Here is a 56,922-nt window from a genome sequence, read left to right on the forward strand (position 1 = left end):
GCTTTCCCACATTCAGTAACAGATAATGAACTCAAACAGAAGTTCGGCAACGAAATCAGGATAATAAAAGAAGAAGAGTTAAATCAGTTATAATCTACATACAATATATGACAGAATTTGAAGAGGGCGAATTTAGAGGCCCATTATTCAACCAGCTTGAAAAAGGTAGTAATCTATTATGGGAACCAGGACAGGTCTTTGAAAAAATAGTAGGCATTGATAGAGCCTCGCTATGTATTAACGATTATTTATGGAACTTACATGGATTTAGCTCTCCCCTAGGTGGTTTATCACTTCACAGAAGAAAGTTTAGATATATTTGGAATACATCAAAACCTAAAAAAATATTACCTGATTTCAATCTAAATCTCTTCATACAAGCAAAGCGTTCCGATTATTCATCGAGATCAAAAAAAGGTCTTAAACCGCACATTAAAGGAGCACACTGGTATTTTGAAATTACACCTCACCAACAGACTGCTCTAGAATTGTTAGAGAAGGAACTTGGTACGGATGCCTTAGTTATATATGCAGCTCCAGTATTCCACAAACAGCAAGATCTTTACAATCATACTTCTGGGCAGACTATTGTAGCAAATTCTACATTTCCAAAAGTATCCTTACTTAGAGGTCATAAAAAATGGTACTTTGACAGAGGTGGTATAAAAGGTGTAGCAAATCCTGAGTATGAAAGCTTTGATCAGGAGGATCTTTTATCACAAATTGAAGATATGAGAATACAGAAGGGACAATTTGTTTCTGAAGGAGCTTTGTCTAATCTGAGTAAATTGTCACGTGCTGTTAGGAATGTGGCCGAAATTCAATCTGGTAGTTTTCTCGCAACACAATTTGCATATGAAAATGAATTACTTGATGATTTCATCTACCAATATGATGTTGAAAACTATCGAGAAACTAAAGACTATTTGCAGGTAGAATTATTTTCTTTTTTATGGAAATTGAACTGGTTGACGTTTTAATAATAAGTTCCGTTTATGAAAAAAAATATAAATCTCAATAATCTAATAGGCATTCCTAAGATTTATATAGATAAGCTTGAAAAACATAAAAAAACCTTTTTAGACAACGAGTTCTTGGAGCATATCTTAGAAGGTAAAGAGATCAATCAGCTGGTAAAGGAAATCAATGAAGTTTGCCTTAAAGCGAGTATTTATGGTTTTCATTACACGAGAGCAATTCCAGAGCATATTATTGAACAGGGGCTTAGGTGTAGAACCGGCGAGGAGATAAGACAATGCTTTATCAATAATCACGGCAACTTACTTTCAAGTAATGAACTGGAAACTGTACTACAAGCTTGGAACAAGCACTTTGATTATAGACAAAAAGAGTCAAGAGATAATTATTTATTCTTTAATTTCACAACTTCTGCTCTTTACAATGGCGGTGCAGAACCATTGCTGGTGAATTTTGGAGGAGAACAAATTTATATGCCAATTTTCGAGATGGATTCTATTTCTGCTAAAATAAATAATTTAGGAATTCCCATGATTCTTAAATGCACACTAAACCCAAATAAGATAAATACATTCTATGAATATCCATGGGGCAAAATAGCTGTATCTACATTCCATGCACTATGTAATCCAAAAGCATGTAGATTAGATCAGGACGGTTACCAATCTATTAATGTGCAACCTACTGAAATTGAGATGTTTTATTATGATAGTTCCCAAGATTTTCGATTAATTTAAAGGAATTGAAAACATTTTTACCGTCTACACAGAATCAATAAGAGCCTTTTTTAAATCATCTATATCAGTACCAAGTAAGAAATAGCTTAAAAAACCAATATCAATTATATCTTTTGCGATTTTTTCATCATCAATATCACTATGTGCGATCAGTTGAATAGTTGGATAAAGGTTTCTTAATTTTTGAAGTTGCTTTAATATACTCTTATCATAAAAATCAAGATCAATAATACAGATCTCTGGTAATTTTTTGATCACTTCTAATTCAGATATTGCGTTTTCAATGTTTTCAGTTTGGAATAAAATTTCAAATTTTGCACTTAATAAATCAGTACATATTTTATCTATTATCGGACTTTTGTCATTGATAAATGCAATCGAAACTTTGTCTTGTTTTGTGTCAGTATCCATATCAAATTATTTATTCGATTAAGTAGAGTACTGCAAAAAAAAGAAAGTGCAGGCCACTACAACTTATCGATACTGAGGCACTGGTATACCCGACAACGAATAAGCGAGCGCCCACACCTATAGCGTGAGCGTTCCTACTTATTGTCTTGTCGTCTTAAAAATTACCAGTTTTCAGTACCAAGACTTAAAGCAAAAACACTTTAAGATTTTTATATTTTACTAAGCAAAGATAATAATGTTCACAATGTTATACAACTATCAAAATGCTTATTCAGCTTACAGATTATTATTTATTCATCACATAGTTTTGTTCCAATACGTTCGCAATATCCGATTGCTTAAAAATGATTTTGCCCCCAATCTGAACGAAGGGCAAAATTTTATCGTCCCGGTACTGTTGTAAAGTGCGTTTACTTATATGCAGTAACTTACACACGTCCTGTCCTGACAGGTATATTTCACCGTTCATTACTGGCCGGAAATTTTGCAGTATCAACTCTATATTTTCCCTAAGCTCTTCCAGTTTTTTTCTGTGGGATGCCAGTTCCATAGCATCATCAGTCAGTAGTTCCATGTCTTTCCTCTTTAATGCTTTTATTAAATTCCAGCAAAGCCTTTACATCTGACAGCTTGAAATAGTTCTTTCTGTTGAGTTTGGAATAAGGTAATAAACCTTTATCCTTATAAGTTTGCAATGACCTTTTAGTGATATTTAGCATCAAACATACTTCCTGATTATCCAGCCACTTTTCTTCTTTGAAAATGGATGCATATGCCTGACTTACCGTCTGAGTAAGTTCAAGCATATCATCTAACTCTTGAGTTAGACTTTTAAAAGCCGATTTTTGTATCGCGATTACTTCCATAACTGTTCTTCATTTTGCTGTGAACAGTGAATTTAATAAGGATAATTACTCTTATACTTTTGGAAGGTTTGTTTGGCTATGAGAGGTAGATTTTGGCTTATCGCTGTTGTATAGAAGTATTAGATTTTAATCTTTCAGATTTATCTTTATCTTTTTTTGACCCGTAGTATGTAAACAGAAATAAAATGCCGAATATGATAAGTACGATGCTTGCTAGTTTTCCTATACGTTCAATAAAAGAAATTACAACAGACTTTTCATAACTTGAGAATCCCTCTGCTCCTGTAGAGCTTCTTCTATAAAATTTGCGACGATTGATCCAGTAACGAAGACCAAGCCCAAAGACCAATGCTATTATACCTAAAACCAATGTTTCCATAATCAATCTATTTCAATATCATGAAGATAAATTTAGCAAATATTGATGAAACCATATACAAATTAACAGTAAATAAAAAACGACCTACCGAAAGGTAAGTCGTTGTAAATTGAATAGTTAACAAACCCTTTAATCACTACTATTAAACTGAAAACTTATCTGTTTTTCGTTTCCAAAGCTGTCAGATATCCATATATCGAAAGATTGGGATACCGTCGAGGCTGAAGTATAATACAACCGAAACTGCGTTTGTGGTAATTGGTACAAATCATTAGGCATATAAGGCGGTTCATTGTAGTAACGAAGTGCCCCCTGTCCGTCAAACTGAAAATACCGAATGTAGTAAGCGTTATTTCTGTAATTTCCTGTACGCTGTATTGTAACACGGATTTCCACAGTTTGACCATTCGCTACTTCAGAAGGAACTGGCATTACATTTACGTCAAATGGATAATCTTGTTGTATTTCCAGCTCTTCTTTATCGCAGGAGCTCAAAGTTATTGATCCTATCAGGATTGCCAGCAAAATATGAAGTGGAAACAATCCTATTCTGAATTTATTGAAAATTACTATCATAGTTTTATGTTTTAAAAGTTAAACCTTAATCCAATTCCCGCTGATGGTCGGAACTGGTCCCTTGATGTATTCCAAAGCACTTTAGTACGACCTTGTATCAGTAATACAAAGCGATCGGACAAATAGGTTTCCAAAGACAAACGTCCTCCGGCTCCATAGACAAAACTTTCTTCGTTCAGTATTTCGGCTCCATCAAAAAGCATTTCCTTTCCACGGTTAAATGTTTCGTAGCCAATAACTCCGTTGAGTGTTGCGTTTAGGTTGATACTTTTTCGGAAGTTTCCCAACAGCCGAAGACTGTATCCTCCTTCGGCCATATAGGTCTCAACAGGTATTTCAAGCTCTTTGTAATTAGAATATTCATGGTTATATTCCAGTGCCCATAGCCAGTAATTTCCGTTTTTACCGTTTACTGTCATTGCCAGATTTATATAGTAGTCATTTCCAATTTTATCATCTGATAATATTCCAGCACTTACTTCAAGTGCTTTTTGTTTGGGTACCATCCGCTGTGCGTTTGCCGATGTGATACCGATAAGTATCAATATCACTGTATATATATAATATTTCATTGCCTTATTTTTTTGATTAGTTAATTTTGAGATGCATCGTATTGATAAGTCTTGCATTTACCAGATCGGAATTTTCTATTTGCAAAACCTGATGTCTGCCTCCGTTTTTCTCGAAAATCTCAATCAATAGCACTTTATCATCCGTAATTGTAAACTGATCCAATAGGAATACGTTTTGCTCCGTAGTATTACCAATAATTTCGTCAAGAGGCTTGTATATGCGTAGTGGCTTCATTGGTTTTTCTTGTATTACGGTACGTTTTGCAATCTTCTTATCCACAATTTTGAAATTCACAAAATCAATCTGAAACGGAACATTACTCTTATTTCGTAGTTCAGTATGGAAATAAAACTTACCATTATGGATATAAACCCCTTTCAACAAAAACTGTATGCCGTAGCTTTTTGACCCGATATGTTTGATGATCCTCTTGTCCTTATTGTAAATAGTTTCCAACAGCAACCCCGCCAATGATGGAGAGTTCTTACCCAACTCTTCAAATAATACATCATTTTCATTTTCCCGGCTAAGTTGTTTCTGCATGGTCAACAAGTCATAATTTAATGACGATGGGTATGAACTATAAAAGACATTGAAGTTGTAGAAACGGCCGTCTTCGGTAATCACCGAAAAATTCGTTTCTTCTTCAAAATCACGTACGGTAGCCTTTATACGCAATACATTTTCGGCATCTTCTGCTTTACCCGCTATCAGATACTCGCTTCCCAAATCCACGTAACGAATAGCCGCTGGAAATATCAAATGCGAGGTTTTAGTATAGGTTACTTCCATTTGATAAGGTTCTACTTTACCCATTGCTAATTTGGATGTGTTATTGGCATTTTGTGCCTGGCTTTTGCCGATCAGTCCAACCAAACAGGTTAACATCAGCATACTTTTAATTATCGTTTTCATATTTTAATCTTTATATTTTTTGATTTATTAGCTTTTAGACACAAGAAACACCTGATGTCCAGCCTTCAACGTTACTTTAGGCGTCCTGACTTTCTTAGAGAAATAACCGGAAACTCCTTGTACCACACCACGACTCAAATCGCCTGCTACCTGCTGACCTGCCGAACGTGTCATCATAATACTCGTACCTGAAGTCTGGCTCATGTTAGCTGCTATTTCCGTCAGGGCATTCATTTCAGGAGAATAAGGTACATATAGTCCCTGTTGACCATCAATATCGTATATGGTGATATCTACAGGGATAATGTTTCCTTCCAGTTCTACTGAAGTCACCTTTAATTGCAATCTTCCATTTAGGAATTTTGCAGTAGCCGTTAACACCGTTCCTTTTGGAATGGTACGGTTCGGAGTTTTCGCATCTTCTAATATGCGAACACGAACACCAGTTTCTCCGGTTACTACCTGTGTTTCCTGTACTACAGCACGAATACTGTTTTTTGGCTGTATTACCTGCTCTGAAACACCTGCGGTGTAAAATCCTCGATTTCGGGTTTCACTCCAATTTGCCAGAAATGCACTATCTGTTGGCTCTCTGTACAATGCTGACACAGCACTTTTTTTGACAGGTGTAAATGCTACAAAATGTTCTTTTTGAGTAGTAGATGATGATGCAGGTATTGTTGTCGGAAGTTCAGAACCGGGAACGACAGTTGTAGGCTGAGAGGGAGTATTGGTCGGTAGATACTTCGCAGCCATCTGGTAGGACTTTTCCATAAGTGCCAATTGGGTTTCGACCGGATCGGGTGCCACCACGTCTTTTTCTGCTAATTGCTGTTTCAGTTCGTCTAATTGTTTGCGAAGTTCCTGTGTTTCATAGTTGGGTTCATTATAGAACGAACCGAGAACGCTTTGAGCATTTTGATAACTATTTAGTGCAGGATTACTTCCTCTACGTTGATTACCACTGAATAAACCCGTATTTCCCTGTGCCTCTTCAGAAAGATCTGGTTCCATGGAGTTTGCTGAATCTGTATTCCAATAATCAGCTAATGTGGTCAACCCATTACGCTTTTCCTGATTTTTCTGCTCCAACATTTCCAGCTCATAAGCTTTCTGTTTGTCCGACTGTAAACCTGCATCCGTAGCCTGTGGTACAGCATCGTTTAAACCAATATCCTCTATCTTGTTTTTATCTTCTGATGGTTTAAATATGAGCCACATACAGCCAACAAACACGATTCCCATCAAACCAAATATGATTGGTTTCTTCAACTTTTCAGTCTTATTCTGTGCATTGTCCTGCAATACATCAGGGTTTTCATTCGGGGTACCTTCCGTAACCCGAACTCCCAATTTTTTATTTCCATTTTCTTTCATAAAACTTTTCTTTTAAAATGTTTGACAATGAATCCAATCCTCCCGTCTCGGATTTCTTTTTCTGTATAACTGGATTTTCGATATGTCTGATCTCTATAGTGGGATTAGGCTTAGAGGTGTCGAACCAAACTTTTGCGATGACGATAACCGTTAAAAGCAGATAGCCCATAAAAAAAAGCAGCGTATATTTATGTTGTCTCTTTACAGGCAACGACCGCCAACGTTCATCAAGTTTGTTAAACCAATTATCCAATCTTTCCCTTAGTTTTTTCATACTTTAATTATTTGAGGTTATTACATTCTGAACCCTCTTTTGCAGGAAGAGATATGTTCTTTAGGTTTTTCAGTCACCTGGGAAATGGCTTCTTTTATCATGGGAAACGAGCTTGTTGTAAAGTTGGTTAGCTTAGATTGCTTCAATAGTTGTCCATAAGGATCTATTCTTCTTACATACATTTCCGTTTCCTGTAAATCAAATTTCCCATTCTCGTATTTTACCCACATATCACATTCAATCTTTGGCTTGTTTTCACCATTCCATTCGAGATATGTAGATAGATGCAAATGGCTTGCTACTAATGGTGCTTCTTTGCCTTTGCCCCAAGCCTCCAAAAATTCACTGATGCTATCCTTTAATTTGCCTGCATAAGAACTTTCAGTATGAAAAAAACCAGAGTATCCTTTATCAATAAGGGTTTTCACGAACGTGTCTAAATCAAGTAAGTGTTTCATGTGCTTAATCTTCAGCGTTCTATAACTTCAATATCCTTGTTTTCTAACACCGCAAATTTTTCTATTGTAAAGCCTTGTGGGTTATTGTCAGAGCGAACGGAGTTAACCAAGTAGCAGGATGTAACCAGGTTACGCCTTGTCACATTGCTTGACCTGATAATGAACTGTTTTGCATAAGTTTTAACAGCATACGGATAGGTATCAAAGTTGCAGATTACGCTGTCCACTTCAGTACGTTGTTGTACGTTACCGGATATGATACGGTTGTAATATCCTTTTTCGGACAAATCCTTGTAATAATCAAATGCCGATTTGTCGGCAAGATTAAATGCTCTTTTCATATTGCTTTCAATAGCATTCTTTTCAGGTGCGAGCGTGAAGAACAATTCGTGAAAACGACGGATATGCTCACGAGCTTCAACCGGACGGTTTATAGAAGCGTCCTGAGAGAGTGCCAACATGAGTGATTTGCCGTTATCCAACACATAGACTTTTTGTCGTTGCTCCTCCGCAAAGCGGTAGGACTGCCAAACGGCATATCCTACAACTCCAATGCAGAGTACCGCAAAGACAATAGCATACAGCCTTATCTGCTTAAAGCTGTTTTCGATATTTCTTAATGTTTTAAATTCCATTTCAAATGATTTAAATTTTATTATTTACCCATTAATTTTCCTCCGATATTACCTGCGGTAGAACCAGCACCGGCACCGGCAATATTTCCAGTTTTCATAGCAGTCTGGTTCACGTTACGCATAAAGTTTCCGGCACCTCCTGCCTGAATGATCCAGCCTGCGGCTGTAGGAACGGTAAAGTATCCTACGATACCGATAATCATAAAAATGATATAAACCGTATTTGAAGTGTCAGGGATATAGGTTGGGTCGGCAAGCATCTCTATATCTCTTTCAAGAATCAATGATTGTATTTTGGCAAGCATAGAACTGAACAAATCAGCCACAGGTAACCATAAATACACACTGATATACCGTGTGAGCCATTGTGTGAGCGTACTCTGAAACCCATCCCACACAGAAATAGCAAAGGCTATTGGTCCCAGAATGGACAAGACAATCAGAAAGAACGTCCGTATGGTATCTATGACCAGAGCGGCTGCCTGAAAGAGTACTTCCAGAAATTCCCGAAAAGCATCCCTTATCCATTTTTTCATTTGATACATACCACGTTCCATATACATTCCCGACATCGTAGCAATGTCAGAGGGTGACCATCCCAATTCTTCAAGCTTCCTGTCAAATTCCTCATTGGAAACTAAATAGGCGGTTTCGGGATTTCGTACCATAGCTTCGTATTCCAATTGGTCTTTCTGAGCTTGCAACTCATTAAGGTCAAGCACCTGGTTTTCCAGTATAGCATGAGTGCCCTTTACTATGGGACTGAGTACCGCATTGATAGTTCCCAAAACCATAGTTGGAAAAAACATAATGCACAATCCCAAAGCAAACGGACGTAGTAAGGGGAATACATCTATAGGCTCTGCACGGCTGAGTGCCTGCCATACTTTGAGAGCTACATAAAACAGAGCCCCCAATCCGGCGAGTCCTTTTGCTACAGCCGCCATATCGGCGGACAGAGGTACCATCTCATCATACAATGAGCGTAGAACTTCATGAAGATTATTAAATTCCATAGTTTACCAGTATTTTTGTTCAGGATTTCCGTAAAGTTCAAGTACTCTTTTGCTATTATTTTTCTTTTTAGCTCTTAGAAAACTGACCGAAATATTTTTACTGGTATAGTACCGTACAAGGCTGTGGTACTCTTTAACTTCTTTATAAACACGGTCGATGATATCCATACGTTCTTTATCGTTTAATGAAAGACTGGATGAGGAAACAATCTGCTTCAATTCTTTCAGTAGCTCCGTGCTTTCATTCAATAGTGCAGAATAACCATTGGCGATAGCAGCCAATTCTTGTTGTGAGAAATTCGGATCGTTCATCATCTTGCCGAAATTCTGTACATACATTTCAGATACGTCTCCAACAAGTAAGACAGTTTGCTGTACCTTTCTCGCATCTTTTACCAGATTACTGACCGCTTTCAACTTGTCGTAATATTCCTTACCTTGTTTATACACCTTTTCTACTTCCTTAAAATTTTTGACCACATTGGAAACTGTGGAAGATGTTTGTATGATTTCATTAGCACTGTTAAGAATGCCGGAAGCCAGGTTAGCTGGGTCAGTGACAACAAATTGTGCCTTGGCAGAAGGTGTAACAGCCAGTATAATTACCGTGAACACCATTAACATGATTTTTTTCATTTTATTGATTTTTAATTGATTAATAATTACCTGATTTCTATTTTCGCTCTTCAGCAATTCGTTTTATAGCGAGTTCTACATTACCGTCGAGTTCCTTAGCAAGCTGCATAACCTCCATTTTTTCGGTTTCTTCCGTAGTGTATGCGAGATATTCCTGCATGCTTACTTCTGTAGCATAAACGGCGGAGTGCGTTCCGCCCAATCCAATCCAGACTTCTTTGTACAAGCGTTTGGGGTCGTTGTTCATATTGATAGAAAGGATCTGAGATTTTTCTTTTTCAGTGAGCCCGAGCATCGCCTGGATGTCATGAAATTTATTCATATACTTTCGCTGATCGAGCAGTATTTTACAATCACTATTATTGATAATGGATTCTTTCACAATAGGTGATTGGATGATGTCGTCCACTTCCTGCGTTACTACAATTGCCTCTCCAAAGAACTTTCTGACTGTTTTAAACAAATACTTTATGTACTCAGCCATACCTTCCTTTGCAATTGCCTTCCAAGCTTCTTCAATTAAGATGAGCTTACGGATACCTTTCAACCTTCTCATCTTATTGATGAAAACCTCCATGATGATAATCGTGACAATAGGAAAGAGAATTTTGTGATCCTTTATAGCATCAATCTCAAATACGATAAAGCGTTTAGTCAGCAAGTCAAGTTGTTTGTCTGAGTTAAGCAGATAATCATATTCACCTCCCTTGTAGTAAGGTTCCAGAACATTTAGGAAATTGGCTATGTCAAAGTCTTTTTCCCGAACCTGCTTTTCTTCTAATACTTTGCGGTAGTCTCTCTGTACATATTCGTAAAAACCATTAAAGGATGGATATTCATCATTGATCTTAATACGCTCTATATAACCGCTTACCGCATTAGACAAGGCTACTTCTTCTGCTCTTGTCGGTGGCTCATCATCTCGTTTCCATAAGGTTAGTATCAGGGTTTTGATACTTTCTCTCTTCTCAATATCGAATATGCCATCGTCTGTAAAGAATGGATTGAATGAAATAGGATTATCTTCGGTATAAGTGAAATAAACACCGTCTTCACCTTTGGTTTTTCCATAGATCAGCTCACATAATCCCTGATAGGAATTACCTGTGTCAACCAACAGCACATGTGCCCCCTGTTCATAGTATTGACGAACCATGTGGTTTGTAAAAAAAGATTTTCCCGAACCTGAAGGTCCCAAAATGAATTTGTTTCTGTTCGTGACGATACCTTTTTTCATAGGCAAGTCCGATATATCCAAATGGATTGGCTTTCCCGTTAACCTGTCTGCCATCTTGATACCGAACGGTGATGGTGAACTTTGGTAATTTGTTTCTTCTGTGAAGAAACACAACGCGGGTTCTATGAAGGTGTAGAAACTTTCTTCAGAAGGAAAATCCCCGGCATTGCCCGGCATTCCTGCCCAGTACAAAGTTGCTACATCAGTAGTATTGTGTCTTGGTTTGCATTCCATCAAAGCCAGAGCACTACCGGTATCATTCTTAATCTGTTTTAGTTCGATCGGATCCTCAGACCATGCCAGTACATTGAAATGTGCACGAATGGAAGACAGACCATGTGAATGAGCCTCATTGAGATAGCGTTCTATCCATTCTTTGTTAATCTGGTTGGCACGGCTATACCTTGCCAGTGAATGCATATTCCTTGCAGACTTTTCGAACTTTTGGAGGTTTGCTTCGCTGTTATCTAAGAAAAGGTATTGATTATAGATGTGATTACAACTTAACAGTAGTCCAACGGGAGAAGCGAACGACAACAAACAGTCACTTCGGTCTGTAGATAATTTTTCGTAACGCGTATCAGCAGATACTGTTCCCGGTAGATCATCCGTATCAGATAAGGTATGTAAACATAATCTTTTGTTCCCTATACGAACTTCTTCAGACCCCAAAGCAATGTCCTGTAAAGGCCTTCCCTCATCTCTTGACAAGGTGAGGTACTGTTCCAGCAATCCTTGCTTGCCACTCGTTCCGACGATATCCTCTTCGCTCAGACGTTCCAGTTTTACAAAATCGCTATCATTCACTATCCTTTCAAACTGTGCCACAGCTTCCATAAAGCGATGAATGATTTCCTTATCCCTTATTTCTTTAGGGATAAGCACACCCTTGCAAAGTGAACTAAAGTTGCTTTGCATACGCATACGTTCTTTAGTGGTCTTGGTAAGAAACAAGTAACAATAATGATTCAGAAAAGGACGCTCGTTAAAATGCTGTTGATACGATTTTGCTAAAAAGCTTTGATCTTCTTTTGCAATATCAGGAGCGTAATTTTCTTTGATATACCAATCTTGTTTGTGAACGACTGTAAAATCCGGTAAAGTTTTGATCGCCTTGTGCCATGCGGAATGTATAGCTTCGTATTCTACGGAAGCAACCGTAAACAGTTCGGGCAAATGTACCCGAAAGCAAGCCGTAATGTCTGCATCTTTAGAGATGATGCAGTTGTTTTCCACAGCCAATAATGGGAACTTGCTTTCCAACGTAGTGGCTTTTGCTACATTTCTCATAAGCCGACAGATTTAGAGGTGAATTTTAAATAGCGATGTACGGGTTTCCGGCAGATGATATAACGTGGATGCCTCTTATTGGCACCCACTTTCATTAATCCGTATTCACCATACTTCTGGTTCAGAGAGAATGTCTGCCAGACAATAAGAGAGCCTCCTCCAACTCCAATAAATAGACACACATAAGAACTTACGCCTGCCATATACAGTATCATCACCAGAACAAGCATACCCAGTAAGCCACCTGCAAAAATGAACAGATACTGTGCTTTCAATCCTTTGAACTCGACTGTACGTCCAATGCCTTTATTAATATTGTATTTACTCATAAGGCAAAGGATTAAAGGAAGAATGAACGAAGAATAGTTGCAGCAACGATCAAAAAGATACAAGCTCCAAACCATGATGCCGCAGTCTTGCTTGTATCAGGATCACCACTACTGAATTTATTGTACACTTTAACACCTCCGATTAACCCGACCACGGCACCAATGGCGTAAATAAGTTGTGTGGCGGGATCGAAATAAGAGGTTACCATTTGCGTGGCTTCGTTGATTCCCGCAGAACCGTTTCCCTGTGCAAATACCCCAAATGCTGACAGCAAAGCCGCACCTGTCAGCAGCACTTTTTTTCTTTGTTTTTTCATCTTTAAAACGAATTAATTTGTTACGATTTCCTGCACCTTGCAGGCTTTCGGAACAAATGTGCGACGTAAAACAAAGCACTCTTAAAAAGTGTCGTTCAGTGGAATAACTTGGCTTTCAAAGGCTTTTCGTATGAAAATTGAGTATAAAAAAACGCCAGCCTTTTGATGGCTGACGTTTCGTTCTTTTTACAATATTCTCACATTTTTCTACCCTTTTTCCTTTCTGAATTATAAGGAGTATTCGAGTTCTTATTTTCTTTTTTAATTTTATCTAAATTCTCTTTGATTTTTTGAGGCACATAAATGTCTTCCCATTTTCCTTTTTTTGCTGTAAAACTCATTTGCAATCCTACTTCCATTAACCCATCTTTCAGATCAAATCCGTGTTGCCTATTCCATCCGATAGGATCCAGTTTTAACTCGTTTGGAAATTCTATTACAACAAGATTTTTTGGAATTTCTGTAATATTTTCATAGTCAATTTCGCCCATTTCTCTTGTCTTAGGATTGTAGGGAATAAGATATGTTCCAGAGCTATCATTAAAATAGTCTTCTATGTGTGAAAAAGCAATTCCATTAGAGAGGAAGTCATCTTTTGGTCTAAGTTTATCCATTCTTATATCTACATAGAAAGTGTGTCCTTCAATATCAATGGTGGGCAGCATTCCTTTGTTCACACGCAGGTCATAAGCAACGGGGTCAACCATGATATCATAGTCGTTCCTTTTCTTTATGACATCTAATGATAGCTTATATTTATTCCCCATCCCAATAGGATCTAATACGGAGAATTCGGGAATAGTGACGGTTACTTCGTGATTTCCCCATCCCGATGAAAGTCTATTCTTTTCAACGTCGTAATCAAAACGATATCCATTTCCTAAATATTCCATTTCATCAAACCGAATAATATTCGTTTCATCTTCTTTTTCTCTCAGTTCTAATTTATTCACATCCACAAGAAACACTGTTCCGTGGATATCAAATTCTTTCAGTTCTTTTTCCATACCTTAACGTTTTAAAACACAAAGGAGAGTCTATACAAACTCCCCAATGTCAAAATCATTAATATTATTTTTCCGCAAATTGTAAGAACCAGAGTCCATTTCTTTACCGGGAACACCACTGTCCAACAACGCTGCAATTTTCTGTGCAGCACCCTCCATTGAGTTTTCCAGTAGACTAAAAAGATCGGTTCCCTGTATTTTCTGAACTATTCCCACCGCTGTTTCCTTCTGAGCTGTTTCCAATTTCTCTTTTTGGAGCAACATCCCCACGGTACTTAGTTCTTCAAAGGTAACCCCTGTGGCAAAACCGTTTTCTTCCTCATAAGTTCCATACCCGTTCCATTCTTCTTCCTCTTCCTCCAAATCAGGTTCGGTATTAAAAACTTCATCTAGCTCTTCCTGCGGAATTTCTTTAGCAAACCCTTTTAGGGATCTTTCTTCTTCAAAATTATCAGGTTTTTCCTCTTTATCTTCAAGTTGTCCTTTAGTGGTATTCTTTGGCGGAGAAAGGCGTTCAATCGGCTTGGGTTTTCCCATAATATCTAAAAATTCTCGCTTTTGACTAGGAATTTGCTTCTCCTGTTTTGGATTTCTTTTGATAACCACCTTGTCCTGCAACAGCAGGACAATGACAATTAATAGGGATATAAGAATTGCTGTTTCCATAGCTATAATTTAGGTTTGTCGATTGCGTTATAAATGGCTGTGAGTTCCTCTCCGAAATCCTCAAAATGGTATTTCAGCACATTGTGTAGGTAATCAGTAATAGTCAGTTTACCTCCACCCATCATAAAGACGATAAGCGATAACTTTTCGTGAAACTCTGTACTGATATAGGCTGTTTTGCTATCTCTTGCCTTAACGCCTTTCGACTGAAGAAATTCAGTTTTGTACTGATCTATTCTTAATGTTGCTTTCTTTTTTTGTTTTGTATTTTTCATAATGAAACTATTATATAATAGGTTTATATCTTTCATTGAAATAGTCGGTAATATCATCACCAAATTCCTTGAAATGATGTTCAAGAATACTATCTATATATGAATAAAGAGTAGTTTTATCTTCCCGTGTGAGTTGAACAATGCGGATTAATCTTTCATGATATTCAGGACGGATATAGACTACTTTACCGTTACGCCCTGACGGAAAGCGATTGACTAAAAAGGTTTCTTCATAATCTACTTTTTTGGTAGAAGTCGAACGAGATCGCTCACGTGGTTTGCTTTCTTTTATTTCCTCTTGTGATTTGGGAATTGGTTTGTCAGGGACAGGCTGGTCACCGCTCATGATGTTCATCAGGTATTCCTCATCAACATCCGGTTTCTCAAAGTCTTTTCGTTTGTTATCTGTTGCCATACATCATCGGTTTTACAGGTGAATAATTTTTAAAAATTCCTGCACAAAAGCATCCATGCGGGTGGTTTTCAGCAATTGCGGTTCGGCAGGGAGCAGACTGGAACGGAATACATAATTTCCTGTATCGTCTGTTTCTTTTCGGAAACGCTTGCTGTCCATAATGCGAGTTTCCATAATTGGCAATCCCAACTCCTCTATGACATTTTGATATGCGTCGTACAAACCTGTTTTTTCCCTACCATCTACTTGATTCCAAAACAACCATATTGCCAGATCTTTGTTTCCGGTTTCTGTTTCTGGTAAGTGAAGAAAGGCCTTGGTAAAGCCCAATGTACTTTCTACCACCAGTCGATCTGCCGTAATCGGTGAAAACACAAAATCCATCGTTTTTAAAGTCGATAATACTCCCTTTGTATTTGCAGTTCCAGGAAGGTCGAAAAAGATAATATCCGGCTCTACCTTCGATTTTTCTGTCTGCTCAAATGCGTTTTCCAATGCGTTTTCCGCTTTGCTCTTGACGATGGTGTAGGCCTTCTTATTGATAGTCTGAAACTGCTTCATAGCAGCTTTCTTGTGATAGTCATTTTCCATGACCGTTTTTAAATCCCTCGCACGCATATTGGTTAAACTGTGTTGCGGAAAGTCGCAATCCATTACTAGTACGTTGTAACCTAAACGGTAGTGCAGCACACTAGCCAACAGCGTAGTGATCGTTGATTTGCCTACACCTCCCTTTTGTGTGTAGAAGCTGATTTTTAAAGTTTTCTTTGTCGTTTCCATTATTTAAAAATTTATTGATGCTTTTCTTTAAATCGGTACAGGCAAACAAAAACCTTCATTTGTACCTTTCTTTGTTCTAATATTTCTTTTTTACCTTTTGCGTAATTGCTTGTCGTTTTTCCCTTTTTCATTCACATGAAACCTGATTGTAAAATTTCAATCCGTGAAGTTTTGCAGGTAGAAATATGCTTTACTTCAGTTAAACTTTCTTTTCTGCTTTTCTTATTTACCGCTTTTACGTTTTAGCGTTTTTATATTTTTAAAACTTTATGCTTTTATTTTTTACAGGATTTGCACAGATACATATCTCTTTTTTTACTTTTTTCTTTACTGTTTTTTTCAAAGCTTTCTGTAGAACCTTGAAACAAAGAAAGCGATTAATAGAGGTGGTTTTTAAAGCGTTGTACACTTTGGCTTTTAACGGAATACTTTGGCAGTATTCTATATATCAATAGTTTATAAAATCAACCTTTACTTTGCAAAGGGGGTTTTTCTGACGGTTTGATAGAATGCTATTCCATCAAGAAAGGTAAAATAAGAAGCAGCATGAAGCTGCTTTTTCCACTAAATAGAATCCGTCCCGCAGGGCGGATTTTCTATTCACCAGAATAGAGCAAGTTATGTTTTGAGGCACTCGAAACGTATTTCGTGCCCCAAAACAACTTGCCCTGCCGGGAGCCGAAAAACACCCTCCAAAGTCGGGGTTTTATAAAATTTTAAAATGGATTTGTGATGAATGAGAACAGTAACAACAAACAGAACAAAGGCGGACGTAAGCCAAAGCTAAACCCAAGCACGCACCGCCATGTTTTTCGTCTGAATGACGAAGAGAATGCGAAACTCCTGTCGCTTTTTGAAGCGTCAGGTATAAGCAACAAAGCAAAATTTATTATTTCTCTTTTACTACAACGGGAGATTAAGACGGTTAAAATTGATGTAGCTGCTATGGATTACCATGCACAACTGACCAAATTATACAGCCAGTTTAGAGCAGTTGGTATAAATTATAACCAGATAGTGAAGATACTTTATCGCAATTTTTCAGAGAAGAAAGCCGCTGCTTATCTCTTTAAATTGGAAAAGCAAACCGCAGAAATGGCGACATTATGTCAACAAGTTATCCAATTAACGCAGGAGTTTGAAACAAAATACCTATACAAAAGCGAAGAAAAATGATAGCAAAAATTGGAAAAGGTGCGAACATGATCGGAGCAATTTCTTACAATCTGCTTAAAGTGCACGAGGAAAATGGACATGTTTTGCTCACGAATAAGATACCCGAAGTGCTGAACGACAACTACACTACCGCTTTTCTCAACCGCTATTTCGAGCCTTATTTGCTGGCAAATAACAAAACAGAAAAGCCTGTTCGTCACATTTCGCTGAATCCTGACCCTGCGGATAAGGTTAGTGATGAGCAGTTCAGAAATATAGCGGAGCAATACATGCAAGAAATGGGTTATGGCAATCAGCCGTATGTGGTATTCAAGCATACCGATATTGAACGCACCCATATACATATCGTAACCACCTGCGTGCAACTCAACGGTGCAAAAATACCGGACAGTTATGATCATCCACGTTCAATGGCTGTATGCAGGAAATTGGAACAGCAATATGATTTGAAGCCCGCTACAGAGCAATACCAGTCAAATAGTGACCGAATTTTTAAATCCGTGGATTATACCAAAGGAGATATAAAAAGCCAAATAGCATCCGTTACCCGCCACTTGCCCAAATATTATCAGTACCAAAGTCTAGGAGCTTACAACGCTTTACTTTCTCTTTTTAATATAACTTCCGAAGAAGTTAAAGGTGAATTACACGGTCAACCAAAACAGGGTTTAGTGTATTTTGCTTTAAATGAGTATGGACAAAAGGCAAGTAATCCGTTCAAGTCTTCACTGTTTGGCAAAGAAGCAGGAATGACCCAGCTTGAAAAACACTTTGAAAAATCAAAGGAAAATATGAAAACCAACCCTGCAAAAGAGGTGCTTAAAAATACTATTGAAGCTGGTATGCATACATCCAATAATGAAACAGATTTTAAGAAGCAGCTATTGGAGCAGGGCATTAATACCGTTGTCCGCAGGAATGATGAAGGTCGTATTTATGGAATGACTTTTATAGACCACGAAAGCCGTACCGTATGGAACGGCTCGCAATTGGGTAAAAATCTATCTGCTAATGTATTTAATAAATGGTGGGATGAACAGGCAATAGAAAATAGGAAGCAAACCACAAATGACAATACAACACATTCAAGCCGCTCATCCCAGAATAATACTAAGGAAGAGTCCGAAACACCACACGAGCTTTTTGATTTTCTGAACAAGGAACAACCTGCCTATAATGAGCCTGATCTGATAGAGGGGTTGGGCAGTCTGCTTCCCGATGTACAGGACGAAGATTACGAGGAACAAGAATTTGCCAATAGAATGAAGAAGAAAAGGAAACGAAAAAGAGGTAAATAGAAACATCAAACCAAACAATGCCACCGAACGCCATCGGTTACCGTTTATCCAAAACCAACCCGAACAGACTCTAAATTCACTCTCTGTCATTTTAATCATTACAAATTATGCAAGGAGAAGACGATTTAAGAGGTTTAGCCAAGATTATGGCTTTCATGCGTGCGGTCAGTATCATCATTGTACTGATGCACTTTTACTGGTTCTGCTTTGGTTTCTTTTTGGAGCGTGGCTGGACATTAGAAATAATAGGCAAAATATTAGCCAACTTTAACCGAACGGCGGGGCTTTTTGCTCACAACCTTTACACCAAAATTTTCGCATTGGTATTGCTGGCATTAAGCTGTCTTGGAACCAAAGGTGTAAAGAACGAAAAAATAACATGGACAAAAATAAACACCGCCTTGGTAATTGGTTTTATTCTGTTTTTTCTCAATACACCTTTACTAAAACTGTCTCCCTTTATAGGTACATCTCTCTACATTTTTACTACAGCATTAGGTTACATTTCTTTGATGAAGGCGGGTGTCTGGATTACCAGATTGCTCCGCACGAATTTAATGGATGATGTATTTAATAATGAGAATGAGAGTTTTCAGCAAGAAACCAAACTGATGAAAAACGAATATTCTGTAAACTTACCTACTAAATTTTATTACAAGGGAAAGTGGAATGAAGGCTGGATTAACGTAGTGAATCCTTTCAGGGCAACAATTGTATTAGGCACGCCAGGTTCAGGCAAATCATACGCAGTTGTAAATAATTATATTAGACAGCATATAGAAAAAGGGTTTTCAATGTATATCTATGATTTTAAATTTGACGACCTTTCTACTATTGCATATAACCATTTACTAAAACACCGAGATAAATACAAGGTACAGCCTCAATTTTATGTTATTAATTTTGATGATCCTCGTAAAAGTCATCGTTGCAATCCACTTAACCCGGTTTTTATGACGGATATCTCTGATGCTTATGAAGCTGCTTACACGATTATGTTGAATCTTAATAGAAGCTGGATCCAGAAGCAAGGGGATTTTTTCGTTGAATCACCAATTATTTTGCTGGCAGCAATCATCTGGTTTCTGAAAATCTATGACAGCGGCAAATACTGCACTTTTCCACACGCTATTGAATTACTGAATAAAAAATACTCTGATGTATTCACTATTCTGACGTCTTATCCTGATTTGGAAAATTATTTATCGCCCTTTATGGATGCTTGGCAGGGCGGAGCACAAGACCAACTGCAAGGACAGATTGCTTCTGCTAAAATCCCATTATCAAGAATGATTTCTCCACAATTATATTGGGTAATGACCGGTGACGACTTTTCTCTGGATATCAACAATCCGAAGGAGCCTAAGATTTTATGTGTAGGTAATAATCCAGACCGTCAAAATATTTACTCAGCGGCATTGGGTTTATATAATTCAAGAATTGTGAAACTCATTAATAAAAAAGGACAGTTAAAGAGTTCTGTCATCATCGATGAGTTACCGACAATTTATTTTCGAGGATTGGATAACCTGATTGCAACGGCCAGAAGTAATAAAGTGGCAGTATGTTTAGGCTTTCAAGACTATTCTCAATTAATCCGTGATTATGGAGATAAAGAAGCTAAAGTAATTCAGAACACTGTCGGTAACATTTTTAGTGGTCAGGTAGTGGGAGAAACTGCTAAAAATCTTTCGGAACGTTTCGGGAAAGTGTTGCAAAAACGTCAAAGCTTGACAATTAACAGGAATGATAAATCTACTTCAATATCCACACAGTTAGATAGCTTAATACCTGCATCTAAGATTTCTACACTTACACAAGGAATGTTCGTGGGAGCTGTTTCCGACAATTTTGACGAACGTATTGAACAGAAGATTTTTCATTCTGAAATTGTAGTAGATAACGACAAAGTTGCTGCCGAAACCAAAGCTTTTAAAAAAATACCAGAGATTTTATCTTTTAACGATTCACATGGAGCTGATAATATGAAAGAACAAATTGAAGCTAATTACAAGCAGGTAAAGAAAGATGTTATAGGTATTATTGCAAATGAAATAGATCGAATCAAGAATGATTCTAATTTAACGCACTTACTTAAAGACCTATAGATAAACTACACTTCTCTTAGTAGTGTTAATGCTCACTAAGCTTTTTTTCAACCTTTTAATAATACTGAATAAATAATTATTAGAATCATTGATGCACTATTCTGTTTAGAACAAGCTACAGTAAATAGAGGTATTTACTGTAGCTTTTAAATTTTTATTATATGACTTTGTTCTTTCCCTTTTTAATAGAAAACGGTTTGACATTAGACGAATCTATTTCTTTTGTGATTCCTCATTTTTATGACTGATGGAAATACAAAATCTGTAAAAAATAGAAACTTTTTTATACTGAACACAAAAGAGGTATATTTTAAAATATTTAACAACTTCAATCAGGCAAAAAATTACGATACACAAAGTGATTATTTATAATCCCCTCTTAGATTTCTCGAATTAAAAACAGGGAATAAATCCTCCTTTCCGAGGTATAGTTTAATTTTATTTAAGCTAGCAGCAAGTTCGTCCTTCTGAATGGGTTTCATTAAGTATTCTATACTTACACTATTATTACTAAATGCTCTAAAAGTATATTCATCATAGGCAGTTGTAAATATTATCGGGCATTTAATAATTGACTGATCGAATATGGAAAAACTAACCCCATCAGCCAAACATATATCCATTGTAATTAAATCTGGTGAATTGTTTAAATTTAACCAGGAAACTGCATCCTTAACTGTATCAATTATTTGCAAAATTTCACAGTTAGGTTCCAATTCTTCTAACAATCTTTTTAGGCGACGAGCATTTAAGTCTTCATCTTCTATAATTAAAATTCTCATACTGTTTATAGATAGTGGTGATTAATTAAGTGAAAATTCTATTGGTATTATTGAAAATTAAATAGGACCTATTAAAAATGATTCTGACTTAAAGACATTGCATACAAGACCCTATACACATTTGATCACTAGAAATACTTACATTAATTTGGTGTCATACGTACATGCTAATAACAATTGAACATCTTTGTCGATTTCAATCCCATTAACTTCGCTATATCAGCGTGAATTGTGTGTTGCTTATTCCGCTTTTAATTTATCCACAATGGTTTTGATTTCAGGTATAGCTTCATCCACACCTATATAACCAACGTTTTTGTAACGTATAAAACCATTCTTGTCGATAAAGAATTTAGCAGGAAGTCCAGAAATTTTATAGGCAGCTGAAACAGGGCTTTTTCCAAGAACCTCGTCCTTTAAATCCATGTAAACATCAAATCGGTTTCCCCTTGCAATTAGCATCTTTTTAGCATCATCAGCAGCATTTGGGCTTTTTTCTTGGGTATGAATAAACATAAAAACAACGCTATCATCGTTTTTGTAGTAATCTACGGCCTTCTGCATACCCGGGAAAGAGGCTATGCAAGGCTGGCACCAAGTAGCCCAAAAGTCTAAGATAACGATTTTACCCTTTAGACTTTTTAACGAAACGCTTTTTCCGTTTAAATCTTTAAGTTCAAAATCTGGAGCCAATTGGTTAGTCTCCATTTTTGCTATTTTTGTCAATGTGCTATTATGGTCCACAGTTTCCATAGAATCGAGCAGAAATTCATAGCGTATCTCGTCACCATATTTATTTTGAAATAACTTTCTTGAAGCATCTTTGAATCTATCACTTCTATTTGCCGAAATTTTCAGTAATCTATTAACTTCATTGAAAGCATCCAGCTGTTTATCAGCTTCGATCAGTGCGAAAGGATAAATTTCAGCATCTGCACTTAAAAAATCAGACTTGTCTTCATTATTAGGCTTTAGATACTCCAATGCAGCTTTAAACTCCTTACGTTTATAGAGAATCAAACCGTAGTGAAAGTTGTTTGATCCAGTTTGACCCAAAAAAGGCTTTACAAGTTCTTCAGCATCATTCAGCATCCCAGCTTCGATAAGAGCTCGAGTAACTGTAGATAAACTGCTTGTCTTCCAACTTTTATTATTAATCTTATTCATCCAGTAGTTTGCCTTCTGAGCATCTCCTGCGTGGGCATAAGCTTTAGCGGCTATGTATCGGCCAGCATCTAATATCATGGCATCTCTTGGTTCCGATGCAGACTGCTTTTCCATTTGAACAAGCATTTTTTCAATGCTAATTGGATCTGTTTCAGATTTTATTGCATTATAGAGGTAAGTAGTTGACTGTTCCTCAACAACAATTTGCCCAATTGCTTTTATTGGAGTAGCCATTACTACTAAAAGCAAAATTGTCACGATAATCATACATTTTTTTTCCATTTTCTTTTAATTAGGTTATCTATAGTAATAGACCACTAAAAACACAATTTGGGGGGGCAACTATCATTTTATTAATATCCTTCTATTAGCCTTATTAATTTTTTCTGTATTCATTTGGTGTCATACCTACTTGTTTTTTGAAGAATTTACCAAATGATGTGGCATCAGCATAGTTAAAATGTTCTGCCAATTCTTTAATGGTAATTTTTGAAGATTTAATAAGAGCCTTTGCTTCCGCTATAATATATTCAAAGACCCATTCGTTGACCGTCTTTCCTGTCTGTTGTTTTATGATCGTCGATAAGTATTTGGTCGATAATAATAGCTTTTCGGCATAGAACAATGTGTCTTTTTCATTCTTGTAGTGTTTAAATAAGAGCTGATAGAACTCCCAAACTAGTTTTTCCTTTTTTGTCAGGCCTTCGGTATTTAAATATGTATGGTTTTTTTCAATCAGCGCAAACTCGTACATGCCTGACAATAATGAATGCTGTATGATCTGTCTTCTGAACAAATTATCTTTCCGATTATATTTTTCAAGCAGATTATCATAAAGCTTTAATAATATATTATATTCTTCAATATCGGCTTTAAAATAAGACGTCTGTCTTGCATCGGGATAGAGATATGAAGCATCGAAAGCAGCGACGAACTCAAGAGATATTGACATATATTTCATCATAAAATCACTGCTTATTTCTTCTGGCACATATTGGATGATAGTGCCGGGAGAGAGTGCTATGACGTCTCTTTCAGATAGCGGAACAGATTTTAAGTTGACTTTCATATTACCGTTCCCTTTTATACATATACCAACAAGTAAGGAATTAATCTTTACCGGATGTTCGAGCGTTATTCCAATAATATCTTCACTTGTATCTGATATCGCAAAATCGTTCCTCAGATTATCATCCGCCAAATTCAGGTGTGAAACTTCCAAGGTGTAAATAGTTTTTTGTTTCATCATCACATTATCTTTTAAGACAAATAAACCATTTTTTTTCAATTTATCCGTCTATTATTCCAAAAATAGTACCATCTGACTATAAATTAGGAATGTGTGACCTTTTTAATATATGCTGTAGAACGGAACTTTGCAATGTTAAAATATTGAATTAATCGGTATGAAAATTAGAAACTATTTAGCAATCGCCTCTTTTATCCTTTTTCTCATTACAAGCTGTAAGAACAAAGAAAAGGAAATCCAAAATGAACAGCAGATTCCAGTAAAGGCAGTATTGATTGCACTGAATGATATTGACGGACAGAGAAAGTATATCGGTTCCGTCGAAGAGTCTGCGCAGACCCAGCTAAGTTTTCAGGTTGCTGGAAATGTAAAGCAGATACTTGTTTCCGAAGGAAGTAAGGTCAATGCAGGTCAACTCTTAGCAACTTTGGATAAAGGCCGTTACCAAAAGGCTTATGAGGTAGCAAAGTCCCAGAAAAAGCAAGCTAAGGATGCCTATCAGAGACTTAAGATTATTTATGATAACAAGAGTTTACCTGAGATCAAGATTATTGAAGCTCAATCTATTCTTGAACAGGCAGAAGCTGCAGAGTCTCTTGCTCTAAAGGATGTAGAAGACTGTAACCTCTATGCCCCTTACAGTGGAGTAATCGGGACCAAGGGTATTGATCTGGGTGCAAATGTAGCTGCTGGTATGCCGGTTTTTACAGTACTTAAAGTAGAAAAAATACGGGTTAAAGTTTCTGTTCCCGAGAATGATATAAAAGAGTTGAAAATCGGTGATGATGCAAATATCTACTTAAAGACACTGGATAAGACTTATACCGGAAAAATTATCGAGAAGGGAGTTGTGGCCAATCCATATTCCAGAGCATATACGGTTAAGGTAGATATTCTAAATGGCAGCGACGAACTGCTTCCGGGGATGGACTGTAACATTACATTTAAATCGGATAACTTGACAGGCTATTCACTTCCAATTTCTGTAATTCAAATTTCTGCAAGGAATGAACGGTATGTGTGGAAGGTCAGTAAAGACAATACTGTGTCAAAACAAACAGTGAAAATAGGAGAACTGACTTCAGATGGCGTGGTTGTCTTAGAAGGTATTGGAGAAGGAGACCGGATTGTTACCGAAGGTTTTCAAAAAATCTTTGAAGGATCTAAAGTTATCGTTAACTAAAAACTTGAACTATAAGAAATGGCAAATAATATTAAAGCAGTAGCATGGGCTATGCGTTACCATAAAGTTGTCTTTTTAGTAACGGCGTTACTTCTACTAGCGGGAATTGGTGGGCTTCTCTATATGCCCAAACAGGAATATCCAACTGTAAATATAAATCAGGGGATTATTGCGGGAATATACCCCGGAGCTAATTCAGAACAGGTCGCAAAACAACTGACCAAACCTTTGGAAGAACATCTTTTCAAATATAAAGAAGTAAAAAGAAAGGCTACCTATTCACAGTCTAAAGACGGTATTGTTTACGTTTACATTACCTTGAATGATTATGTAAAAAACAAGGATGAGGTATGGGCAAAAATAAGACACGGCTTAAATGAACTTAAACAGGAACTGCCTCCCGAGGTATTGGCGCTGGTAGTAGATTCAGAGTTCGGTGAAACTTCAGCTTTACTGTTTTCAGTCGAGTCCGAAAGTAAAACTTACCGACAGCTTGAAGGCTATTTGGAGAAAATAGAATCGAGACTAAGACAGGTACCCGAAGTTTCAAAGTTGACAAAATCAGGAGAGCAGAAAGAAAGGATAGCCATCTATCTAGATAAAGGAAAAATGGCAAAAAATGGCATTCAGGTTCAGGAAATCGGAGAAGTACTCTATACACAAGGACTGAAAGGGTATGCAGGTGATATAGATAACGGAGATATGTCAGTCCCAATCTATCTAAATACTGCGAATCAGACCGAACAGAACATTGCCAATCAAATTATCAGGGGTGATGGACAAACGGATATACTTCGGTTAAAGGATGTAGCGAATATTGTGAGAGAATATCCTACACCAGATAATTTTATCAAGAATAACGGAAAAAAGTGCTTGTTGATGTCTGTCGAAATGCAGACAGGGAATGATATTACCCGTTTCGGAAAGGAATTAAACTCCATCCTTTTAGAGGAAGGAGCCAAACTTCCTTCCGATGTTAAAATCAGTACCATTGTCGATCAATCAAAAGTTGTACAAAAATCAGTCGATGAGTTTCTGATCGAGATGCTTATAGCCATAATCTCGGTTGTACTTGTTACTGTATTTTTTATGCCCGTACGTGTTGCAGCAGTAGCAGCTACTTCTATTCCCATTACGATTTTTATCTCATTGGGAATTATGTATGCAGCAGGTTTCGAATTAAATGTTGTTACGTTTGCAGCACTCATAGTTGTACTCGGTCTTATCGTAGATGACTGTATCGTTATAGTAGATAGCTACATTGAGCATCTTGATGAGGGCATGTCCCGCTGGCATGCATCAATTGCAGGTGCGGGAGAGTATTTCAAATCTCTGGTTTCTGCAACACTTATCATTAGCGTTACGTTCTTCCCCTTTCTTATCACACTGAAAGGACCGAATAAAGACTTTATGTTTTCTTACCCGTGGACGCTTACAATCACACTCTTTGTTTCTCTTGCAGTAGCCTTGTTTATCATTCCTTTTATGCAGTATATCCTGATAAAAAAAGGTTTGCATAAAGATAAGGAAGACACCAAGAAAAGTTTTCTTGACCGAATTCAGTCAGGTTATGATAAGCTTCTTCCGGTATTCTTTAAACGTCCGGTATTAACCCTATCTATCTTAATTACTTCTGTGGTGTTGGCTATGTTAATGCTGGGAAATGCCAAGATGAGAATGATGCCTATTGCTGAACGTGATCTATTTGCAGTAGAAATTTATCTTCCACAGGGCAATTCTTTGGTTCAAACCGAAAAAGTGGCTGACAGTCTGGAAAAAGTCTTGAAAAAAGATGATAGGGTACTATCCATTACTTCTTTTATCGGAGCAAGCTCCCCTCGTTTCCATTCAGGTTATTCACCCAATATGCCTTCGAAAAACTACGCTCAATTTATTGTTAACACCAAATCAAATAAAGCTACAGAAGAAATACTGAATGAATATGCAGACAAATATGCCTTTCATTTCCCGAGAGCTTATGTTTTCTTTAAGCAGCTAGATAATGAGGTAGTACGCTATCCTATAGAAGTAAGATTGACAGGTGCCGATGAAACCACATTGAAATCCATGTCTAAAGAGCTGATCCGTGATTTATCTAAAATGGATGAATTCCTTTGGGTACATAACGATGCAGAAAATCCATCGTCGTCGGTACAGATAAATATAGACCAACAACTTGCTAATCGTCAGGGAATCTCTAACAATTCTGTGGCACAGGAACTTGGTGTGATTAATAAAGGCTTTGATATAACAAATGTTTGGGAGGATGACTACAAGATGAATATCACGTTGAGAGGTGAAGTAGACAGCCTAAGGCAACTTAATCGTTTAGGTGATATATATGTGCCAAACATGGCTGGTGTATCTGTACCGTTGAATCAAGTTGCCGAAGTTTCGCCTGCTTGGAGAGATGGACAGATAAACACACGCAATGGCATTTATACGATGTCTGTACTTGCCGATCTTAAGCGAAATGTAAATCCAAATGATATATTTCCTAAGGTAAGTACCTTGGTAGATTCCCTTCTTAAAAAAGATGACTATAAGAATGTTGAAGTTAAATATGGTGGTGTTTCAGAATCAAATGAAGAGTCAGTTCCGCAAACGCTTATTGCTCTGTTGATAGCCATATTCATCATCTATTTTGTACTTGTTTTTCACTACAAGAAAATCAGTCTGGCCAACCTGACGCTGGCATCAACCGTACTCTGTTTTTTCGGTGCCGCATTTGGAATATGGGTAACCGGATTTGAATTCGGAATGACTTCAGTTCTGGGATTCGTATGTCTAATCGGTATTGTAATGAGGAATGGTATTATCCTTTTTGACTATGCTGATAAGCTTAGAAAAAACGAGAAAATGACAGTAAAAGAAGCTGCATTGGAAGCTGGAAAAAGAAGGATGAGGCCAATTGTATTGACTTCGGTAGCCGCTTCAGTTGGTGTAATTACGATGTTGGTTGTTGGAAGCCCTCTCTGGGGACCAATGGCAGCTATCATCTGTTTCGGAGCACTATTCTCCATGGTCTTTATATTAACAATCCTGCCTGTTTCTTATTGGCTCGTTTACAGAAAACAGGATACTAAAATCGTAAAATAATGAAATCTCTTCACTATATATTTTTTGCCCTTCTTTTTTTGGCTACAAGTGCTGCTTCAGCACAGACTACATATACGCTGGAACAGTGCAAAGAACTCACGTTAAAGAATAACAATGCGCTAAAAGCTGATCGTTTGTCTATGGAGGAAGCATCTTTAACTAAAAAGGAAGCTTTTACCAATTATTTTCCAAAAGTAAGTGCCTTCGGATTAGGTTATCATCTTAAAGAAGGAATGATTGGCAAAGAATCCGCAGAAATGATAAACATGCTTGGTTCAAGTTTTCCGGGAATGCCCAATGTAAGGGACAGGAAAAATGGCTATATGCTAGGTATATCTTTAGAACAGCCCGTTTTTACAGGAGGACAGATTTATTATGGAAATAAATTAGCAGAGTTAGGCGAAGATGTCAGTAAATATCAGACTCAGGAAGCTGAAAAGAATTTACTAGTAAACGTAGAACAATACTATTGGACATTAGTATCCCTATATGAGAAACGCAAAACTATTGATGTAATGAAAAATCTAGCTGATAATCTTTTCAGCGACGTTAAAGTTGCTGTAGATGCAGGCGTTACAAATAGAAACGATTTATTGCAGGTACAGTTGAAACAGAACGAGATAAAGACAGCTAGTGTAGAACTAGAAAACGGTATCAGTTTATTAAAAATTCAGCTTGCACAGTTAATGAATGTAGATGGTGGTCAATTCGAAATAGAAACCAAGGATCAAGAGTATATTTCCAATCCCGTTACTCTCCTTGTGGATCATAACCAGGCCGTAACAAATACGAATATGCACAAGCTCCTAAGTAAAAACATTGAAGCTAAACAACTGGAAAAGAAAATAGAACGTGGTAAATTGCTTCCATACTTTGGTGTTGGAGCTGGATATTACCAATACAATGATATTTTTAAAAATAGAAATCCGTCTACTATGGTTCATGCAACTTTAACCCTTCCCATTTCAGACTGGTGGGGCGGTTCTTACAATCTCCGTAAAAAGCAAACTCAGATAGACAGGGCAGAATACGAGAAAAAAGATACTGATCAAAAGCTATTTGTGATGTTCCAAAGTTATTGGAACAAATTAAATGAAAATTACAATAAGTTACTATTGGCCAAACAGGCCATTGAGACAGCTGAGGAAAATGTGCGAATAAATAAAGACCAATATCAGAATGGGCTAAGCATATTAAGCGATCTTATTGATGCCCAGTCACTATTACAACAGAGCAGAGATCAGTACACAGAAGCATACACGGGATTTCTAGTTGCTAGATACCTCTATCTTAGAGAAACCGGAAGATAAATTATACAACAATGGATAAAAGCAATTTTAAAAAGACACTTGGTTTTATATTCTTTGGCATCACGCTCATATGCTGGGTTGGTGCACCCATAATACCATTTACTGATATCCCTAATAAGGCAATTGTGACAACAACGGTGGTTATTGTCGGCGAGGTATTTTTTGTATCAGCTATTGCACTTCTTGGAAAAGAATATTGGGGTAAAATCAAGCAGTGGTTCAAGAACTTATTCAGTAAGAACACCAAAGAAAACTAGGTATATTAATAAATTTTAAATGGTTCACTAATCAATAAAAATGAAAACATGCAAAAGAGCGTAAATTTTACAGTAATATTTTTGACAGCATTTCTATTTCTTATCTGCTCAGCTTATGGGCAGAATAAGGAAGATAAATTTACAGGAAAGTGGCTTTCAAAAGATAAAATGATAGTCGAAGTCTACAAAGTAGGAAAAGGTTTTAATATCAAACAATTAGAAGCTCCCAAACAGAAAGAAAAGTTAAATAATGGAAAAGTAGTGGCTAAGAACATACTTGAAACATCAAAAGGTGAATATAAAGGAACTTCAATTGACCTAAACGACGATAAAGAATATCAAAGTATGTGGATTATCAGTGATGGTGATGGAAAGAGTTTGACATTTAAGCTTAAATGGGGATTTATTTGGCATAGTGAAATTTGGACGAAATTATAGACTTAGTAATATAAATTTTAAATGTCAAATGATTGTATGTAATAATTTAAATCATTGGGAAAATGATCCCATCTAATAATAGGTGTTGTATAATAATTGCTTTTTTGTTTTTTTTTAGCAACTACGTATTTTCTCAAGACACCATAAGTAACAGCTATAGAGATAAAATAGAGATTACTACTTCATTTGGACTCAGCATCCCGCGTTCAGATTTTATGAAGCATAGTAATATTGGTATAAGAACGATGACTGGCTTCCAATATCGGTACAACAAGAGTATATTCTTCAGAGCCGTATATGAGATATCACTTTACAGTTTTACAAATAGTAGATCAGTCGATGGATTTTCCGTTATAAACAAGGGGAATCGCTCTTTAATCGGTGCGTTCGTAGATATCGGATCAAATACAGTTATTGGTGACAGAATTGAAATTGGGGGTTTTACTGGGTTTGGTTTATTATGGCTCACAAGCCCTTTTACCGAGGTTCAGGGAAGTGTTGCCAGTATCAATACGCGCTCGGAAACAAAAGCTTACGAGACTTATAGATTGGGTGGTTTTGCATCATATCGTGTTAATAAAAAATTTGCATTGTATATCGAATTACAGCATTTCAATGCTCTACGGCGTTCTCATGTCTTTGACAGTAAGCTTGGTGGTACCAATATCGCTTTAGGTTTTCGAACGAATTTGAGCAATCAAAAAAGATGACGGAACGTCAGTAAAAGCTCTTAGTAACAAAAAATAAAAGATTATGGATAAAGTAAATTCTAAAAAAATAAAGATCAACTGTTCTGTGGAGCAGGTTGTAGATATTTTTTTTCAGCTACATAACGAGCTCTATTTTGAGGGTAAGCCGTTAATCGGTGGCAATCCTGAAGACTTGGCAAGAATAATTACGAACTCTTTCCTAGACAGTGAAGGCAAAGCGCTAGATCCCTCGTGGGTTAAAACAATGTTAGTTCCACCGACACCTAGCAGGGAGTATAAGGTATTTATAATGTAATTCCTAAGTCAGATAAAGTCTCAAAAATTACGGACTAGAGACACTAATAATGTCGAATAATTATAATCTATAAGTAGGAAGGGGAATTGAATAATGATAGTAAATAATAAAATTGGGATTACACTTTCAGGAGGTGGGTTTAGAGGAATAGCTCACCTTGGTGTTCTCCAATGTATGGAAGAGTTAGGAATCTCATTTGATGCTATTTCAGGTGCAAGCGCAGGTGCACTTATTGGTGCCTTTATTGCGGAAGGCTACAGTCCTGCAGAGATTTTCAAATTTGCAAAAACAGAAAAGTTTTTCAATTACACAGATTTATTTCGAGGTAATGGAGGAATGTTCAGTCCAGATATATTTGAAAGGATTATTACCAAATATATCCCTCATAACAGTTTTGAGCAGCTCAAAGTCCCATTATATGTTTCTGTTACTGATTTGAGTAATGCTCGGTCGTTGGTGTTCAATCAGGGCTGCCTAAGTTTGGCAATTAAATCTTCATGTTGTTTCCCTATGGTCTTTGTCCCCGTCAATTATCATAATGATACTATATTATGCGATGGAGGTATACTAAATAATTTTCCTGTTGAACACATAAATGCAACATGCGGAAAGAGTGTTGGAGTGGATGTAAATTCTATTGAGATTGCAAGGGGACATATGGGATATGGTGAAATCATGGACCGCATTATCCGAATAATTACTTCAAAAATAGATAAAGAAGGAGCAAATTACTGCGACGTCTTTATACAGCCGGGAGAACTTCGAAAGTTTTCAACTTTCGACACAAAACATATGGATGAAATATATCAAATAGGATATGAACATGCTAAAAAATTTGAAGATGATTTGCTGTCTTTAAGACAGGATAATAACTGTTGAGTATAAAACATTAGTAGACTATTGCCTATTGGATAAATATCATATTAAGTTTCATAACTCAAAAATCGCAACAATTTAATAGATGAAAAAATACTGTTATGAAAAATTACAGCAGCTAAATGACCACCTAAATGATTTATCATGTGATAAAACAATGTTGCTTGCAGAAGACGCAATTGAAATTGCACAAAAAAAACTCAACGAGGTAAAGGAGTTTATCATTGAAAAGGGTTTTAAAGATGCTAATGAAGAAATCTGCTTTTTTAAGAAGATAAAACCGCAGTTTGTTGCTAAGTTGATTTATTACAACGGTATTTATAAGATTGAGGCTAAAATCCCTTATGGTGGAGATAAGGTAACGAAAAAGTATCTAAAAAATGAGATTACAAAATTGAAGCTATATTTTGATAATAATCTTGAGTTTTACAAATATTACAGAACAAATAGTACTTACCTAGATGATAAATATTTTTTGCGAGGGAAATATGATATCAAACTAAGCTTAGATAGTTATTATTTTGAGACAGATCATAGATTCTGTACTAGCCATGATTATAAAGTTGCAAAAATTTTAGCAAATGATCTTATCCAACTATATATTGAAGACAGAATTTTTGGGCTTTCAAACATTTCAAGTGCAAAAAGTCCACACTATTCTTTGAACTGGACAGGAAGTAAAGCTGCATTAGTTGAACTTATTTATGCCTTGCAAGCTCAGGGGGTATTGGATTATGGTCATGCTGATATCAAACAGATCTCAAGAGTGTTTTCAAGAATGTTTAATGTAGATATCGGTGATTTTTATCATACTTATTTAGAACTACGTAATAGGAAAATCAACAAAACCAAGTTTCTAGACTCTCTTAGAGATGTTTTAAGCAAAAAAATGGATGAACAGGACGATAAGTGAGAGTTTATTTATATTTACGCTAAAATGTATTTTTAGTACTTATATTTTTTGTCATTGAAGCAGTTAATTCTGGTAGCTTAGCCTCATTTTGAGTATCTTCCTGTTTATTTGATTGGGGTGTAATGGATAGTTGAATCTTACGGTCGATTGCGGCAAGTTCGGTTTTAAGCTCGCTCAGTCGACATTCTTTTGTCCATATACCATCCACTACTCCCTGAAGTATTGGAATATCTTTTTGAAAATCAGTTATATTTTCTTGCTCTTTAGCGATATAGGATGGTAGTTTTTCCAGTGCCCGCAAAAAATTCATTGAGGCAGTTTCCGGCTCTTTCGCCATTATTCCATTATTGAATGTATATTTTATATTTCCTTCGCCTTGTACAAAAAAACGGTTCACTCGAATATCGACTCCATCTTTTTCTGACATTTCGGTTTTTACCAATAATTGAAAACCATATAAACTTCCGATTTCTTCATAATCTCCACCTGTTCGGGATTTATCTGTTAATTCATTAAGGTTAGTACCTATTTGCTTGATGGTAGCAGTAGCAGGAAGACCTGTGAGCTGAATAGCGTTTACAATCGTACCATCCTGGTTCTTTTGAATACGTTGTTGCAGATTACTCCAATCAAGACTCATACGATCATGTCGCGACTGAGCTTTGTTAAGCTCTGCTGTGAAATCTTCAAGTTTATATTTAGCACTATATTTTGACCTATTAAATGCCTGTTTCTCACTTTCCAAGCCTGCAATTTGCTTTTCTACTTTCGCCTTGTCTAAAAGGTCAGTATTTCCTGATAGAATTGCTACGTATTCAGAAAAATTCATTCCTGACTTTTCATCCATACTTCCTTCATCAATAGTTCTCTTACCGAGATTATTTGATTTTAGCTGGTCTATGAATAGTTGTTTGTTGAACAATAGATTAAACTTATAACTGTCCAGTGATTTTTCTACGGCATAGATGACCACATCCACTTTATTATCGGCAAAATGCTTGGCTATTTCATTGCCTTTACGAATTGCCCGACCATCTCTTTGGGCAAGATCACTAGGTCTCCAGGGTGTATCTAAATGATGTATAGCTACAGCTCTCTTCTGTGCGTTGACTCCTGTTCCAAGCATACTTGTAGAGCCAAATAGTACCCGAATTTTACCTTCATTCATTCCCTTAATCAGCTCCTTACGTTGATTATCTGTTTTAGCTTCCTGTATGAAACGGACTTCGTGAGCAGGAATACCATGTGTTTCTACCAGTTTTTTCTTGATTTCAGAATACACGTTCCACTCTCCGGACTTGTAGGTCCCCAAATCAGAAAAAACGAATTGTGTTCCTTTTTGTGCATTAAACTTTTGGTAATATTTGGCGATATTATCGGCACAGTGCGAAGCCTTGTTATCAGGATGATCATAATAAGCACCACTCACCATACGCATATCCAGCGACATTTTACGTGCGTAGTCTGTTGCAATGAGCATTTTTGCTTTTTCTTCCGTTTTAGATAATGGCGGTCTTCCAAGCAAGGTAGCATCCCCGGATTTTGCAAACTGCATCAGGTTTTGTATAAATTTTGCCTGGTCTGGTGTAGGTGGAATATTGTACAGTATTTCCTTTTTCTCCGGTCGGTCAATCCCTATATCCTTTGCTGTGCGATAATCTGTAATTTCAGAATAGAACTGAGCTAGCTCCGGTACTTTAATAAAATAACGAAATCGTTCCTTTGCCACAATATTATTGGCTACAGAAAATTCATAATCCGTAGTTTTTCTTGCATAAATAGCCGCCCATGCATCAAAACAGTTTATACCTTGTTTTTCTAATGCCCTTGGTCTAAGATATTTGAATAACAGATACAACTCCGTTAAAGAGTTACTGATGGTGGTTCCCGAAAGAAAGGTAGCTCCCATGTCGGCATTGGTACGATCCTGAATAGTACGTATAGCAAACAATAAGTTCAGGGCTTTCTGACTACCATCTACATTTCCCAATCCTGCTACACGACTATGTCGGGTATTAAACATCAAGTTCTTAAACTGGTGGCTTTCGTCGATAAACAGATGATCTATACCCATCATTTTAAAATCTACAATATCATCTTTTCTATTCTCAATATCGTGTTGCAGCGTTTTAAGTTTTACTTCGAGGTTTTCTTTCCTTTTGATAGCTCCTGCAAGCATACCTCTTGTTACTTCAGCACCTTGCGATTGCATAGCATCAAGATTTCGTTCTACATTATCCAGTTCAATTTCAAGAATTTCCTTTTGTACTTCGGGCGATTGCGGTATCATTCCAAACTGATCATGCGTCAATATCACGCAATCCCAATCATTGTTTTTTATATCGCCAAAGATTCGCAAGCGTTTTTGAGGTGTAAAATCATCTTTCCCTGGAAACAGGATTTTAGCATGCGGATATGCAGTACGATAGGCTTCTGCAATCTCATGAACATTGCTTTTCAAACCAATGATCATTGGCTTATGAGCCAAACCCAGTCGTTTCATTTCCTGTGCCGCTGTACACATTACTAAAGTTTTTCCTGCACCGACTTCATGGTCGCAGATGGCTCCGTTATTCAGCTTAATCATCCAAACGGTATCCTTTTGACTTCCATAAAGATCATTTATGCCCAAAGCCTTGCGATCCAGACCAGGAAAATCCTGATGGCTTCCATCATAATTGGGGCGGACAAAACAATTGAACTTATCATTATATTGATCTGTAAGTCGTGTTTTGAACTCATCGTTTTGAGCATGGAGCCATTCAGTAAAGGCTGTTCTTATTTCATCAATTTTACTGTTTGCCATTTGTATGGCTTCCATATCCCTTACTTTAACCTCTTGATCTCCAATCGTAACTTTTTTAGTAATATCGGGTGTCGTGTTTACTAAAGCGTGTTTCAGTAACGCAATTCCATCAAATGTTCTGCTTTCCGATTTTACGGCATATTTTTCCCAAATATGTTGATTGCCCTGTTTAGAGGTTACGGAAAAATCATCTGAACTATCTGAATAGTGTATTCTTACTTCTGTGTCGAAAAGATGTGAGGCAAAGCGTGCGTAGATTCCGGACGGTATCCATCGCTCACCTAAATTAAAATCAAGTTCTTCAAACTCTATTCTTCTTGGTCGGGATTCTTCCAATATAGTTAAGCTTCGTGCAGCTTCTTTATCCTCAGGATTATTTTCAACATGGCTTCTAAGTTCGTGTGCCTTTTCAACCACATTTCCTGCAATCCAACGTTCCGCTATTTCGTATTCATTAGCTAACGGATTGTAATAAATACGGTCATTCAAGGCTTCTTTAAGAGCATCGGCAGACATACTGCTGATTTCAGACATGTATTCCAGATCTACAGTTCCGTATTTGTTTAATGAAGCTGCTAATGCTTCTTCTGGATTGTCCGTTGCCAGTGTAGAGATGGAAAAACTAACAGGATGACTAAATACATCGGCTTTATGTATCACTCCACCAATTGTACGTTCCAGATACGGTACTTCTTTCCCCGCACTATCCGTTTTAATAAGCTTAATATTATCAGCACTATTCAGGTTACCATACTTTCTTACAAAAGCATCATACAAATAGTTAAGGGTTTCTCTTTCTGAGTTATGTTCGGTTTGTTTCTCTGCTTCCTTTTGATAAAGATCTATGTAGGTATCCCTTATAGCAATATAGGCTTCAGCTCTTGCTTTCTGTGAAGAAGTCAATTGCAAAGGATGGAATATACCTGTTTTGTCAACTTTGTCAACATTTTGTAAATGACCAACCCAGCCATTGTTTACCACAAGGCAGTCATTACGGTGAAATGCTTGTATTTCCTGACTATACAAAGCAGGCTCTGGAAGTGTGTTTTTTAGAACTAGCTTATCAACAGTATCTTTTTCGTTTACCTGCGAAAATAAATCTCCGATTAGCTCTCTTGGCTCATTGTTTTTAGGTTTACTTATAGATTCATTGTTAACAGGCTGTACATAGGGTTGTTGCATACCACCACTGAAAAGATTGGTTTGCTTTCCAATCGGAGTACGGTTTCTGTTAAACTTTTTCTTTTGACTTTGGGCTGTTTTCTTTGGTGGTGCAATTACTGTTATAGACTCATCATCATTGCCAAATAAGTCAAAAATACTCAGCTGTTTTAGTTCTTGTGGCGGTGAAATTCTTTGTTGTTCCTGTTGGGTAATTGCTGATTCAATTATAGGAGGTGTAAAAATTGGTGTAACGGGAATTTCTATTGCCGGCTCCTCATTTCGTTCACCTTTGTATAAAGCTAAGTTTAAATTCCTACCAAAGTCTTTAGAAAGCATTTGTGTTAGGTCTTTAGCAATTCCATTTACACCATCATTGTGTTTATAGATCAAAGCGGGCTGTCCGTAAGGGTCAGTATCTAATTTACTTTCAGTATGTACAATCCTGCTGTTATTATAAAATAATGCATTCCCTGGTGTATTGTATACAGTCTGTTGACTTTGGCAAAACAGTTCTTCTGCTTCAGATAAGCTTTGCTTAATTGTATTCTTTTGTAGGATTATCAAATCAGAGCCTACTTCTGTGCCTGCATACTCTGTAAATAAGTTATTTGGCAATCGGATAGCTGACACCAAATTGTTGTTTTCCATTAATGCTCTACGTATCGGCTCATTCTTAGGACTATTTAATACTCCTTGCGAGGTAATGAAAAACTGTAAACCTCCTTCCCGAAGCATATCATTCCCTTTCAAAAAGAAATAGTTATGAATACTTCTGGCTGCTTGTACTTTTGCATAATCTTTACTTCGGGAATAGGATAAATCAAATACAGCAGTATCTCCAAACGGAATATTACTTGCGATTACATCATAGCTGTTCTGTTCTTTTTCGGAAATTTCCTCAAAGCCACTTACACGGATATTACTTTCTGGATAGAGGTGTTTTAGTATCTTCCCGGTTAATACATCTTTTTCATAGGCAGTAACCCTAGTCTCTTCGTTATCTGCAAAAGATTGTATGAATGCACCAATACCTGCTGATGGTTCCAGAAAATTCTGTATTTTAAGTCCACTATCTTTCAGAGCAAATGAGATAGCATCTATAACCTGTGGTGGTGTGTAAAATGCTGTTAGGACAGAGCTTTTCATACTGTCCACATATTTTCTGTACTGTTTATCATCAACGGAATTCTCCATTAATAGTTGGTGTAATTCCTGTGTAATTGGAAAAAGATCATGTTCGTTTTTTCGCCAATGATTGATATCTACTTCACTGGAGATAGGGTTCAATACGAACTTTAGACCACCAAATCCGCTATAATGCATCATTAGCAGTCTTTCGCCTGCGGTAGCTTGCCGCTGTTCCTTCTCCAATTTAAAAGCAGTACGTAAGGCTTCAATATTCTGTTGGAGATGAAGACGTTTACTGAAGCCCATTTTCCTCTATCCAGATTGAAATGGTACCGGTTATTTCTGTGTAGAGCTCATCAAACTCATGACAGTATGCGAAATCATCGGTTAATTCATATTTCAAGAAAACAGATTCACAGACGGGAAACATTTTTAGGGCAAATGGTTTCAATTCTTCATCTGCCATTAAAGCATCAAACTCATTGCAAACCACTTGAAAAATGGTGTCGAAACGGGAGAAATGTAAGCCTTCAAATAATATGTAATTGGCAATTTCACTACATTGCTCTATAGCGTTGCCCGAAAGAAATGCTCCTTCATAAGCATTTGCTGCCCATGAAGATCGTTGGTCAATAAATTTCTGGTCGCTTGCTTTTTCGGGGAAGCTGCTGTTAAGGTGTTCTTGCAGTCGTAGTCTGAAATACGACAAGTCTTTTTGCAGTGTACTCATGGTAAATTTTATTTAGAATTTTTGCGTAAATCCTAAAATTAGAGCAGTAAGGCAAAGTTTTTATAGAAGTGGTAGGATTTGGCTTTGAGAGGTAGGATTTGGCGTAATATGCAACGAGAATTTCAATCATCTGAGAGGTTCCAGATTTTAAGAGACAAATAGTCTATTAAAAAAATTATAATGAATTTGCACAATCAAATACCGTACGGTATATTTGCAATATGGTAAGATCAGAAAAAACACGACAATACATTATTGAAAAAACAGCTTCAATTTTCAACAAAAAGGGATATACAGGGACGTATTTATCCGATTTGACTGATGCAACAGGCTTGACAAAAGGTAGTATTTATGGAAACTTCAAAGACAAAAATGAGGTTGCTGTAGAAGCTTTTAGATACAATTACAAATTCCAATCTGAAAAAATACTCGGCAAAATAAATCAAATAGAGCATTCAGCCGAAAAAATGATTGCATTCTTAGGTCATTACAAAACGGAATTTAAGCCAATATTCCAAAACGGAGGTTGTGCCATCTTGAATACATCCGTTGACGCAGATGATGGAAATGATTTGCTAAAAATGGAGGTCACTAAATCAATCCAAAGTTGGCACAAGACCATTGTCTCCATACTGGAAGATGGTGCCAATAAAAATGAAATAAAAAATTTGGATGCGAGTGTTTTTGCATATCGGTTAATTGCTCTGATTGAAGGAAGTATTTTGCTAGCAAAAACACTTGAAAAACCAGAAATATTGATGGAAAGCATCGATTTTTTACAGTCTGAAATTAATAGTCTGAAAATTTAAATAAAAAAATTTGAACAAGCATATACCGGTAGGTATATGCGTAAATATTAAAAAAATGGAAAGAGTAGTTATCACAGGATTAGGAGCAATTACTCCTATTGGAAAAAACACAATGGAATATTGGAACAACTTGCTTAACGGAGACTCTGGTGCCGACAAAATAACGCGTTTTGACACAACAAATTTCAAGACAAAATTTGCATGTGAAATCAAGAATTATGAGGCTTTAGATTACTTCGATCGGAAAGAAGCAAGAAAAATGGACAGATTTACGCAGTACGGACTTATTTGCGTAGATGAAGCTGTAAAAGATGCAGAATTAGATTTTTCGAAATTGAATGTAAACCGGATAGGTGTCATTTTTTCCAGTGGAATTGGTGGCTTTGAAACGTTCGAGCATGAAGTCATCGATTATGCAAAAGGTAATTTTCAACCAAAGTTTAATCCATTTTTTATTACCAAGATCATTTCTAATGGCTTGTCTGGTATAATTTCTATCAATTACGGATTAAGGGGAGTTAATTATTGCCCTGTTACCGCTTGTGCTTCTTCTACACAAAGCATTATTCAGGCATTTAATTACATCCGTTTAGGCAAAGCGGATATCGTTATTACGGGCGGTTCTGAAGCTCCCATAACAGCATCTTCCATTGGCGGGTTCAACGCGATGAAGGCCATGTCGACCAATAATGAAAATTTCGGTACTGCTTCAAGGCCTTTTGATACAAGCCGTGATGGATTTGTGGTCGGTGAAGGAGCCGGGGCTTTGATTGTCGAAAGCTTAGGCTCGGCAATAAAAAGAGGAGCTAAAATTTACGCGGAAATTGTAGGTGGTGGAGAAAGTTCAGATGCCTATCACATTACGGGAACGCATCCCGAAGGAACTGGGGCATTTTTGGCCATGAGGGAAGGTATAAAAGAAGCCAACTTAAATCCAAATAATATTGATTATGTTAATGCACATGCGACATCGACTGGACTTGGTGATTTATCAGAAATTAAAGCGATTGAGAAATTATTTTCATCAAACCTTGATAAAATTCAGGTAAGTGCTTCAAAATCTATGACTGGGCATTTATTGGGAGGTACAGGTGCTATTGAAGCCATTTCAACTTGTTTAAGCGTAAAAACCGATTTAATTCCACCAACTATAAATACGACCGAAATTGATGAAAATATACCAAAAGAATTAAATCTGTCCTTAGGTAGTAAGGCGTTTTCAAAAACGGTGAATTATGCCTTGAGCAACAGCTTTGGGTTTGGGGGACATTGTGGAGCTTTAATCTTAAAAAAATACATTTACTAAATTACAAAGTAGGGAAATCTCTATGAAAATGCTTTAAGCATATTTTTTTATTTTTGCATCACAATTTAATCCATTATCATAATGAAAGAACTAATCGAAAAAATCAATGCTTCATTTGAAGCGTTAAAAGTAGATGCTGAATTACAGGCAGACAAAGGAAACAAAGCAGCAGGAACAAGAGCTCGTAAAACCTCTTTAGAACTTGAAAAACTGCTAAAAGAATTTAGAAAAGCATCTTTAGATGCTTCTAAGGCATAATAATGACAAAACCCTCCATATTCGGAGGGTTTGTTATTTGTTAAGTACCTGAAGAATTTTGCTCACTTCTATATTCATTCGTGAAAATGCGAACCATTTTTTGCCCAGGTCTTTAAGCGAAGCCCCAATGTGGTAAAGTTCCGTACTGTCAATAATTAATAAGCGGTCGTGGCTATCGGCAAAAACTTCAACTTCAATACGGGGATATTGACTGTTGTACCTTTGTAAATCCAACCGAAGCTGATTGCTGATGCTTTTGGTATAGATTGTTGCGGTTACAGATTGTTCTCGTTTACCTAGTAGCGTAAGTACAGTATCATCCACATAATTGTCAAGCAAGATAATGGACTCTTTAGCACTTCGAATAATATCTGATACAAAGGCGTAGGCATCGAAAACCTGTCCACTATAGAAAATCCCTTTTTCAATGTGTAGCTTGTCACTTTCCAGAGCTTTGAATATCTCTTCAAATTTTTGATCGGTTTCCAACTGTTTCAGTTCCATTTTATCCAAACGATGAAACAAAGAAGCATTACTGATGAGTATTCTACGCATTTCTACAAAGGCTTCCATAATCTCAACACTGACCTTAATCGCTGTAGACGAACGAAGAATGGCGGAAGCCATTGCCACACCTTGCTCGGTAAAAGCATAGGGTAAATAACGTCTTCCACCATAGTTTAAACTTGAGGTTCCAATCTGGAACCTCAAGTTTTCAGCTTCCTCTTCGGTTAACTGAAAACAAAACGATTGTGGAAATCTTTCGATGTTCCTTTTCACGGCTTTATTTAGGTTCTTAGTTTCTACCTGATATAAGGAAGCCAGATCGCTATCCAGCATTACGTGTTTATCTCGAATGGTGAAAATCAGTTTTTCTATTTCTTTTTTGGACAGGATTATATTACTCATTTCTTTTTTTGTTTATTGGGTGGAAATTCGAAAGAGCTTTTTCCGGTTGTATCCAACACAATGTATGCATCGAATTTTTTGCCTGATTTACTTTGCATTCCTTTTATGAGTTTTGTTCTTCGTGTTTTTAAAAGACTTTCAATATCATTGGTACTCAATAATACTCCGCAAACATTACGAAACTGTATCCAATTACAAACTTCATCGGGACATTTTATCACCTTATTCCAAATGAGGAGTTGCTGTTGTTTACATTTTGGACATTCCAGTTCAGGTTGTTTCTGTTTTACAATAGTAGATTCTAATAGTTCCTTTGTAATAAAATCTGCATATAACTCCATTTCTTTAAGAAATATGGTGGCATCTTCTTGATCATTTTCAATTTGCTGTAATGTTAACTCCCATTCTGCGGTCATAGCAACATCAGCAATCTTTTTGTCTTTAACTAAATCATAAACCTGCAAACCTTTTTCTGTTGGGATGAGTGATTTCTTTTCGCGACGAATATAGTCACGCTTAAAAAGAGTTTCTATTATAGCTGCTCTTGTAGCTGGGGTGCCAATACCAATCCCCTGTAAAATTTTACGTTCCTCTTCACTCTCAATTTCCCTCCCAGCACTTTCCATTGCTGATAACAATCCGGCTTCGGTGTACAATACAGGAGGTTTAGTTTTCTTTTCTATTACCTGCATACTTTTGATATTAACTTCTTCACCAACTTTCAGTTCGGGGATATCTTGTATAGGCTCACTGTCATCCTCACTAAAATTTCCACGAATAGCACGCCAACCCGGTTCAAGAATTTTACAACCTTTCAAAATAAAATCATAATGTATTACTTGTAAGGTAATATCTGTTATTTCTTTGGAGCATGGATGTGAGATGGCTTCCAATAATCTGAAAGCTATCATATCATAAATTGCATTTTCTTTGGCAGGTAATTCAGCGGGTATTTTTTCAGTAATGAGTAAACCATGATGATCCGTTACTTTGACATCGTTCACCATACGTTTATTGAAACGTCCCCATTTCACTTTTTTGCTGGCTTCCTTACACGATTCTCTGTTTTCTAGTAGTCTTACTAGACCAGGGATTTCAGCCCATAGATCTTCAGGAATATATTTACTACCTGTACGCGGATAGGTAATCAGTTTCTTTTCGTAAAGGCTTTGAGCAATGTTAAGCGTTTCATCCGCAGAGAGTCCAAGTTTTTTATTAGCTTCTTTTTGTAATCCTGTCAGATCGAACAATAGAGGCGGTTGCTCTGCTATCTTTTTACTCTCTGCTTCAATCACTCTAGCTATTCCAATACGCTGTAACGATTTCAGTATGTCTTCAGCTAGCTTTTTATCGTCCCATTTAGTTTTTGAAAGACTTTTGAAATCTATTGATTCCTTATGATGTTCCAGATTTATCTGCCAATAAGTTTTTATTGAGAAGTTTCTATTTTCCAGATACCTTTTACAGATGAGGGCTAATGTGGGTGTTTGCACTCGTCCAAGCGAATATACACCATGCCCAGCGGCAATACTCAATGCTTGTGAAGCATTGATGCCCACTAACCAGTCGGCACGACTTCTGCCTTGTCCGGCATGGTAAAGTCCATCAAAGTCACTACCAGGTTTTAGGTTTTCTAAACCGTGTTTAATGGCTTTTTCGGTCAAAGAACTTATCCAAAGACGCTCAAAAGGTTTATTGCATTTAAAGTAATCGTATATATAACGAAATATCAATTCCCCTTCACGTCCGGCATCAGTAGCTACAATGATACTTTCGCTTTTACTGATAACCTGCTCAATAATTTTTAACTGTTTTAAAGCTCCGTTATCAGGTACGTACGATTTGCCTTTTTTGATTTTCCTTACTGTCAATAAAAAGGGATTAGGAAGCATTGGTAAGGATTCTCTTTGAAAACCTGAGATACCATAATCTTCAGGCATTCCCAAAGCAACCAAATGCCCAAATGCCCAGGTAACGTAAAACCCATTACCTGTCAAGAATCCTTCTTTCTTTTCTGTTGCACCCAATATTGTGGCAATCTCTCTTGCAACACTTGGCTTTTCTGCTATTACTACTTTCATATTTTGCTATTTTGGAGATTTACATTTTTTTGCCTTTGGATTTAGCGGGAGCTTTTGGCTTTTCCTGTTGCTCTTGTTGCGTCTTACTGTCAGGGTTTTTCTGCCCTGTCTTTAAAGGCTCTTTTAAATTTTTTGTAGCCTCATTAGTTTTTCCCTGAGAATTAACAGCTGTCTGAGTTTTATGTGCTTCAACAGGTTGGATTTTTTCTTTCAACCTATCAGGGTTGTTAAACGAAAAGCCTGTTTTGCCTGTTTCCTTGTCAAAAGTTATATAACCCTGATATTTCTGGCCTTTTTTATCCAGTAATCCATCTACATATACAGTTTGACCTTCTTTGAATTTCTCGTACTGTTTGTCATCCAGTTCTTTTCCTCGGAAATTTCGCGGAGCTTCCTGAGAAGTACCTTGTAATTGTGTTTGCTGCTGATTTTGTGTCTGCTTATTGTTGGTGGTTCTATCAAATAAAAACTCTACATAACGTTTGTCGGCATTGAATTGAACTGTAGCATCGAATGAAGTACCTTTTTTTGAGATCATTCCCTCAATCAATAGTGGCTTACCCTCCATAAGAGTTTGTTTCTGCTGCTCATTCAATTGTACGCCTTTTAGTTCATCAGGTACTTTAATCTTATCTGTCCGCAGAGCAATAAGCTCATTGGTTAGTCTATCTACACTTATAATGGAAGGTATTGTTTCACCTGTTTTAGGGTTTTTAAGATCAACAGTTCGCCCCATATTGCCTGTTTTAATCAGATTCTCTTTATCCTCTTTGCTGAATTCATGCCCAAAGAAAGGGAAGTTTAATTGAGGTTCTTTTCTTACGCTATGGATAAGCATAACAGCTTTGCCATCTTCGCCGGGCTGTAAAGACAACCTGCCTTCAGGACGGGAAACAGCAGTTCCGAGGTTTAGCGTAACTGTTACCAATTCATTGGTTTTATATCCTTTTAAAAGAGGATCAAGCAAGTTTCTCTTTTCCAGATATTCTTTGCTCAATCCAAGATTGTTCATCATTTCCCAATCAATCTGTTCCGGCTTGAAACGGTATTCGCCTGTTTCCGGAGTTTTTTGTGTTGTTTCCATATTTTTATGATTTTCTTGTTTTAACTCTGGTTCTTTTACCTCATGCTTTGCCATTACTGATTCCCCTTCTTTAGTAGGTGTATCAATCTGTTGCTGCATTTTTTTTGCCGTATCAATTGCTTCATCAGCTGGTACTTTAAAAAATTTAAAATGGGTAGGATTCTTCAGTTGACGGAAAAAATTGGAAAAGAAGTTAGAAAACATATCTCCGTGTTTATCCACACGCATAAACTGATTTTGGTTTTTCTCATTTGGCTCTACAGTTTTGAGATTGCCGTCTTTATCAATTCCTTTGACAACCTGAATCCTGTTTTTTTCTTTGTCCAATACCAAAAGTGTTTCCGATAATTGATCCGGTAATTGCGGACTATCTATTGTTTCTTCACTCATAATTTTATTGTTTTAAAACTGTTATCTTTTCGAAAATAACCTATACACAAAAAGGTATGACCAAAGCGTCCTTTAGGGGCATTATTTGTCACTTGCTGTCTTTAGTACGGTGCAATGGAGTATTGAAGCTTTCTCTTACAAACTGATGTACGTCAGTTAATTTGTAATATAATTTACCGCTGATTGTATAGTATGGTAACTTGCCAGAAGAACGATAACGTTGTAAAGAACGACTACTGATTTTAAGCATCTGAAGTAAATCCTGATTATCTAATAATACTTCACCATCTATGGTGTTTTTCTTTTTTTCAATATCTGTTAAGCTATCTTTTAGCATATCGAAACGATCCATAATGCGTTCCATCCACGATATAAATTCTATTCTATCTATATTCATAATGTAGTCCTTTAAGAATTCTTTAGTTTTCTACCTTTCTCAATGTAACTCTTGCCTTTAGCCATAAGCTCCTGTACATATTCATCGCTGGTCTGTACGGCATTGGCATTAAGCATATCTTTTATAGCTCCAATGGTATAGAAATACTGTCCATACATTTTGGAATAAGCTATTTCTCCTTTTGTACGTATTCGCCAAAGTGTTTTTTCACTAATATGGAGATACTGACATACTTCATGGTTGTTCAGCCAGAGGCTATCATAGCTGGTATCTTCTGATTTCAGGATAAAATCATTAATTGCCTTTAACCGCTCATTGAGCTGTTTCCACGCTTCTTCTTCGATTGTTATAATTTTCATTGTACACGTATTTATTAATTACGATACAAAGTTGGATTGTCTGGCTGGTATTGTCTGCCAAGCTCTGCCAATTGGTTTGGAGTTTTTTTTAAATTTTCTTGAATCATATAAACACCTAGTTGTTAGGCATTAAGAATACATGAAAGCATCAGCAATAACGGTTTGTGAACATTTGCCAATTGGCAAATATGGGTAAAGAAAAAAGCAGTACGTTTAGGGTACTGCTTTTAAGATTGGTGTATCGAAGTAACTATAGATCTTTATCCATATATTCTTCAAGAGATATTTTAAGCTGATCTAAAAATGTAGTTCGCGAACCACTCCTAGTTTTCATTCTATGAAATGCATGATGTACATCGTTAAGAGGAATTTTAAAAAGTATCTGACAGATCAAGCCGAGCTTTCTAATCCCAATTTTGCCATGACAAATTGTTCCTGACGCATGTATTGCATAAATTAGTTCAATAAGTGCATTTTTTGAGTTTGTCCATGTTAATTCTTTTATAGAATCTATATGATCCAGTTTTATACCTGTATTATCATCAGGGGCTATCTTATTTATTAAATAAGAATATAGCAAATCATTTGAAATGATTTTGGCAATTTTGTAGTCATAGTAAGTTGAGAATTGTAAATCGATTTCAAAAGCAATACTATTTAATCCATCATAACAATTAACATTACCTAACCTGAAGTATAAATCATCTCTGTCAACCCTGCCTGAACGATAGTATCTATAAAAATCAGAATTACAGATGTGCTCACTGTAATCTATCTTCAATTTTTCAAGATGCTTAGAAAAGTACTTATGATAGATCTCACCTTCATTGACTGGACAAACGGTTTCTATTCTAAACAGCTTATTGTAGTAGATTAATTTTCCTAAAATATATGGTTTGATGTTTCGGAAGAAATCAATTTCTTCTTCGTTGTTTTTAAATCCGTTTGAGATTACATAATCTTTCACAGAGAGAAGTAAATCTTGCAAAAAAATCGTCATTTGGTAGGCTTCTTCTACAATCAGAGATAACTCTGAGGATAATCTACTCTCTTTACTGTTTATTTCAGCAATAATATTTGGCAGGGATATTCTCATAAGTGACATATTTAGAAATTAGATAGTCTCTTCCATATTTTACAAAATTTGTTATTATAAACGAGAAAATTTCCCAAGTACTAACCAACTTGGGAAATTTTTATCCATTTCTAGTAGCAATATTTTTATGTTTTAATCAGAAAAACACCATGAGGACATGTCTTATTAAAGGACATAACTGTTAATGAAAAAGTATTTAAAATAATTAATGATTCGATGTCAAAACAAACCAAACGTTCGGTATCTTTGCAAATGTTGCTTGTTATAAACTATAAAGATATAATTTGGAAAATAGCTCATATACCCGAAAAAAGGAACCGGAATTAAGTAAGCAGTTGATTATCGACGCGGCTATTCACATTGGATCAGAATCAGACTGGCACCACGTAACTTTTCAATCTATTGCTGATTGGACAGGTTTGAGTAAAGGAGGGATTATCCATCATTTTAGGAATAAGGAAGAATTACTGGATGAGCTAGTAAATCAAAGCCTGATTAACCTTACGGATAAAGTAAAAAAATACAGAGATCAAAATGTCGATAAGGATGGTGCTTTTGCTTATCTGAAATTTATCTTAGAAAAGAAAAATGATGAAAAATACGCTAAAACAATGCGAATCATTCTCCAAGCAATCATGATTAACTCCAAGTATCGCCTACAATGGGAAGATTGGTACAATCTTCACATTTTGCCAACCGATGGAGAGGAGTTGAGCATACATAGTACTATTGTTTTTCTGGTGGCAGATGCTATCTGGTACTCAGAAAATATGGGTAGTATACACCTTACTGAAAAAGATAAACCCAAGGTTTTAAATTTTTTACAGCAATTAAAGTAACCGATTCTTTATTAGGTATTAACACCAATTAATGGATAATATATTGAATCACAAAACAAATAAAATGATTCTCAAGTGCTTACTTAAAACTGTTGATATTTAAAATTAAACTTGTTTGGATATAAAATATATAAAATGGAAGAAACCGTAATTCATCAAGACAAAATATTTTCCGGTATAAATTACTCTGAAAAGAAACTGAGAAACAGAGAATTCATAAAGTGTGAATTTGTCAGTTGTGATTTTAACAAGAGTGATCTAAAGGACAATAATTTTGAAGATTGCACTTTTAAACAATGTAACTTTTCAATGGTGGACGTTGACGGAACCGGATTCAGGAATGCTGTATTTATTGGGTGCAAAATGCTGGGGGTAGACTTTGCAAGATGTAGCAAGTTTGCGTTTTCGTTTTCGTTTACGGAATGTCATTTAGACTACAGTAATTTTTTTGGAACAAAGCTTCGAAAAACTACTTTCAAGAACTGTACATTAAAAGACGTTGAATTTGGTGAGGCTGATCTGACGGCCTCTGAATTTTTAGGATGTGACCTTTCCTCTGCTATATTCTCTAATTCTATTCTAGAAAAAACAGATTTCAGGACAGCAGTAAATTTTGCTATAGACCCAGACGTTAACAAGATGAAAAAAGCGAAGTTTTCGGCACTTAACCTTGTAGGTCTTTTATACAGACATAATTTGGATATAGATTATGACAGCTAATAAATTATTTGACCAATCATAACCCGTTGAATTATCTGATAATTATCACTGAAGCATGCTGTACCAAGTAATTGCTTTTCCAGTGATTCATTGCTTTATTTTTTGTACTTTTGTAATTGAGTTACAAGGAATTTGAATATAAATGAATGCAGTAAGCACCATTACTAAATCATTACCAATAATAATTTCACACTGCCTAATTCGCTCTTAATTAACCGCTTTGGTCCTAATTGATTTTTTTTAGGAAAAAAATATTAAAAAAATCTTTCATAAAATAGAAAAGGTTGACATTTTTCGATTGTCAACCTTTTCACTTAAAAAGTTATCTTAACTTTTTCTTCTTGAAACTAATGTCTCAATGATTTTAAAATAACCTCTTTTGTATAATGATAACGTTATTGTTTCCTGGATATTGTGTAAATGTTAATTATTTGTTTTCAATACTTTAACTGTGTAGCTAAGCGTCCTTAAAAATTAGAGAGAAAATAATGAATTGCTCATTAAACCGTTTTACATTTGTGAGGTCTTATTAAAAACTGATGAAAAACAGAATGAAAAAAAACTATTTTAACAGGGCATTGTTACTGTTTAATACTTTTAAGAATAGAAAATTAACAAACGAAGATATAGAGATCGCTGAAGGAAAAGCTCAGCATTTAGAAGGCAAAACCAATGAGTTAAAACTATTGATATCAATGATAAAGGATACTTTCTCCGGTCGATACAAGATGAACAAATGGAATATGTCCATTATTGTGGGGACAATCGTCTATGTTATTTCCCCAATAGATGCTATTCCAGATATTATCCCTGTGTTGGGATGGTTGGATGACGCTTCCATCGTTGGCTTTGCAATTTCAAAGTTAGCAGATGAGGTAGATCGCTATAGAAAGTTCCAGAAAACTGGAATAAGCACAGTAAATTAGGTCAAGTAAAGTATAAGTTAGGGATAGGTGTTAATGAAAATTAACGCCTATTTTTTTTATCTAGTTAAATAATTTTTGTTTCAGGTCTTTGCAATTAATAATAATTATATTGGCTGAAATTAATACCTAAATTATGAAGCAGACCATCATTGCCATTATTTTATTATTCAATTTGCAGTTTACTTTCGCACAAGAGGATGTGAAGTCAAAGATAGATGACCTTATGAAGGAGTATTATCCCAAGGATAATGATCCAGGGATCGTACTGGAAGTTTATGATAATAACAATAAATCCATTTATGCAAAAGGGCAGGGCATTGCTGATTTAAAAACTGGAAGGAAGATTGATGTCCAAACAAACTTCAGAATGGCATCGGTCAGCAAACAGGTTACGGCTGCTGCTATTTATCAATTGATTAAGGAGAACAAAATAGATGTTAATACTGCAAAGTTGAGTGATTTCTTCCCAAACCTTAAAGGAGAAATCAGGAATGCGACAGTACCTCAACTCTTGAACCATAGTTCTGGAATTGTCGACTATGAAGAGATCATTCCTAAAGGTCTGAAGGAACAATTACATGATTCGGATGTGCTGAAATTAATTGAGCCTTTAGATCGAGTATATTTCAGTCCTGGAACTAAGTTTCGTTATAGCAACACGGCCTATTGCCTTATGGCATTGATCGTGGAGAAAGCATCGGGACAAGGCTTTAGCGAATTTGTTTGGGATCATTTCTTTAAGCCATTGAATATGCACAATTCCTTAGTCTATAATCCTGAAGACGAAATTAAGGATAGAGCCTATGGATATCATTTGAAGGATAATGAGTTTGTTTTTGCAGATCAAAGCCTTACCAGTGCTACAAAAGGAGATGGTGGGGTATATACCTCAGCGAGTGAATATAAACTTTGGAACCAAGCTTTCATTAAATCTATGGAAGAGGGTTCAAACTTTAACGAATTTTTTGATAAAAACATCATCGCTATAAATAAGGACTGTTCCTATAGTATGGGCAAGTTTGTAGCCACCGATCAATTTGGGAATAAGGTGTTTTTCCATACCGGAGAAAGCACAGGTTTCAATAATTTGGTGATGAGCATTCCTTTGAGAGACATCAATATCAGTCTGTTTACCAATAGAGATGATAAGAAAATCAATCCTTTTATAGAAGAGCTATTAAATATCTTGGATATTAAACTGAAGCAACAGGAGAAAAAGCCAGTATTCAAATGGTTAAGTGATACCTATGCTAACGAGCATTAATCATACTCCTTTACATTAGCAATCTTGATCTGATTGTTGTCTAGCACAAGTTTAATGTCACGGTGATAGTCCGTTTGCAATTTGCAATCTGAAATAATCAGCTTTAAGTTCAATTCTGAAGCGTTTTCATCCAAGAGATCGCAACTTGAAACCTTGATTTCTCCCCAGTCTTGTCCAGAGATCAAAAACCCTTGTCCTAGACTAGCTGTATCTATTTCAAATTTATTGCCCCATTTTTGCTTGAGTTCAAATTTGGTTATGCTGCTGTCTATATCCAATCCGGTATTCATGGCATCGACCTTAAAGTTGTAATAATCCTCGGTGGTCAACAATTTCATTTTATCGAAGCCACTATCTTTTACAAAATAGCTTTCAATACTATCTTTTAGCCATTTACAGCCAGCTTCTTTACCGATGGGGTTCTTATCGAATTCAAGATTGGCAAGCGTATCTAAGGGATCTTGTTTTGATTGTTGGGTATTATTGCTACATGCCATGGTCCCCAACATTAAGGCAAAGAAAAAATATCTTTTCATACCGTTAATAATTAGTACAATAAAAATAGATAATATTCTTGAATAAAAACTGAAGTCTATTTAAATGGAAATTGCCATACTGCTGATTCTCTTGATTTTATCAGAGCCAGCAGATGAAAACTCATAGAAGTCATGAAAGGCTATTTTCTCGGTATTAAAGCAAAGAATTCCGCTTGCTGCCGCATGTTTTCCATGGCTGATGATCTGTTTAAGTTCCAAGGAATTAGCCTTGGAACTTTTTATTTTTTCTAGATATTCGACTACAGCATCATAGCCTGATATGGTTTTATCCCCAATCATTTCCCATTCGATATCCTTATGGAACTGTTCCGAGAGTGCCTTAACATCACCTTTCGCAAAGGCAATATTGAGGTCCCTGATGATTCTTCGCTTGGGTGCATTGTCACAGTCCTGGGGCGCAATTACATTCATCTTACCTATTTTTCTAGAATCTCCTTTAAATGGCGTAATCCTGCATCAAAATCCTTGTTCATATCAAAGAACAAGCCCATGAGGTTGAAAGGATATGGCATTTTGCCATCAATTTCCCAAACAACTTTTGAGCTTTCCGGATTGATCGCATCGACTTGCATAAAAGATTTATTGGCGTCTCCTGTTCCGTTAAAGAATAAGTCCATTTCAATTCTTCCAGCAGCAGAATCCACTTTGGTCAGCACTTGTTTCCCATCACCAACTTTCTTGCTTTTCCAAGTGTAAACAAAGCCTGGAGTACCATCGGTGCCTTCATAATGACGCTCAATATTTGGATCCTGTCGGGACCAATTGTCGTAATTTCCTTGATTCCTCATTAGTTTCACATACTCAAAGACCTCTGATTTCGGTTTGTTGATGCTGATTTCACTACCAGCATGGAAATCCTTAGGGACAAAAGCCGCTATGATCAGAATTAATGCAACTATACCTAGTACAGTCAATAAAAAATACTTTAAAAATTTCATCTGTGGTTAATTGTTTTGTTTGATATTATTTAGTTATCAACGTTAGCATTTTGTTAATGGTATTCAAGTTCCTGCCAGTTGCATTCACTTTCAGTTTCTTCTCAATGAAATTATTGTTCAACTTGCTTTTTGCCATCCCCGAAGGCAAATAAAAGTAGAATAGTTTTCCTTTATGCAAATATTCCTCTTGTCCAAGATCAATAGCTTTAAAACCTTCTAAAGCAGCATTTTCAGGCTGGTTGTCCAAATAGGTAATGAATACATGATTCGGAGCAAATTCAGAAGGGAAGGGGCAAGCCTCCAGTGAGGCCATTAATTCTTCTTCTGTGAGAACAAAGACCGAGATATCTAACCCAAACTCTTGAAGGATCAACGAATTAATTTGTGTTGCAACCTTTTCGGAATCTTCATCCGACTGCAGGACGATGTTGCCACTTTGAATATAGGTCTGCACATCCCGAAAGCCTGCTTTAGCGAGCTTTTCTTTTAAATCTGCCATCTTGATCAGGTTCTTGCCTGAAACATTTACTGCCCTTAAGAAGATGATATATTGCATAATTAGTGTTCTCGTTAAGCATTTACTAACGAAGATATCTCAATTTTTTTCATTTTCATGAGTGCATCAGCAGCATTTTTATTCTGAAGCAATTTACTGATGTCCTTTGGAACCACTTGCCAACTTACCCCAAACTGATCTTTGCACCAGCCACACATGCTTTCTTGGCCGCTTTCGGTAATTTTATTCCAGTAATAGTCGATTTCCGTTTGATCTTTACATACAATGGTCATTGATGTAGCTTCATTGAAGCTGAATGGTTGAGGAACTCCAGAGTCCATGGCAGCCAAGGTCACTCCATTTGCCTTAAATTGCGTATGTTGGACCTGTCCTTTTATAGGACCTTCTGGATATTCCAAAACGCCTTGTAACTCAAAATCTGGGAATAATTCTTCGTAGAACTTCAATGCCGCTTTACATTTTCCCTGTTGCTCAGCACAGAACATCAAGGTAGGGACAATTGCTTGTTGGTTGACATTTTCCAGTTGTCCATAATACAGCTGCCAATTGTAACCATATTTATCAGCAATCCATCCATAGTATTCAGAAAAAGGATATTGCTGTAATGGCATCAATATTTGACCGCCATCCAACAATTTGTTCCATACCTGGTCAATCTCTTCTTTACTTTCAAAGACCGGCATAAAGGAAATTGCAGGGGTAGGTTTGAAAATAGGACCGCCATTGATCCCAATAAAGTTCAAACCCATGATATTGACTTCAACCACGACGCCATTGTCTTTAATGATTGAGCTGTTTGGAAATACATCCGTATAAAAATCAAATGCTTCTTTAGCCTGGTTATCAAACCAAAGTGAAGGTATTATCTTGTTTGCCATTATTTTATAGTTTATAATATCGTTTAATTGAGTGAGGAGTATAATTTCTTCGATAAAGGACATGGCTACGCTATTTTATTGGATTCTGCACCTAATACAAAACTTGATATATCGAGTTTACAACAGATGATGGAAAGGAATTGTTCGACACTAATTTTAACTTCAAAAGTTCTTCCTGTTCGGATAAAAAATGGTAACCTTTTCCAATGGCTACCGGACAGACCATGAGATGTAGTTCGTCTACTAACTTGGCCTCAAACAAGGATTTCGTTAAACTGAGGCTTCCCCAGACTACTATATTCTTTCCTGGTTTTGCTTTCAATTCATGAATGAAATCTGCAAAGTTTTCATTCACCAAGGTGGCTGAATCCCAATCGCCCCAAGAAACAGATTCCAATGTATTGGAGAAAATATATTTTTCTGTGGCGTTCAGACCAGGTCCCACTGGTTCCTGGGAAGGATCAACATTAGGCCAAAAGTCCAGAAACATTTCATAGGTCTTTCTACCTAACAGGATGCTATCAATGGTTTTGATGAATTCCACCATATACGTATCTATCTCTTTTCCGATATGCATGCGCGTTCCGTCAAAGAAACTGGTGGTTTTATCACGGTCGGCCGCAAAACCGTCCACCGAAACATATTCTTGTACGATTAATTTTCTCATAATGTGTGATTTTTATTAGAAGCCGAGCTAATAATCTTTGTTTTCAGTGGATAAGTGAAGGATGTTTCCTGCAGGATCCCTGATCCAATCCACATTTTCTAATCCTTCTTCATCAGGATTGACCAGCTCAATATCATTAGCTTTAAAATAAGCAATAGCTTTCTGAAGCTGGTCTGTGCTGAGTTCAAATAGTACTTTCGGTTCTTTTCTATTAGGAACTGCATCTAACCAAAGGCAGATAGGACCAAAGGATACCTTTGCTGACCTGCTGACGGAAGGGTCATTTACTTTAATTTCCTCGGTATCCATCAAGAGTATATCCCGATAGAAATGTAATGTCTTTTCGAATGAATCTTCTGGAATCTTTAATGCGATATTGTTGCTAGCATTGAGTTTGAATTTTCCCATACGATACCTTGCAATAAAATGAATTCCTTAGCAATCAGTACCACATTTCAGAAAATGTGGTACTGATTGATTAATTGTTAGTGATCAGAGGTCTTTTAACCCATTTTCTTGTTTCCTTCAAAATGGATCATCCAATTGATGCCAAATTGATCTTGGAAAGAAGAATACAGTTCAGCAAAGAAAGTTTCTTCCAATGGCATTTCAATATTTCTTGCTCCTGCAGAAAGCGAATTGAAAAGTTCCTTGGCTTCTTCAGGATTCTGTACATCCAACATGATATAAATAGAGTTTCCATTGGTCAGTTTATGTCCGAAACCTTCCACTACATCCGAACCCATCAACATGGTATCAGGATTGATTTGCAGGGAGGTATGCATGACCTTTCCTTTGGCATCTTCAGGTAGAGGTGGGAAATTTGGATCTGCTGGCATATCACCGAATAGATATGTCCCTTGGACCTCTGTTTTGAAAACCTTCTGATAAAAATCAAAAGCTTGTTTACAATCACCGTTAAAGTTTAAATAAGCATGAACCTTTGCCATAATGTTTTAATTTTTCTGGTTTATATTTAATTAATGTGTCTAATTTTTTTCAATGATTACTTTTTGAGTAGGGCCTCCAAGTTGTTCAATCCCATTTCATAGCCTTCGAGAAAGCCCATATCCAAATAGGATTTAAGGGTCTCTGCCGAGTCGTACTTGCAAGAGGAGGTCACTGTGCAGACCCCATCACTGGAAGAAAAGTCATTCCTCCAGGTTGAGCTTGGAAAATCCTTGTTTGGGTTTCCATTTTCATCACAGAAACCATCTTCTCCCGTATAATAATTCTGAGGGTCAATTTCTTTATAGTCTAGGTAGGACCAATGGATCTCTCCGTTTGGACCGGTCATGTTGTATAACCAGCGTCCTCCAACAGAAAAATCCTGCTCTTTGGTATTGCATTTCCAAGGTTTGGGAGCCCACCATTCGTCTAATATTTTAGCATCGGTAAATGCATTCCATACTTGTTCTTGAGAAGCTTCAAATGTACGTGTGATGATGACTTCGTTCTCCTTGATCTGATGTTGAAATTTCTTTTCCATGGCTTATATGTTTTGTTTTTCTTCAAATAGTAAATCTAAGGTACGGAGCGACTCAAGGAATCCACTTGCCATAGGACAAGTAATGAAACTTCAGTTCAAAAAATGGAATGGTCAGCTATTTTTTAGAAGAACGCATGGCTGGGAGCTTCTTGATCGAGTCATCCCTTAACATGGTTTGATATTCATCGCTAGAACTGTCTATCAACCGTATTTTACCTTCTGAATCGTAATAAATGCCCCATCCATAGGTTTTTGCAAGAGGTGAGGTCCTTAAACAGGCTTGGCCTTTGGAATAGAATTTTTCTCGTTCTTCTCCCAATTCCTCCTCAAGTAAATCTTTCCTTTGCGCATGGATGTCAAAGATCAGATCATCTGAATTAACCTTTGCAGGTTCTTTCATCAATCTATCATATTGCATATTGGCAACAGTCAATTTGTCGATCTTTAGAGGTGGTATTTCACCTTTTAAAGTTTTACAGTCCTCAGCCACAGTGATCAACGTGTTGTAATAATTCGTGCTATGTACTTTCATGATACATTCTTTGGATTACAGAATAAAATTAGAGCCTTGGAGTGACAACAGTTTGTCAACTGCAAACATT

64 protein-coding genes (1 of these 64 only partly in view) are annotated in these 56,922 nt (G+C 36.6%); 22 read left to right on the forward strand and 42 right to left on the reverse strand.

All coding sequences use genetic code 11. The annotated features are described in order from the left end of the window. The 3 genes in view from ACWICE_RS06275 to ACWICE_RS06285 are tightly spaced (at most 15 nt apart) and all read left to right on the forward strand, a layout consistent with a single transcriptional unit that may run on beyond the window. Nucleotides 1-93, forward strand: partial view of an ATP-dependent helicase gene (locus ACWICE_RS06275; protein ID WP_068791507.1) — the final stretch only. It extends 1,734 nt beyond the left edge of the window; only the last 93 of its 1,827 coding nucleotides appear in the window; the start codon falls outside the window, past its left edge; its stop codon occupies nt 91-93. A 14-nt stretch (nt 94-107) separates the two neighbouring features. Continuing rightward, nucleotides 108-980: a hypothetical protein gene (locus ACWICE_RS06280; protein ID WP_058699744.1), complete on the forward strand. Its 873-nt coding sequence runs from the start codon at nt 108-110 to the stop codon at nt 978-980. Between the two features lie 15 nt (nt 981-995). Continuing rightward, the gene (locus ACWICE_RS06285) at nt 996-1,715 is read left to right on the forward strand and encodes a hypothetical protein (protein WP_058699745.1); all 720 of its coding nucleotides are present in this window, start codon (nt 996-998) and stop codon (nt 1,713-1,715) included. A gap of 24 nt (nt 1,716-1,739) precedes the next feature. On the opposite strand, the gene ACWICE_RS06290 is transcribed toward ACWICE_RS06285, so the two are convergent. From ACWICE_RS06290 to ACWICE_RS06390, 21 genes are all read right to left on the reverse strand, one after another. Further along, complete coding sequence (locus ACWICE_RS06290) at nt 1,740-2,126, reverse strand: response regulator transcription factor (RefSeq protein ID WP_058699746.1); 387 nt, start codon at nt 2,124-2,126, stop codon at nt 1,740-1,742. Between the two features lie 286 nt (nt 2,127-2,412). After that, nucleotides 2,413-2,700, reverse strand: coding sequence for a helix-turn-helix domain-containing protein (locus ACWICE_RS06295; protein ID WP_058699747.1), 288 nt, complete (start codon nt 2,698-2,700; stop codon nt 2,413-2,415). Next, entirely contained in the window at nt 2,684-2,992 is a 309-nt protein-coding gene (locus ACWICE_RS06300; RefSeq protein WP_058699748.1) for a helix-turn-helix domain-containing protein, read from the reverse strand. The genes ACWICE_RS06295 and ACWICE_RS06300 overlap by 17 nt, the downstream gene beginning before the upstream one ends. Nucleotides 2,993-3,089: 97 nt before the next feature. Continuing rightward, the gene (locus ACWICE_RS06305) at nt 3,090-3,371 is read right to left on the reverse strand and encodes a molybdenum ABC transporter permease (protein WP_221630283.1); all 282 of its coding nucleotides are present in this window, start codon (nt 3,369-3,371) and stop codon (nt 3,090-3,092) included. Nucleotides 3,372-3,500: 129 nt separating this feature from the next. Then, nucleotides 3,501-3,947, reverse strand: coding sequence for a DUF3872 domain-containing protein (locus ACWICE_RS06310; protein ID WP_058699749.1), 447 nt, complete (start codon nt 3,945-3,947; stop codon nt 3,501-3,503). Between the two features lie 11 nt (nt 3,948-3,958). Then, nucleotides 3,959-4,519 (reverse strand): conjugal transfer protein TraO, encoded by a 561-nt coding sequence (locus ACWICE_RS06315; RefSeq protein ID WP_058700047.1) that lies wholly within the window; start codon nt 4,517-4,519, stop codon nt 3,959-3,961. 16 nt (nt 4,520-4,535) lie between these two features. Then, nucleotides 4,536-5,435 carry a conjugative transposon protein TraN gene (gene traN / locus ACWICE_RS06320; RefSeq protein ID WP_058699750.1) on the reverse strand — a complete coding sequence of 300 codons (900 nt, stop codon included), beginning with the start codon at nt 5,433-5,435 and terminating at the stop codon, nt 4,536-4,538. 27 nt (nt 5,436-5,462) lie between these two features. Further along, nucleotides 5,463-6,812 carry a conjugative transposon protein TraM gene (gene traM, locus ACWICE_RS06325; RefSeq protein WP_058699751.1) on the reverse strand — a complete coding sequence of 450 codons (1,350 nt, stop codon included), beginning with the start codon at nt 6,810-6,812 and terminating at the stop codon, nt 5,463-5,465. Next, the gene (locus ACWICE_RS06330; RefSeq protein ID WP_058699752.1) at nt 6,793-7,086 is read right to left on the reverse strand and encodes a hypothetical protein; all 294 of its coding nucleotides are present in this window, start codon (nt 7,084-7,086) and stop codon (nt 6,793-6,795) included. The genes traM and ACWICE_RS06330 overlap by 20 nt, the downstream gene beginning before the upstream one ends. A 20-nt stretch (nt 7,087-7,106) precedes the next feature. Further along, complete coding sequence (locus ACWICE_RS06335) at nt 7,107-7,544, reverse strand: hypothetical protein (protein ID WP_058699753.1); 438 nt, start codon at nt 7,542-7,544, stop codon at nt 7,107-7,109. An 11-nt stretch (nt 7,545-7,555) separates the two neighbouring features. Continuing rightward, nucleotides 7,556-8,179, reverse strand: coding sequence for a conjugative transposon protein TraK (traK, locus tag ACWICE_RS06340; RefSeq protein WP_058699754.1), 624 nt, complete (start codon nt 8,177-8,179; stop codon nt 7,556-7,558). Between the two features lie 20 nt (nt 8,180-8,199). After that, a complete protein-coding gene (gene traJ / locus ACWICE_RS06345) occupies nt 8,200-9,195 on the reverse strand; it encodes a conjugative transposon protein TraJ (RefSeq protein WP_058699755.1) in 996 nt (331 codons plus the stop codon). Between the two features lie 3 nt (nt 9,196-9,198). Continuing rightward, nucleotides 9,199-9,831, reverse strand: coding sequence for a DUF4141 domain-containing protein (locus ACWICE_RS06350; RefSeq protein ID WP_058699756.1), 633 nt, complete (start codon nt 9,829-9,831; stop codon nt 9,199-9,201). 37 nt (nt 9,832-9,868) lie between these two features. Beyond that, nucleotides 9,869-12,358, reverse strand: a complete 2,490-nt coding sequence (locus ACWICE_RS06355) for a TraG family conjugative transposon ATPase (protein WP_058699757.1) — start codon at nt 12,356-12,358, stop codon at nt 9,869-9,871. Next, nucleotides 12,355-12,687, reverse strand: coding sequence for a DUF4133 domain-containing protein (locus ACWICE_RS06360; protein WP_058699758.1), 333 nt, complete (start codon nt 12,685-12,687; stop codon nt 12,355-12,357). The genes ACWICE_RS06355 and ACWICE_RS06360 overlap by 4 nt, the downstream gene beginning before the upstream one ends. 11 nt (nt 12,688-12,698) lie before the next feature. Beyond that, nucleotides 12,699-13,004 carry a DUF4134 domain-containing protein gene (locus tag ACWICE_RS06365; RefSeq protein ID WP_058699759.1) on the reverse strand — a complete coding sequence of 102 codons (306 nt, stop codon included), beginning with the start codon at nt 13,002-13,004 and terminating at the stop codon, nt 12,699-12,701. A gap of 197 nt (nt 13,005-13,201) precedes the next feature. Further along, nucleotides 13,202-14,011, reverse strand: coding sequence for a hypothetical protein (locus tag ACWICE_RS06370; RefSeq protein ID WP_058699760.1), 810 nt, complete (start codon nt 14,009-14,011; stop codon nt 13,202-13,204). Nucleotides 14,012-14,041: 30 nt separating this feature from the next. Further along, a complete protein-coding gene (locus ACWICE_RS06375; RefSeq protein ID WP_454297880.1) occupies nt 14,042-14,677 on the reverse strand; it encodes a conjugal transfer protein TraD in 636 nt (211 codons plus the stop codon). 2 nt (nt 14,678-14,679) lie between these two features. Continuing rightward, entirely contained in the window at nt 14,680-14,952 is a 273-nt protein-coding gene (locus tag ACWICE_RS06380) for a DUF3408 domain-containing protein (protein ID WP_176221477.1), read from the reverse strand. Nucleotides 14,953-14,962: 10 nt separating this feature from the next. Continuing rightward, on the reverse strand, nt 14,963-15,367 hold the full coding sequence (locus tag ACWICE_RS06385; RefSeq protein ID WP_058699762.1) for a DUF3408 domain-containing protein: 405 nt from the start codon (nt 15,365-15,367) through the stop codon (nt 14,963-14,965). A gap of 12 nt (nt 15,368-15,379) precedes the next feature. After that, nucleotides 15,380-16,147, reverse strand: a complete 768-nt coding sequence (locus ACWICE_RS06390) for a ParA family protein (protein WP_058699763.1) — start codon at nt 16,145-16,147, stop codon at nt 15,380-15,382. 732 nt (nt 16,148-16,879) lie between these two features. Here ACWICE_RS06390 and mobA point away from each other — a divergent pair. The 3 genes from mobA to mobC all read left to right on the forward strand — a co-directional run bounded on the left by mobA (nt 16,880) and on the right by mobC (nt 20,729). Beyond that, nucleotides 16,880-17,323: a conjugal transfer protein MobA gene (gene mobA / locus ACWICE_RS06395; RefSeq protein ID WP_058699764.1), complete on the forward strand. Its 444-nt coding sequence runs from the start codon at nt 16,880-16,882 to the stop codon at nt 17,321-17,323. After that, complete coding sequence (mobB, locus tag ACWICE_RS06400; protein WP_058699765.1) at nt 17,320-18,621, forward strand: conjugal transfer protein MobB; 1,302 nt, start codon at nt 17,320-17,322, stop codon at nt 18,619-18,621. Before mobA ends, mobB begins: the two co-directional genes overlap by 4 nt. Before the next feature lie 107 nt (nt 18,622-18,728). Next, nucleotides 18,729-20,729, forward strand: coding sequence for a conjugal transfer protein MobC (mobC, locus tag ACWICE_RS06405; protein WP_058699766.1), 2,001 nt, complete (start codon nt 18,729-18,731; stop codon nt 20,727-20,729). A 362-nt stretch (nt 20,730-21,091) separates the two neighbouring features. Here mobC and ACWICE_RS06410 read toward each other — a convergent pair whose 3' ends face one another. From ACWICE_RS06410 to ACWICE_RS06420, 3 genes are all read right to left on the reverse strand, one after another. After that, nucleotides 21,092-21,511 (reverse strand): LytR/AlgR family response regulator transcription factor, encoded by a 420-nt coding sequence (locus ACWICE_RS06410; protein WP_058699767.1) that lies wholly within the window; start codon nt 21,509-21,511, stop codon nt 21,092-21,094. 240 nt (nt 21,512-21,751) lie between these two features. Next, nucleotides 21,752-22,960, reverse strand: a complete 1,209-nt coding sequence (locus ACWICE_RS06415) for a TlpA family protein disulfide reductase (RefSeq protein WP_058699768.1) — start codon at nt 22,958-22,960, stop codon at nt 21,752-21,754. 94 nt (nt 22,961-23,054) lie between these two features. Beyond that, entirely contained in the window at nt 23,055-23,927 is an 873-nt protein-coding gene (locus ACWICE_RS06420; RefSeq protein WP_058699769.1) for a helix-turn-helix domain-containing protein, read from the reverse strand. Nucleotides 23,928-24,084: 157 nt separating this feature from the next. Between ACWICE_RS06420 and ACWICE_RS06425 the strand changes: the two genes are divergently transcribed. The 9 genes from ACWICE_RS06425 (at nt 24,085) to ACWICE_RS06465 (ending at nt 33,008) form a co-directional block, all read left to right on the forward strand. Next, entirely contained in the window at nt 24,085-25,110 is a 1,026-nt protein-coding gene (locus ACWICE_RS06425) for an efflux RND transporter periplasmic adaptor subunit (protein ID WP_058699770.1), read from the forward strand. An 18-nt stretch (nt 25,111-25,128) separates the two neighbouring features. Further along, nucleotides 25,129-28,209 (forward strand): efflux RND transporter permease subunit, encoded by a 3,081-nt coding sequence (locus tag ACWICE_RS06430; RefSeq protein WP_058699771.1) that lies wholly within the window; start codon nt 25,129-25,131, stop codon nt 28,207-28,209. Continuing rightward, on the forward strand, nt 28,209-29,519 hold the full coding sequence (locus tag ACWICE_RS06435; RefSeq protein WP_058699772.1) for a TolC family protein: 1,311 nt from the start codon (nt 28,209-28,211) through the stop codon (nt 29,517-29,519). Before ACWICE_RS06430 ends, ACWICE_RS06435 begins: the two co-directional genes overlap by 1 nt. A gap of 11 nt (nt 29,520-29,530) precedes the next feature. Further along, on the forward strand, nt 29,531-29,776 hold the full coding sequence (locus ACWICE_RS06440) for a transporter suffix domain-containing protein (protein ID WP_058699773.1): 246 nt from the start codon (nt 29,531-29,533) through the stop codon (nt 29,774-29,776). Nucleotides 29,777-29,824: 48 nt separating this feature from the next. Next, nucleotides 29,825-30,214, forward strand: coding sequence for a DUF2147 domain-containing protein (locus tag ACWICE_RS06445; RefSeq protein WP_058699774.1), 390 nt, complete (start codon nt 29,825-29,827; stop codon nt 30,212-30,214). A 245-nt stretch (nt 30,215-30,459) separates the two neighbouring features. Beyond that, nucleotides 30,460-30,924, forward strand: a complete 465-nt coding sequence (locus ACWICE_RS06450; protein WP_085536793.1) for a hypothetical protein — start codon at nt 30,460-30,462, stop codon at nt 30,922-30,924. A gap of 43 nt (nt 30,925-30,967) precedes the next feature. After that, nucleotides 30,968-31,219, forward strand: coding sequence for a hypothetical protein (locus tag ACWICE_RS06455; protein ID WP_058699776.1), 252 nt, complete (start codon nt 30,968-30,970; stop codon nt 31,217-31,219). Nucleotides 31,220-31,312: 93 nt separating this feature from the next. Then, a complete protein-coding gene (locus ACWICE_RS06460) occupies nt 31,313-32,098 on the forward strand; it encodes a patatin-like phospholipase family protein (protein ID WP_058699777.1) in 786 nt (261 codons plus the stop codon). An 82-nt stretch (nt 32,099-32,180) separates the two neighbouring features. After that, nucleotides 32,181-33,008, forward strand: a complete 828-nt coding sequence (locus ACWICE_RS06465) for an RteC domain-containing protein (protein WP_058699778.1) — start codon at nt 32,181-32,183, stop codon at nt 33,006-33,008. A gap of 19 nt (nt 33,009-33,027) precedes the next feature. On the opposite strand, the gene ACWICE_RS06470 is transcribed toward ACWICE_RS06465, so the two are convergent. Then, nucleotides 33,028-38,412, reverse strand: a complete 5,385-nt coding sequence (locus tag ACWICE_RS06470; protein WP_058699779.1) for an N-6 DNA methylase — start codon at nt 38,410-38,412, stop codon at nt 33,028-33,030. Then, entirely contained in the window at nt 38,399-38,836 is a 438-nt protein-coding gene (locus tag ACWICE_RS06475; protein ID WP_058699780.1) for a DUF1896 domain-containing protein, read from the reverse strand. The genes ACWICE_RS06470 and ACWICE_RS06475 overlap by 14 nt, the downstream gene beginning before the upstream one ends. Before the next feature lie 221 nt (nt 38,837-39,057). Between ACWICE_RS06475 and ACWICE_RS06480 the strand changes: the two genes are divergently transcribed. The 3 genes from ACWICE_RS06480 to ACWICE_RS06490 all read left to right on the forward strand — a co-directional run bounded on the left by ACWICE_RS06480 (nt 39,058) and on the right by ACWICE_RS06490 (nt 41,209). Continuing rightward, complete coding sequence (locus ACWICE_RS06480; RefSeq protein ID WP_058699781.1) at nt 39,058-39,645, forward strand: TetR/AcrR family transcriptional regulator; 588 nt, start codon at nt 39,058-39,060, stop codon at nt 39,643-39,645. 55 nt (nt 39,646-39,700) lie between these two features. Further along, nucleotides 39,701-40,951 (forward strand): beta-ketoacyl-ACP synthase II, encoded by a 1,251-nt coding sequence (fabF, locus tag ACWICE_RS06485; RefSeq protein ID WP_058699782.1) that lies wholly within the window; start codon nt 39,701-39,703, stop codon nt 40,949-40,951. A gap of 81 nt (nt 40,952-41,032) precedes the next feature. Further along, nucleotides 41,033-41,209 carry a histone H1 gene (locus ACWICE_RS06490; protein WP_058699783.1) on the forward strand — a complete coding sequence of 59 codons (177 nt, stop codon included), beginning with the start codon at nt 41,033-41,035 and terminating at the stop codon, nt 41,207-41,209. A 33-nt stretch (nt 41,210-41,242) separates the two neighbouring features. Here ACWICE_RS06490 and ACWICE_RS06495 read toward each other — a convergent pair whose 3' ends face one another. From ACWICE_RS06495 to ACWICE_RS06520, 6 genes are all read right to left on the reverse strand, one after another. Further along, a complete protein-coding gene (locus tag ACWICE_RS06495; protein WP_058699784.1) occupies nt 41,243-42,118 on the reverse strand; it encodes an ORF6N domain-containing protein in 876 nt (291 codons plus the stop codon). Beyond that, the gene (gene topB, locus ACWICE_RS06500) at nt 42,115-44,199 is read right to left on the reverse strand and encodes a type IA DNA topoisomerase (protein ID WP_058699785.1); all 2,085 of its coding nucleotides are present in this window, start codon (nt 44,197-44,199) and stop codon (nt 42,115-42,117) included. Before topB ends, ACWICE_RS06495 begins: the two co-directional genes overlap by 4 nt. Nucleotides 44,200-44,218: 19 nt before the next feature. Then, a complete protein-coding gene (locus tag ACWICE_RS06505) occupies nt 44,219-45,673 on the reverse strand; it encodes a DUF3945 domain-containing protein (RefSeq protein ID WP_058699786.1) in 1,455 nt (484 codons plus the stop codon). 88 nt (nt 45,674-45,761) lie between these two features. Then, a complete protein-coding gene (locus tag ACWICE_RS06510; RefSeq protein ID WP_058699787.1) occupies nt 45,762-46,070 on the reverse strand; it encodes a helix-turn-helix domain-containing protein in 309 nt (102 codons plus the stop codon). Between the two features lie 11 nt (nt 46,071-46,081). After that, nucleotides 46,082-46,429 carry a helix-turn-helix domain-containing protein gene (locus tag ACWICE_RS06515; protein WP_058699788.1) on the reverse strand — a complete coding sequence of 116 codons (348 nt, stop codon included), beginning with the start codon at nt 46,427-46,429 and terminating at the stop codon, nt 46,082-46,084. Nucleotides 46,430-46,679: 250 nt separating this feature from the next. After that, entirely contained in the window at nt 46,680-47,525 is an 846-nt protein-coding gene (locus ACWICE_RS06520) for an RteC domain-containing protein (protein WP_058700049.1), read from the reverse strand. A 284-nt stretch (nt 47,526-47,809) separates the two neighbouring features. On the opposite strand from ACWICE_RS06520, the gene ACWICE_RS06525 reads away from it, so the two are divergent. The 4 genes from ACWICE_RS06525 to ACWICE_RS06540 all read left to right on the forward strand — a co-directional run bounded on the left by ACWICE_RS06525 (nt 47,810) and on the right by ACWICE_RS06540 (nt 51,274). Then, the gene (locus ACWICE_RS06525) at nt 47,810-48,364 is read left to right on the forward strand and encodes a TetR/AcrR family transcriptional regulator (RefSeq protein WP_058699789.1); all 555 of its coding nucleotides are present in this window, start codon (nt 47,810-47,812) and stop codon (nt 48,362-48,364) included. 135 nt (nt 48,365-48,499) lie between these two features. After that, entirely contained in the window at nt 48,500-49,084 is a 585-nt protein-coding gene (locus ACWICE_RS06530; protein ID WP_058699790.1) for a pentapeptide repeat-containing protein, read from the forward strand. 551 nt (nt 49,085-49,635) lie between these two features. After that, entirely contained in the window at nt 49,636-50,010 is a 375-nt protein-coding gene (locus tag ACWICE_RS06535) for a YkvA family protein (protein ID WP_454297881.1), read from the forward strand. Between the two features lie 133 nt (nt 50,011-50,143). Beyond that, a complete protein-coding gene (locus tag ACWICE_RS06540; protein ID WP_454297882.1) occupies nt 50,144-51,274 on the forward strand; it encodes a serine hydrolase domain-containing protein in 1,131 nt (376 codons plus the stop codon). Here the strand turns inward: ACWICE_RS06540 and ACWICE_RS06545 are convergent. From ACWICE_RS06545 to ACWICE_RS06590, 10 genes are all read right to left on the reverse strand, one after another. Beyond that, nucleotides 51,271-51,810, reverse strand: a complete 540-nt coding sequence (locus ACWICE_RS06545; RefSeq protein ID WP_454297883.1) for a hypothetical protein — start codon at nt 51,808-51,810, stop codon at nt 51,271-51,273. The genes ACWICE_RS06540 and ACWICE_RS06545 overlap by 4 nt on opposite strands. Before the next feature lie 60 nt (nt 51,811-51,870). Further along, nucleotides 51,871-52,242 (reverse strand): nuclear transport factor 2 family protein, encoded by a 372-nt coding sequence (locus ACWICE_RS06550; protein ID WP_454297884.1) that lies wholly within the window; start codon nt 52,240-52,242, stop codon nt 51,871-51,873. Between the two features lie 5 nt (nt 52,243-52,247). Then, nucleotides 52,248-52,769: an SRPBCC family protein gene (locus ACWICE_RS06555; protein WP_185211961.1), complete on the reverse strand. Its 522-nt coding sequence runs from the start codon at nt 52,767-52,769 to the stop codon at nt 52,248-52,250. Nucleotides 52,770-52,794: 25 nt separating this feature from the next. After that, nucleotides 52,795-53,325 (reverse strand): DUF1697 domain-containing protein, encoded by a 531-nt coding sequence (locus tag ACWICE_RS06560; RefSeq protein WP_454297885.1) that lies wholly within the window; start codon nt 53,323-53,325, stop codon nt 52,795-52,797. Nucleotides 53,326-53,339: 14 nt separating this feature from the next. Next, nucleotides 53,340-54,164: a VOC family protein gene (locus ACWICE_RS06565; RefSeq protein WP_454297886.1), complete on the reverse strand. Its 825-nt coding sequence runs from the start codon at nt 54,162-54,164 to the stop codon at nt 53,340-53,342. 91 nt (nt 54,165-54,255) lie between these two features. Continuing rightward, a complete protein-coding gene (locus tag ACWICE_RS06570) occupies nt 54,256-54,831 on the reverse strand; it encodes a dihydrofolate reductase family protein (protein WP_454297887.1) in 576 nt (191 codons plus the stop codon). Between the two features lie 27 nt (nt 54,832-54,858). After that, complete coding sequence (locus ACWICE_RS06575) at nt 54,859-55,239, reverse strand: hypothetical protein (RefSeq protein WP_454297888.1); 381 nt, start codon at nt 55,237-55,239, stop codon at nt 54,859-54,861. A 95-nt stretch (nt 55,240-55,334) separates the two neighbouring features. Further along, nucleotides 55,335-55,781 carry a VOC family protein gene (locus ACWICE_RS06580; protein WP_454297889.1) on the reverse strand — a complete coding sequence of 149 codons (447 nt, stop codon included), beginning with the start codon at nt 55,779-55,781 and terminating at the stop codon, nt 55,335-55,337. Nucleotides 55,782-55,837: 56 nt separating this feature from the next. Then, nucleotides 55,838-56,320, reverse strand: a complete 483-nt coding sequence (locus ACWICE_RS06585) for an SRPBCC family protein (RefSeq protein WP_185211967.1) — start codon at nt 56,318-56,320, stop codon at nt 55,838-55,840. A 115-nt stretch (nt 56,321-56,435) separates the two neighbouring features. Further along, on the reverse strand, nt 56,436-56,852 hold the full coding sequence (locus ACWICE_RS06590) for a DUF6157 family protein (RefSeq protein WP_454297890.1): 417 nt from the start codon (nt 56,850-56,852) through the stop codon (nt 56,436-56,438). Nucleotides 56,853-56,922 lie beyond the last annotated feature (70 nt).

The sequence above is a fragment of the Sphingobacterium sp. NPDC055346 genome, from assembly GCF_053645235.1.

Bases quoted from the DNA above. Each gene is read 5' to 3' on its own strand.
- ACWICE_RS06280 (WP_058699744.1), top strand. From the start codon at position 108: ATGACAGAATTTGAAGAGGGCGAATTTAGAGGCCCATTATTCAACCAG.
- ACWICE_RS06285 (WP_058699745.1), top strand. From the start codon at position 996: ATGAAAAAAAATATAAATCTCAATAATCTAATAGGCATTCCTAAGATT.
- ACWICE_RS06290 (WP_058699746.1), bottom strand. From the start codon at position 2,126: ATGGATACTGACACAAAACAAGACAAAGTTTCGATTGCATTTATCAAT.
- ACWICE_RS06295 (WP_058699747.1), bottom strand. From the start codon at position 2,700: ATGGAACTACTGACTGATGATGCTATGGAACTGGCATCCCACAGAAAA.
- ACWICE_RS06300 (WP_058699748.1), bottom strand. From the start codon at position 2,992: ATGGAAGTAATCGCGATACAAAAATCGGCTTTTAAAAGTCTAACTCAA.
- ACWICE_RS06305 (WP_221630283.1), bottom strand. From the start codon at position 3,371: ATGGAAACATTGGTTTTAGGTATAATAGCATTGGTCTTTGGGCTTGGT.
- ACWICE_RS06310 (WP_058699749.1), bottom strand. From the start codon at position 3,947: ATGATAGTAATTTTCAATAAATTCAGAATAGGATTGTTTCCACTTCAT.
- ACWICE_RS06315 (WP_058700047.1), bottom strand. From the start codon at position 4,519: ATGAAATATTATATATATACAGTGATATTGATACTTATCGGTATCACA.
- traN (WP_058699750.1), bottom strand. From the start codon at position 5,435: ATGAAAACGATAATTAAAAGTATGCTGATGTTAACCTGTTTGGTTGGA.
- traM (WP_058699751.1), bottom strand. From the start codon at position 6,812: ATGAAAGAAAATGGAAATAAAAAATTGGGAGTTCGGGTTACGGAAGGT.
- ACWICE_RS06330 (WP_058699752.1), bottom strand. From the start codon at position 7,086: ATGAAAAAACTAAGGGAAAGATTGGATAATTGGTTTAACAAACTTGAT.
- ACWICE_RS06335 (WP_058699753.1), bottom strand. From the start codon at position 7,544: ATGAAACACTTACTTGATTTAGACACGTTCGTGAAAACCCTTATTGAT.
- traK (WP_058699754.1), bottom strand. From the start codon at position 8,179: ATGGAATTTAAAACATTAAGAAATATCGAAAACAGCTTTAAGCAGATA.
- traJ (WP_058699755.1), bottom strand. From the start codon at position 9,195: ATGGAATTTAATAATCTTCATGAAGTTCTACGCTCATTGTATGATGAG.
- ACWICE_RS06350 (WP_058699756.1), bottom strand. From the start codon at position 9,831: ATGAAAAAAATCATGTTAATGGTGTTCACGGTAATTATACTGGCTGTT.
- ACWICE_RS06355 (WP_058699757.1), bottom strand. From the start codon at position 12,358: ATGAGAAATGTAGCAAAAGCCACTACGTTGGAAAGCAAGTTCCCATTA.
- ACWICE_RS06360 (WP_058699758.1), bottom strand. From the start codon at position 12,687: ATGAGTAAATACAATATTAATAAAGGCATTGGACGTACAGTCGAGTTC.
- ACWICE_RS06365 (WP_058699759.1), bottom strand. From the start codon at position 13,004: ATGAAAAAACAAAGAAAAAAAGTGCTGCTGACAGGTGCGGCTTTGCTG.
- ACWICE_RS06370 (WP_058699760.1), bottom strand. From the start codon at position 14,011: ATGGAAAAAGAACTGAAAGAATTTGATATCCACGGAACAGTGTTTCTT.
- ACWICE_RS06375 (WP_454297880.1), bottom strand. From the start codon at position 14,677: ATGGAAACAGCAATTCTTATATCCCTATTAATTGTCATTGTCCTGCTG.
- ACWICE_RS06380 (WP_176221477.1), bottom strand. From the start codon at position 14,952: ATGAAAAATACAAAACAAAAAAAGAAAGCAACATTAAGAATAGATCAG.
- ACWICE_RS06385 (WP_058699762.1), bottom strand. From the start codon at position 15,367: ATGGCAACAGATAACAAACGAAAAGACTTTGAGAAACCGGATGTTGAT.
- ACWICE_RS06390 (WP_058699763.1), bottom strand. From the start codon at position 16,147: ATGGAAACGACAAAGAAAACTTTAAAAATCAGCTTCTACACACAAAAG.
- mobA (WP_058699764.1), top strand. From the start codon at position 16,880: ATGAATGAGAACAGTAACAACAAACAGAACAAAGGCGGACGTAAGCCA.
- mobB (WP_058699765.1), top strand. From the start codon at position 17,320: ATGATAGCAAAAATTGGAAAAGGTGCGAACATGATCGGAGCAATTTCT.
- mobC (WP_058699766.1), top strand. From the start codon at position 18,729: ATGCAAGGAGAAGACGATTTAAGAGGTTTAGCCAAGATTATGGCTTTC.
- ACWICE_RS06410 (WP_058699767.1), bottom strand. From the start codon at position 21,511: ATGAGAATTTTAATTATAGAAGATGAAGACTTAAATGCTCGTCGCCTA.
- ACWICE_RS06415 (WP_058699768.1), bottom strand. From the start codon at position 22,960: ATGGAAAAAAAATGTATGATTATCGTGACAATTTTGCTTTTAGTAGTA.
- ACWICE_RS06420 (WP_058699769.1), bottom strand. From the start codon at position 23,927: ATGATGAAACAAAAAACTATTTACACCTTGGAAGTTTCACACCTGAAT.
- ACWICE_RS06425 (WP_058699770.1), top strand. From the start codon at position 24,085: ATGAAAATTAGAAACTATTTAGCAATCGCCTCTTTTATCCTTTTTCTC.
- ACWICE_RS06430 (WP_058699771.1), top strand. From the start codon at position 25,129: ATGGCAAATAATATTAAAGCAGTAGCATGGGCTATGCGTTACCATAAA.
- ACWICE_RS06435 (WP_058699772.1), top strand. From the start codon at position 28,209: ATGAAATCTCTTCACTATATATTTTTTGCCCTTCTTTTTTTGGCTACA.
- ACWICE_RS06440 (WP_058699773.1), top strand. From the start codon at position 29,531: ATGGATAAAAGCAATTTTAAAAAGACACTTGGTTTTATATTCTTTGGC.
- ACWICE_RS06445 (WP_058699774.1), top strand. From the start codon at position 29,825: ATGCAAAAGAGCGTAAATTTTACAGTAATATTTTTGACAGCATTTCTA.
- ACWICE_RS06450 (WP_085536793.1), top strand. From the start codon at position 30,460: ATGACTGGCTTCCAATATCGGTACAACAAGAGTATATTCTTCAGAGCC.
- ACWICE_RS06455 (WP_058699776.1), top strand. From the start codon at position 30,968: ATGGATAAAGTAAATTCTAAAAAAATAAAGATCAACTGTTCTGTGGAG.
- ACWICE_RS06460 (WP_058699777.1), top strand. From the start codon at position 31,313: ATGATAGTAAATAATAAAATTGGGATTACACTTTCAGGAGGTGGGTTT.
- ACWICE_RS06465 (WP_058699778.1), top strand. From the start codon at position 32,181: ATGAAAAAATACTGTTATGAAAAATTACAGCAGCTAAATGACCACCTA.
- ACWICE_RS06470 (WP_058699779.1), bottom strand. From the start codon at position 38,412: ATGGGCTTCAGTAAACGTCTTCATCTCCAACAGAATATTGAAGCCTTA.
- ACWICE_RS06475 (WP_058699780.1), bottom strand. From the start codon at position 38,836: ATGAGTACACTGCAAAAAGACTTGTCGTATTTCAGACTACGACTGCAA.
- ACWICE_RS06480 (WP_058699781.1), top strand. From the start codon at position 39,058: ATGGTAAGATCAGAAAAAACACGACAATACATTATTGAAAAAACAGCT.
- fabF (WP_058699782.1), top strand. From the start codon at position 39,701: ATGGAAAGAGTAGTTATCACAGGATTAGGAGCAATTACTCCTATTGGA.
- ACWICE_RS06490 (WP_058699783.1), top strand. From the start codon at position 41,033: ATGAAAGAACTAATCGAAAAAATCAATGCTTCATTTGAAGCGTTAAAA.
- ACWICE_RS06495 (WP_058699784.1), bottom strand. From the start codon at position 42,118: ATGAGTAATATAATCCTGTCCAAAAAAGAAATAGAAAAACTGATTTTC.
- topB (WP_058699785.1), bottom strand. From the start codon at position 44,199: ATGAAAGTAGTAATAGCAGAAAAGCCAAGTGTTGCAAGAGAGATTGCC.
- ACWICE_RS06505 (WP_058699786.1), bottom strand. From the start codon at position 45,673: ATGAGTGAAGAAACAATAGATAGTCCGCAATTACCGGATCAATTATCG.
- ACWICE_RS06510 (WP_058699787.1), bottom strand. From the start codon at position 46,070: ATGAATATAGATAGAATAGAATTTATATCGTGGATGGAACGCATTATG.
- ACWICE_RS06515 (WP_058699788.1), bottom strand. From the start codon at position 46,429: ATGAAAATTATAACAATCGAAGAAGAAGCGTGGAAACAGCTCAATGAG.
- ACWICE_RS06520 (WP_058700049.1), bottom strand. From the start codon at position 47,525: ATGAGAATATCCCTGCCAAATATTATTGCTGAAATAAACAGTAAAGAG.
- ACWICE_RS06530 (WP_058699790.1), top strand. From the start codon at position 48,500: ATGGAAGAAACCGTAATTCATCAAGACAAAATATTTTCCGGTATAAAT.
- ACWICE_RS06535 (WP_454297881.1), top strand. From the start codon at position 49,636: ATGAAAAAAAACTATTTTAACAGGGCATTGTTACTGTTTAATACTTTT.
- ACWICE_RS06540 (WP_454297882.1), top strand. From the start codon at position 50,144: ATGAAGCAGACCATCATTGCCATTATTTTATTATTCAATTTGCAGTTT.
- ACWICE_RS06545 (WP_454297883.1), bottom strand. From the start codon at position 51,810: ATGAAAAGATATTTTTTCTTTGCCTTAATGTTGGGGACCATGGCATGT.
- ACWICE_RS06550 (WP_454297884.1), bottom strand. From the start codon at position 52,242: ATGAATGTAATTGCGCCCCAGGACTGTGACAATGCACCCAAGCGAAGA.
- ACWICE_RS06555 (WP_185211961.1), bottom strand. From the start codon at position 52,769: ATGAAATTTTTAAAGTATTTTTTATTGACTGTACTAGGTATAGTTGCA.
- ACWICE_RS06560 (WP_454297885.1), bottom strand. From the start codon at position 53,325: ATGCAATATATCATCTTCTTAAGGGCAGTAAATGTTTCAGGCAAGAAC.
- ACWICE_RS06565 (WP_454297886.1), bottom strand. From the start codon at position 54,164: ATGGCAAACAAGATAATACCTTCACTTTGGTTTGATAACCAGGCTAAA.
- ACWICE_RS06570 (WP_454297887.1), bottom strand. From the start codon at position 54,831: ATGAGAAAATTAATCGTACAAGAATATGTTTCGGTGGACGGTTTTGCG.
- ACWICE_RS06575 (WP_454297888.1), bottom strand. From the start codon at position 55,239: ATGGGAAAATTCAAACTCAATGCTAGCAACAATATCGCATTAAAGATT.
- ACWICE_RS06580 (WP_454297889.1), bottom strand. From the start codon at position 55,781: ATGGCAAAGGTTCATGCTTATTTAAACTTTAACGGTGATTGTAAACAA.
- ACWICE_RS06585 (WP_185211967.1), bottom strand. From the start codon at position 56,320: ATGGAAAAGAAATTTCAACATCAGATCAAGGAGAACGAAGTCATCATC.
- ACWICE_RS06590 (WP_454297890.1), bottom strand. From the start codon at position 56,852: ATGAAAGTACATAGCACGAATTATTACAACACGTTGATCACTGTGGCT.